The organism is Acidovorax facilis (assembly GCF_023913775.1).
GTDB lineage: Bacteria > Pseudomonadota > Gammaproteobacteria > Burkholderiales > Burkholderiaceae_C > Acidovorax > Acidovorax facilis.
The window spans coordinates 1-48,522 of record NZ_JAMXAX010000027.1 but is presented as its reverse complement, the minus strand read 5'-3'; the positions used below and the strand labels follow the sequence as shown (position 1 = coordinate 48,522).

The window sequence follows — 48,522 nt, the reverse complement described above, 5'->3', positions numbered from 1 at the left end:
CGCAGCTGCAACCAGCTGCGCCCCGGGAGGCGAATCGCTTACTTCCCGCCCCGGGCCTTCGCCAGCTCGCCCATCATTTCGCTGGTGGTCTCTTCACCAAACTCCCTGCCGTACTTGGCCAGCACGGGCTGCAGCTTGGTGCGCAGCTTGGCCTGCTCGGCGGCGGGCAGCTCGGTGATCTGCATGCCGGCCTTTTTCAGCTCGCCCAGGGCGGTTTCGCTGAAGGCGCGGATGGTCTTGCGCTCGAACACCGTGGCCTCGCGGGCGGCCTCCTGCACGATCTTCTTTTCGTCGGCCGAGAGGCCATCCCAGGTCTTCTTGGACATGAGCAGCACCCACGCGCTGTACATGTGGCGCGACAGCACCAGGTGCTTTTGCACCTCATAGAACTTGCTGGCCAGGATGGTGGCAGGCGGGTTCTCCTGGCCGTCGACGGCCTTTTGTTCCATGGCGGTGTACAGCTCGGTGAACGGCATGGGCGTGGCGTTGGTGCCCAGCGCGTTGAAGGTGTCGAGGAACAGGGGGCTCTGGATCACGCGCAGCTTCAGGCCCGCCAGATCGTCGGCCGTGTTGATGGGGCGGCGCGAGTTGGTCACATGGCGGAAGCCGTTTTCCCAAAAGCCCAGGCCGATCAGGCCTTTGTCCGGCAGCATGGCCAGCAGCTTCTGGCCGAAGGGGCCGTCGAGCAGGGCGTCGGCTTCTGCCTCGGTGTTGAAGGTGAGCGGCAGATTCAGCACGCCAAAGGGCTTGATCAGCGACATCAGCGTGGACGAATCGGGAATCGTCATCTCCAGCGTGCCGCCGCGCAGGGCCGAGGTCATGCTCACGTCGTTGCCCAAGGCGCCGCTGGCGAACAGCTTGGCGTTCATCTTGCCGCCGCTCTTGGCCTGCAGGCGCTCGGCAAAGTGACGCACGGCCTGGGCCTGCGGGTGGTCGTCGCTCAGGCCAATGCCGACCTTGAAGGTGTGTTCCTTGACTTGGGCCGCGACGGGGGCGGCAAAGGCGGCCAGCAGCGTGGCAGCAAGCGCCAAGGATTTAGCGAGGGAATTGAATTGCATGGTGTCTTGTCTCCGTTGGAATGGCGGGGCCCCGCTGGCGAGGTCGTCGGCGTGTGCAGCTTTTTGGCAAGCCGTCTTGAACGCAAGGCGAAGGTTAGGTTTCGCGAACCCCTGGGTCCACTGAATGTTTTGCGACAATCCATTCCAAATGCTTATGAGTCCAGACGAATTTCCGGGTAAACCCTTGTCTTTGGCGCAGGCCTGCGCGCGGCTGCGCTTTCGGCATTTGCAGTTTCTGGACATCCTGGGCCGCACGCGCAACCTGCGGCTGACGGCCGAGCAGATGCACGTCACGCAGCCTGCGGCCACCAAGATCCTCATGGACATCGAGGAGATCCTGGAGGCGCGCCTGTTCGACCGCCTTTCGCGCGGCATGCGGCCCAACGAGTTGGGGCTCTTCACGCTGCGCTACGCCAGCGCGGCGCTGGATGGGCAGCGCAAGTTTGTGGACGAGTTCAACGCCCTCAAGCAGGGCGGCCATGGCCATGTGACGGTGGGCGCGATCACCGGCTCGGCCGCGCATGTGCTGGTGGCCTCGGTGGTGGAGCTCCAGCGCCTGCGGCCCCTGCTGGTCATCAAGATCCTGGAGCAGAGCAGCGACCAGCTCATCGCCTGGCTGGCCGAGCGCAAGATCGACCTGATGATTGGCCGCTTCACCACCGAGGACCAGCGCAGCCAGTTCCACTACGAGCACCTGTCCGCCGAGCCGCTGCATGTGGTGGGTGGGCAGCACCACCCGCTGCGCGGCGCCACCGACCTGTCGCTGACCGAGCTGGCCCACTGGCCGTGGATTCTGTACCCCGCCTCCACGGCGGTGCGCAAGGTGTCGGACGACCTGTTTGGCGGCGCGGGCCTGGCGCTCACGGCGGGGGTGGTGGAGACGCCGTCCTTCCTGTTTGCGCTGGAGCTGATGAACACCACCCACATGATGTCGCTGCAGCCCGCCGCGCTGATCCAGAAATACGTGGACCGGGGCCTGCTCTCGCGCATCCCCGTCGAGCTGCCCGACCGCATGCCTAGCTACGGCCTCATCACCCGGCTGGGCGAGCCGCCCACCCCTTCGGCACAGGCCTTTATCGATGTGCTGCGCGAGGCGGCGGGCGTGGCGCCGGACGCTTTGGGGGAGTGACCAGGCCTGCGCTATGCACGGCCTTTTTCGATAACCAATGGTTATTGAAAATCCAGGCTACCGGGCCCTGCCGTTATGCTCTGCGCCCTTTCCCGCCATCCAGACCTTTTTCTCCATGACCGACGCACCCGACACGCCCGACACCATCCAGGAACCCCGCTGCTGGAGCGATGGTCGCTGGACGGCGCAGGTCATCAAGAACGAAGACGACGATGGCTGGGCCGTGTCCATGACGCTGAAGGGCGAGGCCGAGCCCGCGCTGGTCGGCCCCTGGACCATGGGGCGTGACAAGAAGAACCCCAAGCCGCTCGATGTGTCGGCCTTCCACACCCTGGTCAAGACCGCGAGCGAGGTGGTGCGCCGCCATGAGCAGCAACTGCACGCGCAGCTGAACAAGAGCGTGCACATCACTACCGCAGACGGCCAGCGCCTGCGCGTAGCGCTGGCCATCGTGCCCGACGAGGAAGGCGCCACGGCCACGCTGAGCGCGCAGGACGATCTGGGTGAAGAGGTTGCCCGTGCGTCCGCGCCGCCCACCTTCAAGCTCACGCCCGCCAGCGCGGCGGCCTGGGCCGAAGGTGGGTTTCAGCGCGTGCGTTGAGCAGACCGCGTCAAAACGGCCGTGTGCAGGTCGCACAAGCCGCCACTGCCAGTGCAGGCAATCGCGTTCGCGACGGCGTGCCGCGCTGCTGCCACCTAAAATCCCATCCGTCGGCCCCGAATGACCTTCGGGGCCGACAGCGTTCTCAGGGCGGGGTGGAATTCCCCACCGGCGGTATTTGAGGGCTGAAAAGCCAACAAGAGCCCGCGAGCGCCTGCGGTGCCGTTCTTCGGAACAGGCCTGCAGGGTCAGCAGATCTGGTGCGATGCCAGAGCCGACGGTCACAGTCCGGATGAAAGAGATCGCGAAACTAGGGATGTCCTGCATAACCCTCGCGAGTCGGTGGTAGTGCGGATCGGGATGGGCCGCAAGGCGACTTTTTGCAGCCAACAGCGCGGCTATTGGCAAGAAAAGCAACGCAGCGGACCGCCCGAGACCGCGCTATCAAGGACCGCAGGGAGTTATGCAGGACATCCCTAGAGCACCCGCTATGGGTGGCTGGGCCCTTGGCGTTTGCCTGCGTGTTTTTTGCCCGCTCGCAAGCGCCGTGAGGCCTGCGCCGCCCTGTGCAGGCGCCGTGTTCGCGCGCGCCCTGATTCTGGTATGACCTGTTTTGAGGAACCCATGAATCAGTCTTCTTCACCTTCCGTTTCCCCCCTGGCCCCCGTCGCCGCACACCGTGGCGCCCGCGTGGCCATCATCAGTGCCAGCTGGCACCAGGACATCGTGCACCAGGCGCGCGACGCGGCCCTGGCCGAGTTCGACCGCCACGGCCTGCCCCCCGCGCAGGTGGCGCTGTTCGACGTGCCTGGTGCGTTCGAGATCCCGCTGTTGGCCCGCAAGCTCGCGCGCAGCGGGCGCTACGATGCCATCGTGGCCTGCGCGCTGGTGGTCAACGGCGGCATCTACCGCCACGAGTTCGTCACCACCGCTGTCATCGACGGCCTGATGCGCGTGCAGCTCGACACCGAGGTGCCCGTGATGTCGGCTGTGCTCACCCCGCGCGACTTTCACGACCACGAAGACCATGTGCGCTTCTTTCGCGAGCATTTCGTGAAGAAGGGCACCGAGGTGGCCCAGGCCTGCCTGCAGACCATGGCCTACCTGCGCAAGCTGGCCTCGCCCACGTTGGCCTCCGTGCAGCAGGCTTCGCCGGTGCTGGCAGAGGCCTGAGCCGATGGCTTTTTGATTGCTATCTTTTGGATAGCTTTTAGCGCTTGATGGTAAAGCGCTAGAGGTCGATTTGGCCTGGAATTTCTGCGCCGCCTCAGCCAGCGGCCAGACGGGGCTGGTGCGGCCCGGGCACTGGCAAGTGGGCGCGTGTGGGGGCGCTGGCTTCGGTGTCCGCCAGTCGGAACACCGCCACCGCCTGCACCAGCTGCTGCGCCTGCACCTTCAGGCTGTCGGCAGCTGCCGCGCTCTGTTCGACCAGCGCCGCGTTCTGCTGCGTGGCTTGGTCCATTTCGGTGATGGCGTCCCCCACCTGGGCCACGCCTGCACTTTGCTCGCTGCTGGCGGCGCTGATCTCGCCCACGATGTCCGTCACACGGCGGATGGCGCTGACCACCTCGCTCATCGTGGCGCCCGCCTTGTCTACCAGCGTGGTGCCCAGCTCTACGCGCTCCACGCTGGCGTGGATCAGGGTCTTGATCTCCTTGGCGGCGTCTGCGCTGCGCTGGGCCAGGTTGCGCACCTCGCTGGCAACCACCGCAAAGCCCCGGCCCTGCTCGCCCGCGCGGGCTGCTTCCACGGCGGCGTTCAGCGCGAGGATGTTGGTCTGGAAGGCGATGCCGTCGATCACGCTGATGATGTCGGAAATCTTCTTGCTGCTGTCGTTGATGCCTTTCATGGTGGTCACCACCTCGGCCACCACATCGCCGCCCTGCACGGCCACGGTGCTGGCGTTCACGGCCAGCTGGTTGGCGGTGCGCGCGTTTTCGGCATTGGCCTGCACGGTGGAACTCAACTCCTCCATCGACGCCGAGGTTTCTTCCAGCGCGCTGGCCTGCTGCTCGGTGCGGGCGCTCAGGTCGTTGTTGCCCTGTGCGATTTCGGTGCTGGCGGCGGCCACGCTGTCGGCGTTGTTGCGCACATTGCTCACCACGTGCGACAGGCTGATATGCATGTCGTGCAGGGCATTCAGCAGCAGGGCGATTTCGTCCTTGCCCTGCACTTGCCGTGCCACGGTGAGGTCGCCGCTGGCCACGGCCTGCGACACGCGCACCGCGTTGTCCAGCGGGTTCACTACGGTGCGGCTGAAGGCAATGGCGCCCGCAATGCCCAGGGCGCACACCACCAGCATCACCACCAGGCTGATGGTGGTGGCGCGCTGCGCTGCTTTGGCGGCGCGCTCGGCCACTTCGCTGCTGGCCTTGGCGATCAGGCCACCGGCCTGGTCCAGCAGCTGCGAGGGCTCGCGGTCCATGCCCGCCACGGCCTTGTCGCCCGCCTGCGGGTCGTGGTCGGCGGCCTTGAAGGCCTCAAACCCCTTGCGGTAGGCCGCGCCCATGCGTTCGTGGGCCTGGGAAAACTGCTGCACGCGTTCACGGCCTTCGCCGGGGGGCAGGGCGGCGATGAGCTTTTGCGCCTCGTCCTTGATGGCCTTTTCCTGCTTTTCAAACGCTGCCCAGTAGCGCGTGAGCTGGGCCGGGTCCTTGCCGCGCAACAGCACGTTCTTCCACTCCTGCACCTGCACCTTGAAGTTGTTGAGCATGTCCGCCGCCATGCGCTCGTGCTCAAAGCTCTGGGCCACGGTGGTCTGGTAGGTGTCGAGCGCCTGGTTCAGGCGGCTGATGCCAAACAGCGCCGCCGCAAACAGCAAAAGCAGCGACACGGTGAAGGCAAGGGGGAGCTTGAGGCTGAGCTTCATGGAGAACTCCTGTGGGGTCCACGATTCGCCGCTGGGGCGGTGCAAGGTGCATGCGGCCCAGCCCGACATCCTCCGTAGGTTGCGGCGGCTGTCCTACTGTGCCTTTCGTCTCGGTCAACCAGCGCGTGCTGTGCGCCGCGCCGGAGAGATTCCCGCTGCCATTATGGAGAACTGTGTAATTTTTTGTATATGCCTTTTTTGCCGAGGGGCAAGCACTGGCGGGCGCCGCGAGCCTCTTGCGTTGTTCTCAAATTGATAGCTATTGGAGTTTGATGGATAAGCGCCAGTGCCTGATTGGATTCAGGCAGCGAAAACAAAACGGCCTTGCCGGTCAGGGCAAGACCGTTCCATGGCGAGGCGTCGCGCAGGCCGATGCCGTGTGGGTCTGGCTACAAAACCCCGCTGGCCCGCAGCGCCGCAATGCGCGCTGGGTCCAGCCCCATCTCGCGCAGCACTTCGTCGGTGTGCTGGCCCAGTGCAGGCGGGGCGTTGCGCAGCACCGGTGGCGTGGCCGACAGGCGCAGCGGGCTGGCCACGCCGGTGATCTGCTGTACGTTGTCGCTGGCGGCCTCGCCGTCCTTCCAGCGCGGCAGCGTCACGGCCAGGCCACGGGCCTGCACCTGCGCGTCGTCAAACGCCTGGGCGATGGTGTTGATGGGGCCGCAGGGCACGGCCTTGTCTTCCAGCAGCGTGATCCAGTCGGCCGTGGTGCGCGTGCGGGTCACGGCCTCCATGGCGGGGATCAGCTCGGCGCGGTTTTGCACGCGCAGTGTGTTGGTGGCATAGCGCGGATCGTTGGCCCACTGGGGCTGGTTGGCTGCGGCGCAAAAGCGCTGGAACTGCCCGTCGTTGCCGATGGCCAGCAGCATGTTGCCGTCCTGCGTGGGGAAGTCCTGGTAGGGCGCGAGGCTGGGGTGGTTGTTGCCCATGCGGCCGGGCGCCTTGCCGGTGGCGAGGAAGCCCGAGGCCTGGTTGGCCAGCACGGCCATGCCCACGTCCAGCAACGCCATGTCGATGTGCTGGCCCTGGCCGGTGCCATTGGTGGCGTTGTCACGCACATGCAGCGCGGCCAGGATGGCGTTGCTGGCATAGAGGCCGGTGAACAGGTCGATCACGGCCACACCCACGCGCATGGGGCCGCCGCCGGGCAGGTTGTCGGCCTGGCCAGTGATGCTCATGAGGCCCGTCATGGCCTGCACCATGAGGTCGTAGCCTGCACGCTCGGCGTACGGGCCGTCTTGGCCGAAGCCGGTGACGGAGCAGTAGATGAGGCGCGGGTTGAGCGCGCGCAGGCTGGTCTGGTCCAGGCCGTATTGCTTCAGGCCACCGACCTTGAAGTTCTCCACCACGATGTCGGCTTCCAGCGCCATCTGCTTGATGAGCGCCTGGCCTTCGGGCGAGGCCATGTCGATGGTCACCGAGCGCTTGTTGCGGTTGCAGGCGGTGTAGTAGCTCGCTTGGTTCGTGTCGTTGCCCTCTGCGTCTTTCAAGAAGGGCGGGCCCCACTGGCGCGTGTCGTCGCCCACGCCGGGGCGCTCCACCTTGACCACATCCGCGCCCAGGTCGGCCAGGATCTGCGTGCACCACGGGCCTGCGAGCACGCGGGAGAGGTCGAGCACCTTGATGCCCGCGAGGGCGCCAGCGTTGGGGGAGGGTGTGGTCATGGAGGAGTGGTTTACTATTAAATTGATAGCTGCTTGCGCTTATCTATCAAGCGCTAGCAGCCAAAAATACTTGAAATGTGCGTATGAGAACCCCGTTTAACTCCCTCTCCCCTCGCGGGAGAGGGTGGGGGAGAGGGGGCGATCAGGCACACCGCATGCGCCGCTGCCCCCACTCCCCCGGCCCCTCTCCCGCGAGGGGAGAGGGGAGTTGGTGCAGGGCTCAGTTCGCGAACGCCGCAATGCCCGTCTGCGCACGGCCCAGAATCAACGCATGCACATCGTGTGTGCCTTCGTAGGTGTTCACCACTTCCAGATTCACCAGGTGGCGGGCCACGCCAAACTCGTCGCTGATGCCGTTGCCGCCCATCATGTCGCGCGCCAGGCGGGCAATGTCCAGCGCCTTGCCGCAGCTGTTGCGTTTGATGATGGAGGTACCTTCCACGCTGGCCGTGCCCGCGTCCTTCATGCGGCCGAACTGCAGGCAGGCCTGCAGGCCGATGGCGATCTCGGTCTGCATGTCGGCCAGCTTCTTCTGGATGAGCTGGTTGGCAGCCAGGGGGCGGCCGAACTGCTTGCGGTCCAGCGTGTACTGGCGGGCGGTGTGCCAGCAGAACTCGGCCGCACCCAGCGCGCCCCAGGCGATGCCGTAGCGCGCGCTGTTCAGGCAGGTGAAGGGGCCCTTGAGGCCCTGCACTTCAGGGAAGGCGTTTTCTTCAGGCACGAACACGTCGTCCATCACGATCTCGCCGGTGATGGAGGCGCGCAGGCCCACCTTGCCGTGGATGGCGGGGGCCGTCAGGCCCTTCATGCCCTTGTCCAGCACAAAGCCGCGGATGGGGCCCACGGCGCCGCCTTCGGACACTTCCTTGGCCCAGACCACGAACACGTCGGCCACGGGGCTGTTGGTGATCCACATCTTGCTGCCCTTGAGCTTGTAGCCGCCATCGACCTTGTAGGCGCGCGTGGCCATGCTGCCGGGGTCGGAGCCGTGGTCGGGCTCGGTCAGGCCGAAGCAGCCGATCCACTCGCCGGTGGCGAGCTTGGGCAGGTACTTCTGCTTTTGTGCTTCGGTGCCGAATTCATGAATGGGCACCATCACCAGCGACGACTGCACGCTGGCCATAGAGCGGTAGCCCGAATCCACGCGCTCCACCTCGCGGGCGATCAAGCCGTAGGCCACATACGACAGGCCAGGGCCGCCGTACTGCTCGGGGATGGTGGGGCCCAGCAGGCCCACTTCGCCCATCTCACGGAAGATGCTCACGTCCATCTTTTCATGGCGGAAGGCGTCCAGCACGCGGGGTGCCAGCTTGTCCTGGCAGTAGGCGGCGGCAGCGGCCTGGATGGCGCGCTCGTCGTCGGTCAGTTGCTGGCTCAGGAGGAAAGGGTCATCCCATTGAAAAGCGGCGTGGGCCATGTGTGTCTCCAGGTCGGAAAGAGGGGGAAGAAAAGAAACGAATCTGGAACGCATCGTAGGCCTTGGGCTAGTGGCCCGCAAGCGAGTTCTTTTCATCCAGATATGCTTTTGTGGAATGTATGAAATACTTGCCGCAGACTGCCTCAATGGCTGGTTTTCTTTCCACAAGTTCCTCTTCATCATGCGTCGCAACATTCCGTCGACCCAGGCCCTCGCGTGCTTTGAGGTCGCCGCCCGCCACGAGAGCTACACCCGCGCTGCGCAGGAGCTGTCGCTCACGCAAAGCGCCGTGTCCCGCCAGATCCAGGCGCTTGAAGAGTTTCTGGGCGTGCAGCTGTTTCGCCGCACGCGCCACGGCGTGGTGCTGACGCCTGCGGGCGCCCACTACGGCCGTCAGGTGGCGCGCTGGCTGCAGGGCCTGGAGCGCGATACGCTGGACGTGATGGCCCACCAGGGCGAGGGTGGCACTCTGTCGCTGGCCGCAGTTCCCACCTTTGCCACGCGCTGGCTCATCCCACGCCTGCCGCTGCTGGCGCAGGAGCATCCGGACATCGTGGTGCACATCGACACGCAAACGCGGCCTTTTCTGTTTGCCGACACCACCTTCGATGCCGCCTTGTATGCAGGCACCCCCGAGCAGGTCGCCAACTGGCCCGGCGTGCAGGCCCTGCTGCTCATGCACGAAGACGTGGTGCCCGTGTGTTGCCCCCGCCTGCTCGAATCCGCCGCGCCCCGGGGCCGCGGCCGCGCCCACCAGCCGATCGCTGCCGAGGCGCTGGCCGACCTGCCGCTGCTGCAGCAAAGCACACGCCCCTATGGCTGGCGCCAGTGGTTTGATGCGATGGGTGTGGATGCCCCGCATGCGCTGGATGGCCCGCGCTACGAGCTGTTCTCCATGCTGGCCGTGGCCGCCACGCATGGCATGGGCGTGGCGCTGATGCCGCCTTTGTTGATCGAGGCCGAACTGGCCAGCGGCGAGCTGGTGGTGGCCTGCAACCGCCCGCTGCGTGGCGAGCGTGCCTACTACCTCATCAGCCCCGCGCAAGCCCAGCCGCCGGTGTTGGGGGCGTTTGCACGGTGGCTGCAGGGCATGGCAGCGGCGGCAGGCGGAGTGCCGCCGGTCGCCGGGGCAGACGGCAAGGGATGACGCGCTTGCATCCGCCCAGGGGCTGAACTAATCTGGTGGCGCTGGAGTCTGTCTGCGCATACCGATCCGGGAGTGACCCCATGACCACCTACCATGCCCCGCATTTCGACCCCACCGTGGACGAGATCGAGACCCTCAAACAACTCGAAATGGGCCAAGTCATTACGTTGCCCCATGCGCTCAAGGACCACGTGTCTGGCCGCCTGCTCGAATGGGGCTTCATCACCAAAGGCTCTGGCGGCGAACTGGCCATTACGCCCAGCGGTCGGCAACTGATTCGCCGACAAGACAACTAGCTTGGTGTTGCACGCTATCCGGCACTTGAAACCGCGTCTTTTCGACCAGGGCTGCGTTGCAAATCCGCGCGATACCTACGGGTATCGCTGTGGTTTGCGCCTTGCCCTGGCCAAAGAATCCATCGGTTTTCAATGTGCCGTCAAGCATGCAACACCACACTAGCCCCAAGGCGCCGCAGAGCGCCCCCGATGGATAGGTCACACCGCCGCCTGCTCCACAGTGCCGGAGCTGTCGCCAATCCTCGCGCAGTTGGCGGGGTATTGCAGCCCGCAAATTTCGCCGTGCAGCATTGGCCCTATCCTGCCTCTCTTGCTTTCCTTTCTTCACGAGGAGCTTCTGTGCGCGCACCGTCCCTGATTCGCAAAGCACTGTGTGTTGCCACCCTGGCGGCATGTGGTCTGCTGTTGCAAGGCTGCAGCACTGTCAAGCTGGCCTACAACCAGGTGCCGCACCTGGCCTACTGGCAGCTGAACAGCTACCTCGGCCTGTCAGAAACCCAGACCGAGCGCGTGCGCGACGAACTGGGCGACCTGCACCAGTGGCACCGTGACACCATGCTGCCCCGGCATGCCGAGCTGCTGCAAAAAGTACAGCAACAACTGCCATCCGCCATATCGCCCGGCCAGGCCTGCCGCACCTACGACGCGGTGCGCACCCAGATCGACAAGGTCATCGCCCAGGCCGAACCCAAACTGGCCTGGCTGGCCGCCCAGCTCACCGACACCCAGATCCGCAACCTGCAAAAGAAGCAGGCCGACAGCAACGCCGACTGGAAGAAGGAATGGGTAGATATCACGCCCGACAAGCTGCGAGAGCAGCGCTTCAAGCAGCTCTTGTCCCGCGCCGAAGGCTTCTACGGCGCCTTGGACGAATCGCAAAAATCCGCACTGCGCACCTTCATCGCCCAGTCGTCCTTTGACCCACAGCGCACCTATGCCGAACGCCTGCGCCGCCAGAAAGACCTGGTGCAGGTGCTGCAGAAAATCGCCGAAGACCGCACCAACACCGACCAGGCCCGGAGCCTGCTGCGCGGCTACCTCGCACGTTTTCAAACATCGCCCGACGCGGCCTACCAGCGCTATGCGCAGGCGCTGGTGGAAGAGGGCTGCGAAGGCTTCTCTAACGTGCACAACGCGATGACGGCTGCGCAGCGGTTGAAAGCAGTGCAGTCGGTGAAGGGGTATGAGCAGGACTTTCTGGTGCTGGCGGCGCAGTGAGCGTTGGACGGTAGAAATACGAACAAGAGATGAACAAAAGGCCGCGTTGCCCCTGAAGCCGCTCAGGGTCGCCTGTGACGCCCGACCATGTCCCGCGTGTGGCATCGAGGTCGCCCGCGCCAATTGCTGTCATGCTCAGCCCCCACTCCCTCAGGTACTTACTTGTATGCGTTTCAGCGGCTATTGCACTTTGGTCATCGCGATAACCGTGGCAGGTTTCGCCATTGCACAGTCCGCGAATCCGGTGGACAACCACACGTCGTGCACTGCAGAAAAGGCTGACGTCGAAAAACGCATGGACGTCGCGCGATCCAAGGGGCAGATGCTGCTACGTAGGCAACTGGCTGACCAACTGGCGGCGCTGCAATCGAGTTGTCAGCCGCTCGCGGTTGATCAGGGCCACACGGCGAATATTGAAAGGCTGGAGAAGGAAGTCCGAGCGCTCAGGGCAGAGCTTGAAGCTGCCGAGGAGCAGTTGCGCAAGTTGAAAAGCGAAGCAAATCGCTAGACGATGAATGGGCTGCAGGAGCCGCGCCACGGGCCGCAGACTCGGCGTCACGCTGCGGGGTGAGAGATTTCCATGCCAGATGGCAGCCGTAAAAATGAACCCGGGGTGTGGGGCTGGTTGGGCTCTGTGTGCCGGTGACTGCGGCCTCGCAGACCCCTCCAAAAAATAACGCGCTGAAAATGGCACTTTAGAAAATGGAAAGCCCCTGTGAATCAACCTGTTGCCCATGCCGAGCTGATCGCCACTTTCAAAAGGGCGCAGGCTGACGCCGCTCACAAGCAGGGCCTCATCAAGGCTGTCGGCGCCAAGGGCCCAAAAGCCATTCAGGCGGCTGTCGATACGGCGGCCAAAGCAGCGAAGCGCAGGGATTCGTATGCGGAAAAGCTCGCTGCGCTGGGGGTGGTTCTCAAGGATTGAGCGGGGCACTGCGATGGCCTCTGCCACGACAAGGCGATCGGTATCGCAGAGGTACTGGCTGTGGGCACCGGGAACATATCAATGTGCCCCCTTTTTTGAAAATGTGCCCCTAGATATGCCCCCACCCGTTGCGGATGGGATGGATAGGTCTGGGCGGGTCTGGGCGGGTGTGGGCAGCTAAGGTCCTGATTTCCAAGGCGCAAGAAAAAAGTCCGCAAGAGCCTGCGCTCTTACGGACTTGTTCGTGGTGCCGGGGCCGCACCCAAACTCTGCCTCGGAACCCGCATGAATGCTGGGTGTGGTTTGACTTTTTGCGGAATGTACCCCCAAATGTACCCCCAGACTGCGAAGGATACCCCCCACCATGAAGCTGACAGACGCCAAACTGCGCAACCTGACCGAGCCCGGTAAGCACTTCGACGGCGGCGGGCTGTTCCTGGATGTGACCAAGGCGGGCGGCAGGTACTGGCGCTTGAAGTATCGGCACGGCGGCAAAGAGAAGCTGTTGGCGCTGGGCGTGTATCCCGCCGTGGGGCTCAAGGATGCACGCGAGCAGGCTGCAGACGCCCGCACAGTGCTGGCCAGCGGCGGCGACCCCGGCGCATTGCGCAAGGCAGGCAAGGCGCAGGCCGCCCACGAAGCGGCGAATACCTTTGAAGCCGTGGCCCGCGACTGGCACCAGCACCAGGCGGGCCGGTGGGAGCCTGACACCGCCGGGCGCATCCTGGCATCGCTGGTGGCTGACATATTCCCCACGCTGGGTGCCCGGCCCATGGCCAGCATCAAGCCGGGTGAAGTGCGGGAAGCCATCGTGAAGATCGAGAAACGGGGTGCAGCCGACCAGGCGGGCCGCGTGCTGCAGCGTGTGAAGGCCGTGTACCGCTGGGCGGTGATCCATGAGCGCATCGCCACGAACCCCATGCTTGACCTGGTGCTGTCTGAAATCCTCAAGCCCCGCGAGGTGCAACACCGCGCCGCCATGGCAGACAAGGAGCTGCCCGAATTCCTGAAGAAGCTGGACGCATATGAAGGCGACCCCCACACGGTGCACGCCTTGCGCATGGTGATCCTCACGGCCACGCGCCCGGGTGAGGTGCGCGGCGCACGGTGGGCAGAGTTCGACCTAGACGCGGCGCTGTGGGTGATCCCTGCCGAGCGTATGAAGATGCGGGCAGAGCATCGCGTGCCCCTGTCGCGCCAGGCCGTGGAGGTGCTGCGCAGCATGCAGGCCTTGAGCGGTGGGCGTGAGCTGGCCTTCCCGAGCCCCGTCTACCCCAGCAAGCCTCTGAGCGAAAACACCTTCAATTCGGCCCTGGCCCGCATGGGCTACAAGAACACGGCCACGGCCCATGGGTTCCGGGCGCTGTTCTCCACGGTGGCCAATGAGTGCGGCTGGAACCCCGATGTGATCGAGCGCCAGCTTGCCCACAAGGAGCAAAACGAAATCCGGGCGGCCTACCACCGCAGCACCTACATGAAGGACCGCGAGCGCCTCATGCAGTGGTGGGCGGACTACCTGGACGGCCGCAAGGCGGGCAACGTGGTGAAGATGCCCACCAGGGCCGCATGACTGAAAACCTGGAACCGAATCGAGTGTGAAAAGCAGGAACCACAAAGGGCCGCAGGGCCCTTTTTTCATGGGCGCATGGGGCTGCTTAGGATTTCCTTCGGCACTATGAACGCCAAAAGTGCCGGGGACACGGGGACAAATGGCCCGAATCCAGCAGCCATGCGGGTTTGCAGGAAATACCTACCGGGGACAAACCGGGGACGGGCCGGGGACAAAGCGGGGACAAAGGGAATATTTATTGAATAGTGAAATTCATTCATACATTCATACCCATTGAACCCCGCCCCAGCCCTTCAAAGGGTGCCCGCTCTGCCCATCTACTGACGGGCAACGCTGCCACGGCAGCGCAGCGGTGCAGGATGCGCGGCGCCTGGCTGTGTTGCACACGCATGCACATCGGTGGAAATGAGCGCGTGAGGGCCTTCCCTTGGCGCCACCACCTGCGGGCGGCCCAGCATTTTTAGGGTCATGACGTAGCAAAAATTCTTATTGAGAATCATTCCCTAAATTTGCCGATTGCTCGGATCCGACTGAGCCCCGTGGGAAAACGCTCTGCGGAACGTTCGCGCCGCGCTTCTGTGCAATGGGCGGGGCTCTGTCGTATCGCTGTGGATAACTTTTCCCGCTATGGTGCACAAAAAATAAGCAAATGCACATCGCCTGCAAACCCGCATGAATGCTTGGTTTCCCGGTAATGTGCTGAAGTTGTCCACAATGCGCACCATATACGACGAGCGTTATGTTAAATAGTGTGCGTGTTTGCATATGTTTTAGCACACTATCGGGAGTGGTGCGACAATGCTGCGCATGCCAAACCACGAAACCCCCATGACGATTGAAGAACTGGACGTGGCCCTGCAGTCGCTGGGCTGGAAGGTGAGCGAGTTTTGCCGGGCCACGGGCTTGCACCGCAACACGCCCAGCCGCTGGCGCAATGAGGGTGTGGAGATACCCGCATGGGTGCCGAAACACCTGGGCCTGCTTTTGGAGTTGCAGCGCTTACATGCCGCCTACCTTGTGCCGCCCAAGGTGGGTGGCGAGTTCAGCCAGGGGGTAGCTGACTGAGCTTTCGACGCGCATAGGCTGCACGTGCAGTGGCTCGCGCTCGCTCCCTGTTGGCGGCCCGGCGTGCGTTCACCTTCGCCCGGTGTGTCTCTGGATTGGTCGCGTAGGCGGCGCGGCGTTGGGCGTTGCGTTCGTCCCTGCGACGTAGTTCATGCCTGCGGTCGATGGCCTTGTATCGCTCTGGATCGGCGGCCCTGCGAGCGCGTTTCTGTATGGTTTGCGTCCTGCGCCAATCGTCGGACTGCCGCGCTCTCCAAGCTCTGAAATAGGCTCTGCGTGCCTCGCGCTGGTCTTCGGTTATCTCGCTCTGCTCAATCTCCGCTTGCGCGAATCTGAACCGCTGGAGTGCAGCCTTTGCAAGCGCTCGCTCCTCCCCGAACTCACGATGGAACCAGCGCTCATGCCCTGCTGGATCGCCGTTGCGTGGCGTCTCTAGCCCAACCGTATACACGACCCGCGCAGGTGCCTGCCACATGCGGCGGCGCAACTCGGCCACTTCATCTTCCATGCGTGATCGCCAGCCCTTCACAACGCGCGAATCATAGGTAGCCATGCCTGCCTCCTCCGTGCATAATGCCTTCAACCCCCGACCGGGGCCGGTGCGTAAGAACACCTTTTGGACAAGCGGCGCAACCTCCCCGATAGTGAGGTTTTGTCACGTCTGTATTCAGTGCGTGCGGCATTCGGCCGTACGCTTGGTTTCGGGCGGGATGGCCACAGCGGTAACGCCTGGCGCACGGCTTGTCCCGTGTTCTTAACATCCCGTCCACCCCATGCGCGTAGGAACGCATGCGGTGGTTTCAAGTCTCGACAAGGAGCAAGAAGCCATGACACCCGTCCTCCCCCTGGCCAGCCGCAGCGCTGCGCCCACCAGCTCGCAAGGCGCCCGCCTTGGAGCCCCCACAGACCCTATTCAGTTGTATGCCGATGCGCACAACGCTCTGGCCATGGCGCTGCACTACCTGCGCCAGCCTGAGGCGAATGTGCCAGGCGCTGCCCGCAAGGCAGTGCAAGCCCTGGCCGCGCTGCGCAGCCTGGGCAGTGCAGACGTGTGCACAAGCCCCTGCACGCAAGGGGGTGCAGCATGAGTGGCATCGCCTTCATCACGCGCCAGCATGAAGCCGGATCGCTACGGGTGCGCGAGTCGTCTGCAAACCTGCCCGGCGGCGTGCATTTGAGCATCGCTGCAACGCGGTCAACTCGCCTTGTCGATTTGTGCATGTCGCGTGACTTCATGAGCGTGCATCTTGAGTTCTCACCCGAGCAAGCGCGGGCCGTGGCTGCTGAGCTGCTGGCCGGTGCTGATGCGCTGCAAGGTAGGGCCTGAACCATGACAACTACAGCCACCACCAGAGCCCCGAAGCGCCCGGTACCGCTCCCGCGTCCAAGGGCTGGGGAATCCATGCACGCCTATGGCGTGGCTCATGGATCCAGCAGTTTGCGCCGTGGACTGCGTGCCCGTGAGAGCGCCGTGATTGAGCGGGCTCTTGAGATTCTTGGGGCATACATACGCGGACCCGGGGACGTGTTTGACAGCTCCGATTTTGTGAAACAGTACTTGATGTTGCATCTGGCTGGCGAGCCGTGCGAGCACTTCGCAGTGCTGTACCTGGATGCCCAAAACAGGGGCATCGCTTTCGAGCGGCACTTCTCAGGAACCCTCACGCAAACGAGCGTGTACCCCCGTGAGATTGTTTGTGCAGCTCTGCAGCACAGAGCGGCTGCGGTTGTCCTGGCCCACAACCACCCAAGTGGTAGCTTGCAGCCCAGCAGGGCAGATGAAGCCCTAACCCACACCCTGAAACAGGCGCTGGCGCTTGTTGATGTGCGCGTGCTGGATCATGTGATCGTGGGTGGCACGCAGGCGCTGAGCATGGCAGAGCAAGGTTTGATCTAAGGGGAAATCATGGCTGTTGATCTTCGATGGCGTGACGCTATGGCGATATGGGGTGCACGTAGGGTCTTCACCCCAGTGCAAAAACAGGCTGGGTGGCCCGAAGCCATGGAGCCCCAACATCTGGCAGCGCTGCAGCGACCTTGGGACCAGGGGGACAACAAGGGGCGCAGCGGTTGCTTGGCATTGCGAGATGCGATAACTGAGGCTTGCACCACCGGGCAGTTGGAGTGTGTGGCACTTTCGGTGGAGCCCCCAGAGCGCCAGCAGGACGATGATGTATTCCGCCCAATCCCAATGGTCGCTGATCGCTGGGCAATTGACGCCAAGCCGGAATGGACTGAAAGAGAGTTCCTCGGTGGCACGCTACGGACGCAGCGACGGGTGCCCCAGCAGCCCCAGCGCAGCCCTTCTGCGCAGACGGCGAGGCTTGAATACCGCATAGGTGCTCAGGCTTTCGCTGCATGGCTTACGGCGCAGCAGTTGGAGCCGAGCCCCCATGTGTTCGCGTGGTTCGCCGTGCGTGGTGTGGCGTGGCCACCCGCGAGTGCCGATACCAAAGCGGGTGAGGATTCGCCTTTTCCCTTGTCCGATTTCCCTGCGCTGGTGGCTTATCGCAAGGCCAACACTAAGGGTGAAGGCGGGAGTAAGAAGGGGCCAAGCTGGGCGATTGGTAACCAGATCGACGTTGGCAAGGCAGAGCTTGCCCGGCGCATGGCTGCTGGTGTCATGGAATCTGAGGCCCTGAATGCTATGGGCCGTGAGCTTGGTATCGGTGGAGCTGCACCCCGAACGCCGCTCAAAAAAGCGCTGTTCAGCGACCGCAAGCGGTCTCCCCCGGTGAAAGTGGCCTCCCCGTTACCTGGCGTGGTCCAAGTGCGTTCCGGCAGAAAGACGGCATAGCTCCGTTTCATCGTTTCAGGGTGCCACGCAGGGTGCAGGGGCCCGCCTTCTGGCGAGCGCCCTGCACTCTGTGCGGGCTGCTGCGGACGCATGCTCCTTAAATGCACCGCGACGTATTCAGGGTGCATTGCTGAAAGTCTCGCCATGCCCTGCGTGCACCACAACGGATGCACCGGCAAACATGAAAGGACTTTCCCCTCATGCAAGTGGTTCACACCGTCAAACCCGTTGTTCCGCGTGATCGGCTGCTGCGTCTGCCCGACGTGGAGGCAACCACCGGCTGCAAGAAAAGCACCATTTACAAGCTCATGAAAGAAGGCAAGTTCCCGCCCTGCGTGCGCATCACTGCACGCATGGCTGCGTGGCCTGAATCTGCCGTGCTGGCCTGGGTGCAAGCTCGCATTGCAGGGGCTCAGGAGGTGCAGAAATGAGCCGCCCGACTGTACAAGATGGCGCTGCATCCAAGGTCCTGAATGCAGCCCATGATGCCGCCCGCGTGCGTTTGCAGCGTGACGCCGAGCGCATGTCTGCGGCAGTGCCTGCCGATGGGGTGCTTTTTTCTGCGCTGTGGCGGCGCAAGGGGCATGCGCCAGTACGGGTGCTTTTGCTCTGGCCTGGCTGGCTGCTGGAACTGGACCCAGAAACCGGGGAAATCATTGCCGAGACGGACGCTGCCGAAATGTATGCGAAGCGCCCGGAGGCTGCGGCCTTTGTGGAGCGCCGGGCGCATGGCAGACCCTTACTGACCGTGAGGTATCAGCCCCCGGGCGCTGAGCGGCGCCGGGTCACTGTAGATGCCCGCTGCGTGATGCGGGTGCATAGCGTGAGGTCCGGCGATCTGCTGGCTGAATCGGAGCCGGGAAAGCCCCGCGCACTGCGTGCTGGTTTCGTGGTCCTGGCGGCAGATGACCTTTCGCCACGGTACACGTGAGGGGCTGAAATGTTAGTACCAAAGCCCCAAGACGACACCCGCCCCCTGCAGGCTGTTCGTGTGGCGGACTTCCTCGAAAAGCACCCCGCCAGCACGCAAAAGGAAATAGACGCCGTGTGTGACACCGGTTGCATTTCCAAGGTGCTTTCCGACATGGAGCGCATCGACCTTTACGGCATGGGCTACGGCCTTGCACGCGGCTGGCGAGAGGTGCCCTGTGCTGGTGGCACCCGCACCCGCAAGGTGCGCACCTACACGCTGTTGCATCGCCCACGCGCCCAGCCCGACCTATTCATGCCCTCATGACACGAACAACCATCACCCCCGGCCTGATCCGCGCTGCCCTGGCGCACATCCCCGCCAGCCTGTCGCGTGACGAATGGGCGCGGGTGGGCATGGCCATCAAAAGCGAGTTCCCCGACGCCACGGGCCAAGACCTGTTCGAGGCATGGAGTGCGACCGCAGACGGGCATGACCCACGCGCCACGCGCAGCACTTGGCGCAGCATCAAGGCAGGCGGCGGGGTGGGCATCGGCACCCTGCTGCACCTGGCCAAAGAACACGGCTTTGTGCTGCCCAAGGCCAGCGAAGCCCCGGCCGCCCCGAGCCCCGAGGTGCTGGCGCAGCGTGAACGCGAGAGGGTAGAGCGCCAGCAGGCAGAGCAAGCTCGCCAGCAGGCCGCCCACGCGGCTGCAGCGGCCGATGCGGTGGCACAGTGGGATGCTGCCAGCGATACCGGCGCCAGCCCCTATCTGACCCGCAAGGGTGTGCAGGCCCACGGTGTGCGCTTTGCTCCCGATGGCTGCGTACTGGTGCCCCTGCGCGATGCTGCGGGGGCTCTGTGGAACCTGCAACGCATAGCACCAGAGCGCCCGGCCGATGGCACCGACAAACTGTTTTTGAAGGGCGGGCGCAAGTCGGGGCTGTGGCACTGGTGCGGTGATCCTGCGGGGGCTCCGGTGCTGCTGGTTGCCGAGGGCTACGCCACGGCCGCCAGCGTGCACCAGGCCACCGGCCGCCCCGTGGCTGTGGCCTTTGATGCGGGCAACCTTGCCCACGTTGCCAAGGCCCTGCGCCAGCAACACCGCACCGCGCTGCTGGTGCTGTGTGGCGATGATGACCGCGCCACCGAAGCCCGCACCGGCACCAACACCGGCCGCGTGAAGGCCGAAGCCGCAGCCCGTGCCGTGCGCGGCCTGGCGGTGTTCCCCGAGAGCCTGCCCGATGGTGGCAGCGACTTCAACGACATGCACCAGGCGCAGGGCCTGCAGGCCGTGGGCGCCTGCGTAGAGGCCGCCATTGCAGCGCACCAGGCAGAGCAGGGCGAACGCGCCCAGCAGGCCGCGCAAAGCACCAAAGGAGGCAAGGACAGCACACGCACACCACGCGAGCCCCACGGAGCCGATGGTGGGCACGGCGGGGGCAATGAGCCCCCCAGCGACGGCCGCCCGTTCGACCCCTTCACCGTCAACGATTCGGGTGTGTGGTATGCGGGCGTGGACAAGGAGGGGCAACCCAAGGCCCCGCAATGGGTGTGCAGCCGCCTCGATGTGCAGGCCCTGACCCGCGACCAGGACGGCGCAGGCTGGGGCTACCTGCTGGCCTTTGCCGACCCACTGGGCAAGCCCAAGCAATGGGCCATGCCCGCCCGCATGCTGTCTGGCGACGGGGGCGAATACCGCGCCGCGCTGCTGAACATGGGGCTTCGCATTGCCCCATCGCCTGCAGCCCGCAACCTGCTGACCCAGTACATACAGACCCGCCAGCCGGGCGAGTTTGCAAGCTGCACCGACCGCATCGGCTGGCACGGCCGCGCCTTTGTGTTGCCCCATGAAACCATCGGCGACGATGCCGAGCGCATCGTGTTCCAGAGCGAAAGCCAGATGGAAAACACCTTCCGCGTAAAGCACGATGCAGCCGCCTGGCGTGAACGCATCGGGGCTCTGTGCGTGGGTAACTCCCGGCTGGTTTTTGCGGTGGCCTGCGCCTTTGCGGGGCCGCTGCTGCGCCCTGCAGGCATGGAGAGCGGGGGCTTTCACATCCGGGGTGATAGCAGCAGCGGCAAGACCACGGCGCTGCGCCTGGCTGCCAGCGTGTACGGCGGCCCCAGCTACATGCAGCGCTGGCGCACCACCGACAACGCGCTTGAAGCCATCGCCGCGCAGCACTGCGATTCATTGCTGATCCTGGATGAACTTGCGCAGGTAGAGGGCAAGGTGGCGGGCGAGTGCGCCTACATGCTGGCCAATGAACAGAGCAAGGCACGCGCCACCCGCAACGGTGCACCACGTGCCCGCCTGTCCTGGCGCCTGCTGTTCCTGTCGGCTGGCGAGCTGGGGCTGGCTGACCACATGGCCGAAGGCATGAAGCGCACGCGCACGGGTCAAGAAGTGCGGATGGCGGACATACCGGCCGATGCAGGCGCGGGGCTGGGGGCTTTCGAGCATCTGCACGACTTTGCGGGCGGGGCTGCGTTCTCCAGCCACTTGGCCCGTGAGGCGCAGGCATGCCACGGCGCACCAGGCCGGGCCTTCGTTGAATGGGCCTGCTCCAATGCCGACAGCCTGCCCAAGCGCCTGCGCACGGCTGTGCAGACGCTGGCCCGGGAGTGGATACCGCAGGGAGCATCGGGCCAGGTGGAGCGCGTGGGCGCCCGCTTTGCGCTGGTGGGTGTGGCTGGCGAACTGGCCACCGAAGCGGGGCTTACGGGCTGGCCAGCGGGCGAGAGCGAACGCGGTGCACGCGCATGCTTTGACGCATGGCTGGCTGCCCGTGGTGGCGCTGGCAATGGTGAGGTGGTGGCCATGCTGCGGGCTGTGCGCCGGTTTCTGGAGACGCACGGCGATGGGCGCTTTGCCATGTGGCACCGGGCTGCTGATGACCACGCCCCCAAGACTCTGCAACGTGCCGGCGTGCGCCGCATGTTGAATGCCGATGGTGAGCCCATCAAGAGCGACCCCGAGCACCAGCGGGAGTATGGCGAGCGCATGCCCGCCACGCTGGGCGAGGGCGTCAGCTTTGAATACTTCGTGTTGGCTGAAACGTTCAAGGCTGAAATCTGCCAGGGCTTCGACCATCTGGCTGTGTGCCGCGTGCTGGAGTCGCACGGCTGCCTGACCGTGAAGGAACCCGAGCGCTACAGCGTGAGCACCAGGCTGCCCGGCATTGGCAAGGTGCGGTGCTATCAGATACCGCCTGCCATCTTTGAACTGGATCTGTGAGCGGTAGCCCGGCCGGGGCTTTGCGTGCTCGCCCTGCGGCTGCAGCCATGCCGTGCCGCCCGTGAGGGGCGGGGGCGGGAGCTCCCTTCGCGCTGTACATGCCCGGCTTACGGCATCTGGTGCCAAGGGGAAGGGCGCGGCCCTGGTCATTGATCTGGTGCGGGGCTCGCCCCGTCCCCCGTGTCTCTCGCTGCCGTGTGCAGCGGGTCCCTCCTGGCCCCTTCACACAAGGGTAATTCGCACCCCATTGGTGGGCGAGTGGATCGCGTTTGGAAAGGGTGGACGGTGGACGGTGGACACATGCAGCCTCCGGCCGTGGGTCCTTCCTGGGTGGCCCAAGCGCGGGTAATTCGAGCCGCGTTGCCGCGCTGTTCTACGGGGCTCTATAGGGGCTTAAGTGAAGGCAGTGCATCAATTGCCGGACGGCTGCGCACGTCAGTGGATTCATTTGTCCCCGGTGTCCCCGGCAGAATTGCGTTTGTCCCCGGCGCTACCGGGGACAGCTTTCTTCAATGATGACAATGGGTTACGTGCGATTTTTGGTTTGTCCCCGGTGTCCCCGGTAAAAAAGGGGTAACCCCCGAAGGAATTGCAGCGCCCGCGCTCAACTGGGCACCCGAAGGGGTCGGCAACGCCGCACGTCAGGGGGACCGGTAACCCCCCGTCGCGGGTCCTTCCCCGGTTCCCTTGATGCGGGTAATTCGCACCCCACAAAATTTCTAGTCCTGGCCGCTGGCAAGAGGTAAGTAAGCATGGCCTGGGTGGGGCGGTGCTTGGGTCCTTCCCCGGTGGTCCCGGTGCGGGTAATTCGAGCCGCGTTGCCGGACTGTTGCGGGACTCTCCCTAGGGGGGTTGTATTGTGGTGTGGCGTCCCTCGGCGTGGCATCTATTCTGGGGCGCCGCTGCCTATGGCTGCACCCTGGGGGTATCGGGGTCATGTACCCCCACTTTTCCAAAATGCACCCCCAAATGTACCCCCACGTACCCCCGGATTCCGGCACACTTCGGCGCACTTATATGCACTAGTCAAAGCCGCTTCCCATAGGGGAAAAGAAAAAGGCCGCACGGTTATGGAACCGTACGGCCTTATCTGTGGTGCCCGGGGCCGGAATCGAACCGGCACGCCTTGCGGCGGGGGATTTTGAGTCCCCTGCGTCTACCAATTTCACCACCCGGGCTGGAATTCGTGAAGCCCCAAATTATGGCACAGTAGGGCGCATGAAATATCCGACGATTGAAGATGCAGTGGGTAACACCCCTCTGGTCGCTTTGCAGCGCATTGGGGCCAAGGACAACGCGGCGCGCGGCAATGTGGTGCTGGGCAAGCTGGAGGGCAACAACCCTGCCGGGTCAGTCAAGGACAGGCCCGCGCTGTCGATGATCCGCCGGGCCGAGGAGCGTGGCGACATCCGCCCCGGCGACACGCTGATCGAGGCCACGTCGGGCAACACCGGCATTGCGCTGGCGATGGCGGCGGCCATCAAGGGTTACCGCATGGTGCTCGTGATGCCCGAAGACTTGTCCATCGAACGCGCACAGACCATGAAGGCCTTTGGTGCCGAACTTGTGCTCACGCCCAAGAGCGGCGGCATGGAGCACGCACGCGACCTGGCCGAGGCCATGCAAAAGCGCGGCGAGGGCAAGGTGCTCGACCAGTTCGGCAACCCCGACAACCCACGCATCCACTACGAAACCACCGGCCCGGAGATCTGGGAGCAGACGGGCGGGCGCATCACGCACTTTGTGAGCGCCATGGGGACCACGGGCACCATCACCGGCGTGTCGCGTTTCCTCAAAGAGAAGAACCCTGCCATCCAGATCATCGGCGCGCAGCCAGAGGAAGGCTCGCGCATCCCGGGCATCCGCAAGTGGCCGCAAGAGTACCTGCCCAAGATCTATGACCCGAGCACGGTGGACGAGCTGGTCTATGTGAACCAAGACAGCGCCGAAGACATGTGCCGCCGTCTCGCGCGCGAAGAGGGCATCTTTGCAGGCATCTCTGCCGCAGGCGCGTGCTGGGTGGCGCAGCAGATTGCGGCGCGCGACAGCAATGCCACCATTGTGTTCATCGTGTGCGACCGGGGCGACCGGTATCTGTCTACCGGTGTGTTTCCGGCGTGACAGGCGGCCGTCGGCTGCCGGGTTCGAAGGTTTTAATGAAATTGGCTGCTAGCGCTTGATGGATAGGCGCTAGCAGCTATAAAAATGATAGCTCTACCATGCACTACGAAGTCCGCCACTGCACCCACTGCGGTACCGCGCTACAGCCCATCACCCTGGCCGAAGACGGAGGCGACAAGGAGCGGCTGCGCTGCCCCGCCTGCGGCTGGACCCACTGGAACAACCCCACGCCCGTGCTGGCAGCGATTGTCGAGATCGACGGCAAGGTGCTGCTGGCGCGCAACGCGGCCTGGCCGGGCAAGATGTTCGCGCTGATCACCGGCTTCATGGAGGCAGGCGAGTCGCCCCAGGAAGGCATTGCGCGCGAGGTGAAGGAGGAAACCAACCTCGACGTGCAGTCCACCACCCTGGTGGGCGCCTATGAGTTCCTGCGCATGAACCAGATCATCATTGCCTACCATGTGGTGGCCACGGGGCAGGTTCAGTTATCGCCCGAGCTGGTGGATTACCGGCTGTACGATCTGGCAGACCTCAAATGCTGGCCGGCGGGCACGGGCTACGCGCTGGCCGACTGGCTGCGCACCAAGGGGCACGAGCCGGTGTTTTTTACCGCTGAAGAAAATGCAGAACGGCGGCGCGGCCTGGACGAACAACCGCCGCAGCCGCCAAAGGATTGACGACCATGGACATTCACAAAGAAATCGACACCCGGGGCCTGAACTGCCCCTTGCCCATCCTCAAGGCCAAGAAGGCGCTGTCCGACATGGCCAGCGGCCAGTTGCTGAAGGTGGTGGCCACCGATGGCGGGTCGCTGCGGGATTTTCAGGCGTTTGCCAAGCAGACGGGCAACGAGCTGGTGGAGCAGCAGACGGTGGGCGAGGAATACATCCACATCCTGCGTCGTCGGTAGATTTAAGAAAAAATAGCTGCCAGCGCTCTATGGATAAGCGCTGGCAGCTATTAATTTGGAAGCGTTTGAGGCGCTTCCAGTGTGAGCCCGGACTGTGGCTTACAGCGCCAAGGTCTTCAGATATTCCCGGAACTGCGCGCCCACCTGCGGGTGCTGCAATGCCAGTTCCACCGTCGCTTCCAGAAACCCTTCCTTGCTGCCGCAGTCGTAGCGCTTGCCTTCGTACTGGAAGGCGTACACGGCTTCGTGCTGCATCAGGCGGGCAATGCCGTCGGTGAGCTGGATCTCGCCGCCCACGCCGCGTGGCTGGTTGCGGATCTCGTCGAACACGCCGGGCGTGAGGATGTAGCGGCCGGCCACGCCCATGCGCGAGGGGGCGACATCGGCCTTGGGCTTTTCCACGATGCGTTCAATGCGGATCAGCGGGCCGCCAGCGGGCTCGCCGGCCACGATGCCGTATTTGTGGACCTGGTCTTCCGGCACTTCCTGCACCGCGATGACCGAGCGGCCTTGCTGGCGGAAGGCGGTGGCCATCTGGGCCAGCACGGGCTGGCCGCCTGGGGGGCCCACCATCAGGTCGTCGGCCAGCAGCACGGCAAAGGGCTCCTTGCCCACCAGCGGCTCGGCGCACAACACGGCGTGGCCCAGGCCCAGCGAGCGGGGCTGGCGCACGAACGCGCAGTCCATGTCGTCGGGCTGGATGGAGCGCACCAGCGCCAGCAGTTCCTTCTTGCCGGCGGCTTCGAGTTCGGCCTCCAGCTCATACGCCGTGTCGAAATGGTCTTCGATGGCGCGCTTGCTGCGGCCGGTCACGAAGATCATGTGGCGGATGCCAGCGGCATAAGCTTCTTCCACAGCGTACTGAATCAGCGGCTTGTCAACCACGGGCAGCATTTCCTTCGGAGACGCCTTGGTGGCAGGCAGAAAACGGGTGCCCAGGCCAGCGACGGGAAATACGGCTTTGCGAACGGTGGTGGCAACAGTCATGAGACTCCTTGAGTGAAGACAGGGATTCGGGGTGTTGTGGTCGTCGTGGATATGCAAGTGTCAGGCCAGAGTTGCCCGGCCTTTCACTTTTGTTCTCTCAGCCCAGGCGGCCCAGCTGGTCGCGCAGGCGGGTCAGCGTGGCGCCGAAGTCAGCGATGCGCTTCTTTTCCTGGTCGATCACGGCCGGTGGGGCCTTGGCCACAAAGGCTTCGTTCGAGAGCTTGTTGTTGGCCTTGGCGACTTCGCCTTCGATGCGGGCGATTTCCTTGGACAAGCGGGCCTTCTCGGCGGCCACGTCAATCTCCATGTACAGCGCCAGCCGAGCTTCGCCCACCACGGCCACAGGTGCTGCCTGCGCGGCAGCGGCCCAGGCGGCCTCGTCGTCAAACACCTTGACCTCGCTGAGCTTGGCCAGGGCCTGCAGCACCGGGCCTACGCCGCGCATGAAGTCGGTGTCGCCCACCGTGTACAGCGGCAGGCGGGTGGACGGGGACACATTCATTTCGCCACGCAATGCGCGGCAAGCGTCCACCAGCCCCTTCACGCGGCCCATGTGGGCTATTGAAGCCTCGTCGATCTTGTCCAGTTGCGCCTGAGGGTAGCGGGCGATGCTGACCGATTCGCCGGGGATTCCGGCCACAGGCGCCACCACCTGCCACAGGGCTTCGGTGATGAACGGGATGATGGGGTGGGCCAGGCGCAGGATGGCTTCGAGCGTGCGGATCAGCGTGCGGCGCGTGGCGCGCTGCTGCGCTTCGGTGCCGTTCTGGATCTGCACCTTGGCGATCTCCAGGTACCAGTCGCAGTACTCGTTCCAGACAAAGTCGTAGATTGTGTTGGCCACGTTGTCCAGGCGGTATTCCTCAAAGCCCTTGGCGACTTCGGCCTCGGTCTTTTGCAGCAGCGAGCTGATCCAGCGGTCGGCCTGGCTGAACTGCATGTAGCCGTGGGCAGAGCCTCCGGGCTGGCATTCTTCCTTGGTGTGCTCTTTCAGGCCGCAATCCTGGCCTTCGCAGTTCATCAGCACAAAGCGGCTGGCGTTCCAGAGCTTGTTGCAGAAGTTGCGGTAGCCCTCGCAGCGCTTGCTGTCAAAGTTGATGCTGCGGCCCAGCGACGCCAGTGCGGCAAAGGTGAAGCGCAGCGCATCGGCGCCATAGGCCGGGATGCCCTCGGGGAACTCCTTTTGCGTGTTCTTGCGCACCGTGGGCGCAGTCTCGGGCTTGCGCAGGCCGGTGGTGCGCTTGTCGAGCAGCGGCTCCAGCGCAATGCCGTCGATCAGGTCCACCGGGTCGAGCACGTTGCCTTCGGACTTGGACATCTTCTTGCCCTGCGCGTCGCGCACCAGGCCGTGGATGTACACGTGCTTGAACGGCACGCGGCCGGTGAAGTGCGTGGTCATCATGATCATCCGGGCGACCCAGAAGAAGATGATGTCGTAGCCCGTGACCAGCACGGTGCTGGGCAGGTAGAGGTTGAAGTCGTCGGTGTCGGCGGTGCCTTGGTTCGGCCAGCCCATGGTGCTGAAGGGCACGAGCGCGGACGAGTACCAGGTGTCCAGCACGTCTTCATCGCGGCGCAGCGTCTTGCCGGGGGCCTTGGCCTGGGCTTCGGCTTCGTCGCGGGCCACGATCACGTTGCCGTCTTCGTCGTACCACGCCGGGATCTGGTGGCCCCACCACAGCTGGCGGCTGATGCACCAGTCCTGGATGTTGTTCATCCACTGGTTGTAGGTGTTCACCCAGTTCTCGGGCACAAAGGTCACTTCGCCACTGGCCACGGCATCGATGGCCTTTTGCGCAATGCTCTTGCCGGTGGCGTCGCCTTCGCCCACCTTGCTCATCGCCACGAACCACTGGTCGGTCAGCATGGGCTCGATCACCTGGCCGGTGCGGGTGCAGATCGGCACCATGAGCTTGTGCTTCTTCACCTCGACCAGCGCGCCGATGGCCTCGAGGTCGGCCACCACGGCCTTGCGGGCCACAAAGCGGTCCATGCCCTGGTACTTGGCGGGCGCGTTCTCGTTGATGGTGGCTTGCAGGGTCAGCACCACGATCATGGGCAGCTTGTGGCGCTGGCCCACGGCGTAGTCGTTCTGGTCGTGCGCAGGCGTTACCTTCACCACGCCCGTGCCGAACTCCTTGTCCACGTACTCGTCGGCGATCACCGGGATCTGGCGGTCGCACAGCGGCAGGTTCACCATCTTGCCGATCAAGTGCGTGTAGCGTGAATCCTCGGGGTGTACCATCAGCGCCACGTCGCCCAGCATGGTTTCAGGCCGGGTGGTGGCCACCGTCAGGCTGCCCGATCCATCGGCCAGCGGGTAGGCGATGTGCCAGAGCGAGCCGTCTTTTTCTTCGCTCTCGACTTCCAGGTCGGACACGGCGGACTGCAGCTTGGGGTCCCAGTTCACCAGGCGCTTGCCACGGTAGATCAGGCCCTGCTCATACAGCTTCACGAAGGTGTCGGTCACCACGGCGCTCAGCTTGTCGTCCATGGTGAAGTATTCGCGGCCCCAGTCCACGCTGTCGCCCATGCGGCGCATCTGCGTGGTGATGGTGTTGCCGGACTTTTCCTTCCACTCCCACACCTTGCTCACAAAGTTCTTGCGCGCCTCGGGCGGGGTGGTGCCCATGTCGTAGCGGCTGATGCCTTGCTCCTGCAGCTGGCGCTCCACGACGATCTGCGTGGCGATGCCCGCGTGGTCGGTGCCCGGCACCCACACCGTGTTGAAGCCACGCATACGGTGGTAGCGCGTGAGGCTGTCCATGATCGTCTGGTTGAACGCATGGCCCATGTGCAGCGTGCCCGTCACATTAGGCGGGGGCAGCTGGATGGAAAAGGCGGGCTCGTCCGCCTGGGGCTGGCCCGTGCCACGGTGGCCTGCGGTGCCATACCCGCGCTTTTCCCATTCGGGGCCCCAGTGGGCTTCCAGCGCGGCGGGTTCAAAGGACTTGGACAGGCTGTCGAGGCCGGGTTGTGCTTGGGGCGTGCTCATGGGGTTTGGCAGAAGGAAGAGGCAGGCACAGGGCGTGCCTCAACGGTCAAGAGGGTGGACCGGGCATTTTACGGGAGCGCCAGCCGGTCTTCCCCTGCGCTCGCATCCCACCGGCATTCCGTCTGTCGGGCATTTCTCGCCAATTGTTACCTTGTCGCTCGACCTGCCCGCCGTGGCGTCTTGATAATCCCGCCCGGTGGAGCGAGAGGGCCCCTGGAGAGGGGGGCGGGCTCCACGCATTGCCCGGGTCAAAAACATACAACCAATCGTTCCCATCCATGCATCTTCCATCCGCACTCCGCGCGGGCCTTGCCAAGGACTTTGTCTACGCGCTGCTGGCGCTTTTTCTCATCCCGGCGTTGACCTATGGGTTCACCGTCTATGCGCAGCGCGACCAGGACGCGAACTTTGTGGCCGGCATCAGCCAGCGCATCGACGCTGAAAAGGGCATGCCGCCCGCCGAGAAGCAGGCGCGCAAGGATTACTACCGCAGCAATCCGCCGTCCACCATTTGCAGCAGCACCGACCCCGAGGCGCAGGACTACCGCGAAGCCCTGTGCGAGCGCTATTCCGACGTGTGGCAGTTCCACATGGCGCGAGCCGTGTCGTTCTGGACCCTGGTAGCCAGTGGCGTGCTGCTGGTGGCCGTGCTGGGCCTGGGCGCGCTGGCCTTTGCCGACCGCACGCTGCAGTACACCAGCTTTGTCGCGGGCTGGCGCCTGACCACCTGTGCCAGTGCCGCCGCGCTGGTGGTGCAGGGGGCGATGGCGGTGTGGCTGTCGTTCTGGGTCACGGCGTTCTTCTTTCACAAGTATTCGCCCAAGCTCATCATCGTCGTGGGGCTGGCCGTGGCGGTGGGTGTGTTTGTGGCGGTGGCGGGCATCTTCAAGCGCGTGCAGTCTGACAACCATGCCGTGGGCGAGCTGGTGTCCGAAGACGATGCGCCCCTGCTGTGGAAGCGCATCCGCCACATGGCCCAGCGCCTTAAGACCGAGCCCCCGAAGAACATCGTGGCGGGCATCGACGCGAATTTTTTCGTGACCGAGGCACCGCTCACGGTGGGCAACCACACGCTCACGGGCCGCACGCTGTTTGTCAGCCTGCCCCTGCTGCGCATCCTCGACCAGGCCGAGGCCGACGCCGTGTTTGGCCACGAGCTGGCCCACCTGCGCGGCGGCGACACCCAGAGCAGCGCCCGGCTGGGCCCGAAGCTGGTGCAGTTTGACCACTACCGCCATGCGATTCGCAGCGGTGGGCTCTCGGCCGTGGTGTCGCCAGTGCTGGACCTGTACCGCACCATCTTCGAAATCGCCCTGGCGCGCGACAGCCGCGAGCGCGAGTTCAAGGCTGACCGCATCGCTGCCAAGCTCATCTCGCCAGCGGCCATTGCGCAGTCGCTGGTCAAGATCGCGGCCTACGCGCAATACCGTTTCAAGATCGAGGACGAGCTGTTTGGCCGCAATGAGCGGCACGACACCACCACGCTGGGCATCGCCCGCTTTGTGGCCCAGGGGCTGGCGCCCTATGCGGCCTCCGACGATTTTCTGGATGCGATGAAGACGGCCAACGTGCCCCACCCCTTTGACTCGCACCCCGCCATGCCCGAGCGCCTGCGCAACGTGGGCATGGCGCTGAAAGAGCAGGACTACGGTGCCATCGCCGTGCGCGCGCCCGCTGCCACCTGGGTGCAAGAGATATTGACGGCGGACGCGATCGAGCAGCGCCTGTGGAGTGACTACGAACAGCAGTTTGCGCAAGACCATGAGCGCAGCCTGGCCTACCGCTACGAGCCCGCCACCGACGAAGAGCGCGCGCTGGTGCTGCGCTACTTTCCGCCCGTGGTGTTTGCGCTCAAGGGGGAGAACACGGTGGAGGTCAGCATCGACGGCATCCGCACCTCGGCCGACGAGACCACGGTGTTCTGGGACGCCATCAAGGCGCTGGAATTCAAGGAAAGCAGCTTCGGCAATGCACTGGTCGTGACGCACCCCGAAAAGAACGCCCTGGGCCTGGGCGCCAAGACCAGCAAGATCAAGCTGTCCGGCCTCACCAAGGAAAAGGACCAGTTCAACGCCGTGGTGGGGGCCTACTGGCAGCGCCACCAGATCATGCGGGCGCAGCAGCAACAGCCTCAGGAAGGCTGATTGCGACCGGCGGAGTGGTTGGTGGAGCTTTGCTACCAAATAAATAGCTGTTAGCGCTTGTTGGTAAAGCGCTGGCGGCTATTTTTACCTGTATTTTTATCGCTGACGCCACGTTGCACGTTGGGTGTGCAACGTGGCGGCGCCAAAGGCTTGTCAGCCTTTGACGAACTCTGGCCGGTCGTTCTGCTGCGGCTTGAGCGGTTCCACCGCCTTGCCTTCAGCGCGCTCCTTGCGCCACTGCTCCTTGCGCGCCGTCCACTCGTTCAGGCGGGCGTGGGCCACGGTGCTGTCCTTGGCCATCTGTTCTTCGTCGGCCAGCTGGGCCGACAGCTCCAGACGGATACCGTTCGGGTCAAAGAAATAGATGCTGTGAAAGATGTGGTGGTCCGTTACGCCCAGCACCTCGATGCCGTGGGCCTCCAGGCGCTTCTTGGTGTTCTCCAGCTCCTGCACCGTGTCCACGCGAAAAGCAATGTGGTTGACCCACAGCGGCGTGTTCGGCGAGGGCTCTGCCTTCACGTCGTCGCCCAGGTCGAAGAAGGCGATGAAAGAACCGTCCTTGAGGCGAAAGAAGAAGTGCGTGTAGGGGCAGTATTCGCCCGTGCTCGGCACGTAGTCGCTCTGGATGATGTGGTACAGCGGCAGGCCCAGGATGTCCTCATAGAACTGGCGCGTTTCTTCAGCGTCACGCGCCTTGTAGGCGTAGTGGTGCAGTTGCTGGATGGGCGCGGGCGGGGGCAGGGTGGCCAGATCAGGTTTCAGGATGGCGTTCATGCAGAGTCTCCTCAAATCGGTTTTGCGATTCTACTATTCGTAATTGATTTACGTTAAGTTAATTTTTTGAGGGCCGGGATTGCGGTACATTCCGCAGTCGTCCTTCTTTGCCCCTGAGGTATTCGTCCGATGCGCCTGTAAGCCCCTCAAGCCTTTCCTTCCTGCTTGCCCATTGCCGGGCCAGGCGGTTGTATGTCTTGTCTGGAGTGCTTTTGCATGGCGACACCTTCAATGCCGGGCGATTCCGCCCATCGCAGCCGCAGCGCTGCCGCAGCCTCGACGGCTGCCTTCCCTCCTCGGCCCTCTAATGCCGCGCCCCGCAGTGCGGCTTCGTCTGCGGGTCCCGTTGTCCTTCAGTTCCACGACGTCACATTCAGCTTGCCTGACGGGCAGGCACTGTGGGCACGCCCGCTGAATGTGGCCCTGGGCCAAGGCGTGACCGGCTTGGTGGGCGCCAACGGCGTTGGCAAAAGCGTTTTCTTGCAGCTTGCGCAGCGCATGCTGCAGCCTGCAAGCGGTGTGGTGGCGGGCTGCCCTTCCGTGCACGCGGTGGCGCAGGAGGTCGGTGCAGCCCCTTCGGCCACCGTCGCCGATATTGCGGGCCTGGGCCCGGTTCTGGGTGCACTCGACCGACTGGAAGCGGGCAGGGGCTCGCCCGATGATCTGCTTTTGGCCGACGGGCGGTGGGACCTGCCCTCGCAATGGCAGCAGGCGCTGCACGCGCTGGGGTTGGGCCACCTGCCGCCGGGACACGCGGCGCAGCACCTTAGCGGTGGCGAGCGCATGCGCGTGGCGCTGGCGGGGGCATTCCTGTCGGGCGCCGATCTGCTGGTGCTGGATGAGCCCACCAACCACCTGGACCGGCCGGGTCGGCGCTGGTTGATGGAGTCGCTGGCGCAGTGGCGCGGTGGCGTGCTGGTGGCCAGCCACGACCGCGAATTGCTGGGCATGGCGAACAACATGGTTGCGTTGTCTGCAGCGGGGCTGCAGCGCTACGGCGGAAACTGGTCCGTGTACGAGGCACAGCGCCAGGCCGAGGCTGCTGCTGCCCAGGCCGCGCTGGACCACGCGCGCACCGAGCGCGAGCGGGGCATGCGGGCGCTGCAGCGCGAGCACGATGCCCAGCAGAGCCGCGCCGCGCGGGGGCGCGAGGCCGGCCGCGCTGCCAACCAGGCATCCGTCCTGCTGGACCGCAAGAAGAACAACGCCCAGGCCCACGCGGGTCGCGAGCACGAGCGGCAGCAGCAGGAGCGCCAGCGGCTGAACGATGCGGTGCGCGAGGCCGCTCAGCGTGTTCCTGCAGGGGGCGCTACGGCGCTGGTGCTGCCCCAAAGCGCCGTGCCTGCGGGCAAGCAGGTGCTGGCGTTCGAGCAGGTGCATGTGACGCATGCGCCGCCCGGCTTTCCTCCGCTCCATGGAGTCTGGAACGGGCCCATCCGCATCGCCATCACTGGGCCCAACGGCTGCGGCAAAAGCAGCCTGCTGCGCACCATTGCCAACCCTGCGTTGGCCACTGCGGGGCGGGTGTTGCGGGGTGTGCGGGCCGCCTGGCTGGACCAGCACAACGCCGCCCTGCTTCCACCCCAGCACGGTGTGCTGGCGCGCCTGCAGGCGCTCGGCACGCCCCTGCCCGAAGCGGCGCTGCGCACGCACCTGGCCCAGCTTGGCCTGGGTGCGGACAAAGTGCAGCGGCCTGAGGGCGTGCTCAGCGGTGGAGAGCGCATCAAGGCCGCCCTGGCTTGCGCCCTGTGGTCGGGCGAGCCCGCGCAAATGCTGCTGCTCGACGAGCCCACCAACCATCTCGATGTGGATGCCATCGAAGCGCTGCAGTCTGCCTTGCAAGCCTTCACGGGCGCGCTGGCCGTGGTGTCGCACGACGTCACCTTCCTGCGTGCGCTTGGGCCTGATGTGGTGTGGGCCTGGCAGCCGCAAGGCTGGAACCTGGATGCCACGCTGGACGCTGCCTGACACGCCCGGCGAAGTGCGCGTGCATGAAAAAGCCACCCGCTGCGTGAACGCAGGGGTGGCCCGTGGGTTTGGCGCGCAGCAGCCGCCCTTCAGGGGCGAGCAGCCCGCGTGCCTGCCGATGGTGGATTACTGCTTCACAGCTTCAATCTGCACCACCAGGCGCACGTTCTTGGGGAAGCCCCATTCCACGCCGTAGTTCATGCCCCACTGGGTGCGGTCGATGGTGGTTTCAAAGTCGCCACCGCACACTTCGCGCTTGAGCATGGGGCTGTCGTAGCAGTTGAACTGCGTGGCCTTGAGGGTGACGGGCGCGGTCTTGCCCAGCAGCGTGAGCTGGCCGGTCACTTCGCTGACCTTGTCGCCGGTGAAGCTGAACTTGTCGGACACGAACTTGATCGTGGGGTGCTTGGCTGCGTCAAACAGATCGGCGCTTTGCAGGTGCTTGTCAAAGGGAGGCGTGCCGGTATTCACCGAGGTGGTGTCGATGGTGATGTCCACCTTGCCGGTTGGCGGCGCGGTCAAATTCCACAGTGCCTTGCTTCTTGTCGAAGCGGCCACGGTTGGTGGATGCGCCGAAGTGACCGATCTCGAACGTCACGAAGGTGTGCGTGGGGTCGATGGCGTAGTTGGCGGCCTGGGCAGCGCCAGCGGTCATTGCGGTGGCAGCGGCCACGGCGAGCAGGGAGAAGAGGGACTTGCGCATGAAAAAGACTCCTTGAAAAGAGGAACTACGAAACGAACCAGGGGAAAAACGGAGGATGAAAGAGGCGGAGCTGGAGCCAGAAGCTGGTCAAAGCTTGCCGACGCCAGTCAGTGCGAGCTTGAACTTCACGGTGACGTCGTCGGCCACCATCGAGGTGTCGGCCCACTCGTTTTCGCCGATCTTGAAAGCCAGCCGCTTGATCGGCAGCGTGCCGGTGGCCGTGGTGGTGGGGCCGCTCTGGGTCAACGTCACCGGCACTACCACGTTCTGCGCGGTGCCCTTGATGGTGAGCTTGCCTGCCACCTCAAACTTGCCGCCGCCCAGTGCCTTGATGGCAGTGGATTCGAACTGCGCCTGCGGGAACTTGGGCACGTTGAACCAGGTGGGCTTGGGCAGCTCGGCATCGGTCTCGCGCGATCCCAGCGTGGCGCTGCCGGTGTCTACGGTGAAGGCGATCTTGCTGGTCGCCAGCTTGGCCGGGTCAAACGCCACCTGGGCGCTGAACTTCTTGAAGTGGCCATCCAGCGGCACGCCCATCTGGCGCGCGGTGAACTGCACCTCGCTCTGGGCGGGGACCAGTTGCTGCTGGGCCAGTGCGGCCTGCGCGCTCAAGGCTACGGCGGCCACCAGGAGGGTGCGAGACAGTTGGGAAGACAGGTTCATGCAAAAAACTCCGTTCAAAAGACAGAAAGTGAAAGCCAGATCCATGATCTGGAGGGCGGTGCGTTGCCCCGCCATGCACGCGACTCAGGGGTGTTTCATCTGCCCGGCAGCATGCGGGCGATGAGCCCATCGCGGTCCACGATCTGGTGCTTGAGCGCGCCTGCGATGTGCAGCACAACCAGGCCCGCCATCGCAAAGGCGGTGTACTGGTGCCAGGGTTTGATCGCCTCGGCCAGCTCCTTGCTCACGGGCACGAAGTCGGGCAACTGCCACAGGCCCAGAAACACGATGGGAAAGCCTGCTGCCGAGCTGTAGGCCCAGCCAATCAACGGCACGGCGAAAAACAGCGTGTACAGCAGCCCATGCGTGGCGTGGTGCGCCAGCTTTTGCCAGCCCGGCATGGCGTTTTCGATGGCTGCCGGCAGCGCGGGAGGGCGGTGCGTGGCGCGCCACAGCAGGCGCAGCACCGACAGCACGAGGATGGTGACCCCCGCCCACTTGTGCCAGTTGTAGAGCTTGAGCCGCTGAGGCGAGAACGGCAGCCCGGTCATGTAAATACCCACGCCAAACAGGCCGATCAGTGCCAAGCCCAGCACCCAGTGCAAAAGCATGGCGGTGCGCGTATAGCGGCGGGGCGGTGCGTCGGCAGCGGTGCGGGTGGCGGTGGCTGAAGCAGTCATGAAGAGAGGAAACGTGGGGCTGTTGGACGGAGCGCCGGGCGGGGTCGCCAGCCCGTTCGGGGCTGACATGCGTCAAGCGATGGGGCAGTGTAGGAAGCCGTTGCCGCATTCGGCTTCAGGCAGATTGATGCTTCAATTCAAAAAAAATGAATTGATAAGGCCTGAGCGCTCAAAGTTCCCCAATGCTGTGCACGCTGCACCAGCGTGTATCCGATGGGGTGTGAGGGCGGCGGATTCACCAGGGATGCCCTGGTTCGGTGCGGCCCAGAGCGCTGCTGCCCGGGCTTTTTTACGCAAGGGCTGCGCCTGGAAGGCGCAGCCCTTGCAAAGAAGGCCGTTTACCGGCCGAGCGCGGCCTTCTTCCAGGCCGCGGCGGCGGCGCTGTCGTCGCCGCGTTTTTCTGCCAGCTCTGCCAGGTGGCGCCAGGCGCTGGCCCGCAGGCTGCTGTCGCCCAGTTGCTGCGCCGCCTGTGTGAGCAACTGCTGGGCCTTGCCCCACAGCTGGCGCTTGAGGCAGGCCATGCCCGCCAGGTACTGCAGGCGGGCGTCGCGGGGATTTCCCTGGTAAGCCGATTCGATGCGTGCCAGCCAGGGGGCGTCGAGGTCGTCCAGCCCGGCTTCGAGTGCGCGCACCAGCTTCAGCGCATGGTGTTCGGCCAGCGCGTCGGGCAGGTCCACCATGCGGTCCCACACGGGCAGCAGCCAGGCGCGCACCTGCGTCGTGTCGCCGCCCAGGGCTGCCAGTCGCTGCGCGGCGTGGATGGCCAGCTCGGGCATGCTGCGCTCGGACGATTCCAGCGACATCCAGGTCTGCTGCAGCTGCGCGGTGTCGTGTGCGCTGTTGATGAGTTCAATGGCCAGGCCCCGCACGATGCTTTGGGCTGCAGCGGGCGAGAAGGCGCGGTGCTTGCCCAGCAGGCGTGCGGTGTCCAGCGCCTCTTGCGTCTGGCGTGCCAGGCGCGTGGCCTTGAGCTTGATGCGCAGCGACAGCGTGCGCCGGGCGGCACCTTGCGGCAGTGCGGCCAGGCGGTCGAGCGCAGCGTTGGCATCGCGGTCGTCCAGCGACCAGCGGGCGGCACGCATCTGGGCGCCCTCGCGCATTTCCTGCTCATTCACGGTGCCGCGCAGCGGTGCCTCTTGCAGGGCGTCCTGCAGATGGCTTTCGCGCGTGGCGCTGTCTTGCAGCGCGTGCGAGGCCTCGGCCGCAATCATGTGGGCCAGGGCGCGCAACTGGCGGCCGTGGGGCACGGCCTCGCCAGCGGTGGCCAGCGCGTTTTCTTGCGACAGCGCAGCCACCGCGGCCTTGCGCGAGCGGATGAAGCGCCCGCCCAGCATGTGCGTCAGGGCGTCCAGCAAGGCCGCATGCATGGCGCGCTCCTTTTGCTGCACGCGCCAGCGCCGGGCCTGGTGGGGCAGCTCCAGCAGCGCCGCCAGGGCGCGCAGCGCGGCGTACACGGTGACAAACCCGCCCACCAGTAACAGCACGACCAGGTTCAGCGACAGGTCGATGCGGTACGGCGGCCAGTACAGGGTGACGGTGCCCTGGTTGTTGCCCGCAAACAGCGCGGCGGCCACCGCCACGCCAAACAACGCCAAAAGCCAGAGTGCTGCACGCATGCGTACCGCTCCCTTACCGGCCGGCTGCAGCTGTTGCCAGCGCAGAGAGCGTTTCGTCCAAGCGCGGCTGCTCGGCCGCCTTCATGCTGGCCTGGGCGGTCTGCAGCGTGCTGGCAGCGTTCTGCGTGCGGCGCGATGCCGGGTCAAAGTATTTGTTGAGCGCAGCGTTGGCGGCGGCCAGGTCGGCGCGGGCCGATTCGAACTGGCGCGCCAGCACGCCCAGGCGGGCGTTGAGCAGCTTGAGCTTGAGGTTCTCGCGCAGGAAGAAGGTCTGCTCGGGCGCCAGCAAAATGGCCTCGGGCTGGTCGATGCGGCTCACGCGCACCAGGCCCCGGGCCTCGTCGCGCACCACTTCCCAGCTGCGCTGCAAGGCTGCCTGCCACCAAGCCAGGTCACCCTGGTTGAGCGGTGGCGTGTTTGTGGGAGCGGGTGTGGCTGCCAGGCGGCGGGTGGCGGCGGCCTGGGCCACGGCGTTCAGCACGGGCAGCTCGTCCACCTGACGCACCAGGTCGTCCAGGCGGGCCAGCAGGCCGGCGGTGTCGGTCACGGTGGCGCGGGTCAGGCGGTCCAAGTCGCGGCCAATGGCGCGCTGCACGGGGGCCAGGCGGGGCTGTGCGGCGCGTTCGATGCGCTGGTTGGCGCTTTTGAGCGCGGCCACCAGGGGCTCCAGGCTGCCGGTGAGCTGCGCCTGTTGCTGCGCCAGGCGGATGGCGGATTCGATGTCCACCACCAGGTTCTCGTCGCGCGAGCGCGACAGGCTTTGCATGAGTTCTTCAAGCTGGCTGCGCTGCAGCGCCACTTCGCTCACCCGCGCTTCGGCCACCGACAGGCGCGCCGCTGTCTCGCGCACCAGTTCTTCGGCCTGGCGGGCCATGGTGCGGGCCTCGATGGCCTGCGCGCCCGAGTCTGCGGATTGACGGGCCAGTTGCTCTTGAATGGCGCTGAGTTTTTGCCACAGCATGCCGCTGCTGACCAGCGCGGCAGCGGCCACCGCGCCCAGCAGCAGCGTGACGGCGCCACCCCGGCCCGGGGCGGATGCTGGAGGGGCGGGCGCGGCTGCCGGGCCCACGGCCGGTGCGCCCACAGATGCCGCGGCAGGTGCCGCCATGGGCGCTGCGGTGGGTGCGGGGGGCAGATCGTTGGGGGGCACGGAACTCATGCGGCCGATTCTATCGAGGCCACCACATCCTCCAGCGCCGGACGGCATTCCCGCACGGTGCCAAAGCCCGCTGCGCGGGCCGCTTCGGCGATGCGCGGGTGGGTGGCCAGTGCGTGCGCGGCGCCCCAGTGCTGGCCGGGCAGGGCCTCGGCCAGGTGGGCTACGGCTTCAGAGCTGCTCAGCAGCCAGATGGAGCCATCGCACGCTGCCTGTTGCGCCAGCGCCACCTCGCGCGCTGAAAAATGCGGTGCGCCGCGTTGGTAGGCCACCACAAACTCCACCGTGCCGCCCGCCGCCTCGATCTGGCGCGCCAGCCAGTCGCGGCCGCTGCCTAGGCTTTCATGTACGCCCTGGGGCGTGGAGGACCTCCCGCGCACGATCAGCACGCAGTCGCCCGGCCGGATCTGCCCAGAGACCTGCTGCCACAGCGCTTCCGAGTCGAACTGGGGGGCATCTGCTGCGGGGCTGTCGATGCAGCCAGGCGGCACACCGGCCTGCTCCAGCGCACGCGCCGTGCCGGGGCCCGGAGCCCAAGCTCTTGTTTTGATAGCTGCTAGCACTTGTCCATCAAGCGCTAGGGCCTTATTTGGCTCAAAAAAATGCACCACCGCATTGCCACTGACAAACATCAGGGCCCGGTACTGTGCAAGCCGGGCATGCGCCTGGGTGAGTGCTTGCTCTGCTGCCGCGTCACGGCAGGGGCCGATGGCGATGAGCGGCAGGGCCACGGCATCCACACCACGCGCGCCCAGCAGCTGTACCCAGTGCGCAGCCTCGCGTGCGGGCCGCGTGACGATCACCCGGGGCATGGCATGCGCGTTCAAACCAGGGGTTCTGCGCCCCGTGCGCCACCGGCACGCAGGCGCTGCGCAATCGCGTCGCCCAGTGCTTCGGCCTGCGCCAGCGTGGAGACGGCGGCGCTGGCCGCTGCGCGCACCAGGGGGGCCTGCGCGTCCACGTCGCCCCAGGCGGCGTCAAGCTGCAGCACGCCATCGGTGAACGTGCCGTGCGCGGCCAGCGGCATGGAGCAGCTGCCGCCCATGGCGCGGCTCACGGCGCGCTCTGCGGCCACGGTCAGCCAGGTGGGCTGGTGGGCCAGCGGGGCCAGTGCTGCGATCAGGTCTTGCCGGTCGCTGCGCACTTCAATGCCCAAGGCACCCTGGCCCGCTGCGGGCAGCATGGCCGTGGGCGCAAACGTGGCGCGGATGCGGGATTCGAGCCCCAGGCGCTTCAGGCCCGCAGCCGCCAGCACGATGGCGTCGTACTGGCCTTCGTCCAGCTTGCGCAGGCGGGTGTCCAGGTTGCCACGCAGGGGTTCGATCTTGAGGTCGGGCCGCAGGGCCTGCAGCAGCACCTGGCGGCGCAGGCTGGAGGTGCCCACCACCGCGCCCTGGGGCAGGGCATCAATGTTCGGGTAGTTGGGTGAGACAAACGCATCGCGCGGGTCTTCGCGCTCCATCACGCAGGCCAGGGCAAAACCCTCGGGCAGCTCCATGGGCACGTCCTTGAGCGAATGCACGGCAATGTGCGCGCGGCCTTCTTCCAGCGCCACTTCCAGCTCTTTCACAAACAGGCCCTTGCCGCCCACCTTGCTGAGCGAGCGGTCCAGGATCTGGTCGCCCTTGGTGGTCATGCCCAGCAGCTCCACCGTGTGGCCCTGTGCGCGCAAAAGAGCCTGTACATGCTCGGCCTGCCACAGCGCCAGGCGGCTCTCTCGGGTGGCAATGACGATGGAAAGGGGGGAATGGGCGAGGCTCAAGTTCGTAACCTGTTTGTAATCATTCAGGGGCGGGCGATGCTAGCATACGCCCGCACTGGGGCCGGTGCGCCCCGGGGGACGCGGGGGGCAGGCGGCGCCAGGTCACCTACCCACCTCCGGAGACCCACGCACCATGAAACGATCCGACAAGGACCAGCCCCTGATTGACGACATCCGCCTGCTCGGCCGCATTCTGGGCGATGTGATCCGGGACCAGGAGGGCGTGGCCGCCTATGAATTGGTCGAGCAGGTGCGCAAGCTTTCGGTGGCCTTCCGCCGCGATGCCGACCAGGAGGCCGACCGCGCGCTCAAGAAGCTGCTCAAGTCCCTGTCGGGCGACCAGACGGTGAGCGTGATCCGCGCCTTCACCTACTTCAGTCACCTGGCCAACCTGGCCGAAGACCGCCACCACATCCGCCGCCGCGCCGTGCACGAACGCGCAGGCGACACGCAAGAGGGCAGCATCGAAGTCGCCCTGTCGCGACTGCGCTGGGCTGGCATTGCGCCCAAGACCATCTCGCAGACGCTGGCAGGCAGCTACGTGGCCCCCGTGCTCACCGCCCACCCCACCGAGGTGCAGCGCAAGAGCATCCTGGACGCCGAGCGCGACATCGCCCAGTTGCTGGCCACGCGCGACGACATACAGGTGCGCGCCCAGCTCTACAACAGTGCCAAGGACGCGCTCACCCCGCGCGAGCTGGCCGCCAACGAAGCCCTGCTGCGGGCCCGTGTGGCGCAGTTGTGGCAGACGCGCCTGCTGCGCTACAGCAAGCTCACGGTGGCTGACGAGATCGAAAACGCGCTTTCTTATTACGAAGCCACCTTTCTGCGTGAGATCCCCAAGATCTATGCGGACCTGGAAAACGAGCTGGGCCAGTACCCTGTGCACAGCTTCTTGCGCATGGGCCAGTGGATCGGCGGCGACCGCGACGGCAACCCCAATGTGACGGCGCAAACCCTGCAATACGCGCTGGGGCGCCAGGCCGAGGTGGCCCTGCGCCACTACCTGACCGAAGTGCACTACCTGGGCGGCGAGCTGTCATTGTCGGCCCGCCTGGTGCAGGTATCGGCCGAGATGGAGGCCCTGGCCCAGCGCTCGCCCGACACCAACGAACACCGCGTGGACGAGCCCTACCGCCGCGCCCTGACAGGCATCTACGCGCGCCTGGCTGCGTCGCTCAAGGACCTGACCGGTGGTGAGGCCGCCCGCCACGCCGTGGCCCCACAAAACGCCTACGCCAGCGCCGAAGAGTTCCTGGCCGACCTGCGCGTGATCGAAGCGTCATTGAAGTCGCACCACGGCGAAGCCCTGGCCGCAGAGCGCCTGCACCCGCTGATCCGCGCCGTGCAGGTGTTCGGCTTTCACCTAGCCACGGTGGACTTGCGCCAAAGCTCTGACAAACACGAAGAAGTGGTGGCCGAGCTGCTGGCCAAGGCGCGCATTGAGCCAAACTACGCCAGCCTGCAAGAGGCCGCGAAGCGTGCCCTGTTGATCAAGCTGCTGAACGACGCCCGCCCCCTGCGCGTGGTGGGTGCCGAATACTCTGCCCATGCAAAGGGCGAGCTGGCCATCTTCGAAACCGCCCGCGTCATGCGCGAGCGCTTCGGCCACGAAGCCATCCGCCACTACATCATCAGCCATACCGAAACCGTGAGCGACCTGCTCGAAGTGCTGCTGCTGCAAAAGGAAGTGGGCCTGATGAATGGCACCTTGGACACCGAGTCCAAGAACCACCTCATCGTGGTGCCGCTGTTCGAAACCATTGAAGACCTGCGCAATGCCGCGCCCATCATGCGCGAGTTCTACGCACTGCCCGGCGTGGCTGCCCTGGTGCAGCGCAGCGGTGGCGAGCAGGACATCATGCTCGGCTACAGCGACAGCAACAAAGACGGCGGCATCTTCACCAGCAACTGGGAGCTGTACCGCGCCGAGATTGCCCTCGTCGAATTGTTTGACGAGTTGGCCACCACCCACGGCATCCAGTTGCGCATGTTCCACGGCCGCGGCGGCACCGTGGGCCGGGGCGGCGGCCCCAGCTACCAGGCCATCCTGGCGCAACCGCCCGGCACCGTGCGCGGCCAGATCCGCCTGACGGAGCAGGGCGAAGTCATCGCCTCCAAATACGCCAACCCCGAGATCGGCCGCCGCAACCTCGAAACCCTGGTGGCCGCCACGCTCGAAGCCACGCTGCTGCAGCCCACCAAGCCCGCCACCAAGGCGTTTCTGGACGCCGCCGCCCAGCTCTCGCTGGCCAGCATGGGCAGCTACCGCGCGCTGGTGTACGAGACGCCCGGCTTCACCGAGTATTTCTTCAACTCCACCCCCATCCGCGAGATCGCCGAGCTCAACATCGGCTCCCGCCCCGCCAGCCGCAAGGCCAGCCAGAAGATCGAAGACCTGCGCGCCATCCCCTGGGGCTTCAGCTGGGGCCAATGCCGCCTCACGCTGCCCGGCTGGTACGGCTTTGGCTCGGCCGTCGATGCGTTTGTGAACGTGGAGGGCAAAGACCCCAAAGCCCAGCTCGCCCTGCTGCAAAAAATGTACCGCCAATGGCCGTTCTTCCGCACCTTGCTGTCCAACATGGACATGGTGCTGGCCAAAAGCGACCTGGCCCTGGCCTCACGCTACAGCGAACTCGTCACCGACGCCCGCCTGCGCAAAAAGGTGTTCACCAGCATCGAGGCCGAATGGCACCGCACCGCCGAGGCCCTCACCCGCATCACCGGCGACAAACAGCGCCTCACACACAACACGGCGCTGGCCCGCTCCATCAAGCACCGCTTCCCGTACATCGACCCGCTGCACCACTTGCAGGTCGAGCTGGTGCGCCGCTGGCGCGCGGGGCAGGGGGATGAGAGGGTGCAGACGGGGATTCACATTTCTATTAATGGGATTGCTGCGGGGTTGAGGAATACCGGCTAGCAGAACGCGGCTGAAATTGAGAGGCCTACCGGGGATTATTTAGAATTTTCTCCGGTTGTGGAGTTTGCTCGCGTGTTCAAGAGGTCGCGAGCTGGTTGAGTATTCATAATAAGAGAGGGAGCACCCATGAGTGCATTTTTTAGGGTAATTTCTATATTGATCGCGATGCTGGCTATCGGCCAGGCGCAGGCTCAGGGTAATTATTCTGATGTGTGCATTGAAGGGAGCCCGGCGGGTTACATGATCTGCCGCCTGAAGCCTGATGGCTTTACCTATTGGGCGTATGGGTCGGGATATGGTATTGCTCCGCATGATGTGGAAGGCGGGTATTCCTCTGAGGCTAAAGCCGTTCAGGAAACGATGAATTACCTCGTTTATTCGAATCCCAACTTCAAAAACATGTGTGCGGTTTCGCATTCGCTGGCTGGCACGACAACTGTTCATAAAAGAGATGGTTTCACTTTGTCAAATGCATCCATTTGGCAATCGAGAACTCTGAATATCACCTATGGTTGGATTCGAGCTGGAAAATGTGAAGATATTTCAACCGGGGGGGTGGAAATATATGCCAATCGGGCCATTATCTGCAATCATGAGTGGAGCAGAGTCGTTGGATATTGGGCATTTGATCTGCAGAGCTATATGTGTGTGAGTCCGGTGGCCGAAACCCCGCCGCCTTGTGAAACATGTCCCAAAACCGCCCTTAAAGGCAACCCCATTCTTGTTCCTACCCGAGAAAAGGTGGAGTTAGCGTTGGACTTGAGCAGTGCAGGCCCCATGCCGCTGGAGTTTCGTCGGATCTATCGAAGCCATCGGGCACGGGACAAGGATATTTGGTTCAGCGGCTACTTCAAAGGGCCGGTTCAGAGCTCCATGGGGGTCGGCTGGCTTCATAACCACAATATTCACCTTGCGGTTGCCGCTGCGGATACCAGTGGTGAGATCCACTCCAAAAGCGGCTCTGAAAGCGGCGTGGATGTGGGCACAGGGCCTTTGGTGGTAAGAATTCAAATGGGTGACGGGACATTTAATTACTTCTATCGTCCAAACACCAGTTCAGCCTTTGTTGGCCGTAACAAGCTTCAAACGCTCGAATTCAATGGTAATCGATGGATATTTAACGATGGCGAAGCCGAGATACGGTATACCTTTGGTTTGAAGGGGCTGTTGGAAGAGCAGGTATATCGCAATGGCTGGCGCTTGGTCTATGGCTACAACACGCAGGGCCTTTTGGCCGTGGTGCAAAACAATTTTGGCCAGAGTCTGCAGTTTACGTATGGGGGCGCTCCGAATGGCGCGCTGATCTCTGTTACCAGCAGCGATCAGCGCAGCGTGTCGCTGATGTACGCGGATACGGGGTTTCTAACGTCTGTGCGTCAGGCAGACGGCACCACCATTCAGTACGCATATTCCAACGCTACTGCCAAGGTGGGCTCCTTGCTGGCCGGGCGCATTGACGAGCAGGGGGTGCGATACACCACTTTCAAATACGACGCGGAGGGCTGGGCGCTCAGTACAGAAAAAGCGGGAGGGGTGGACAAGTACACGGTGCCTACAAAAGACGGGTATGTAGATCCTCTTGGCACCAGCCGTAGTCACACCTTCCGCATTTATGGAAACGAGTTGATTTTTATCGGGTCGTCCCCAGCGCCAGCGTCTCCCAGTGAGCCTCCCATTTATGCCCGCACGGTGCGTGAAGATGGCCTCATTGAGCATGAATACCAGCAGTTCTATACCAACCAGTCCACCTACCAGTGGGATGCGCCACGTCGCCTCCCTGTCTCCATCACCGAGGCCGTAGGTACCCCCGAATCCCGCACCACCCAAACAACCTGGCATCCCCAGTGGCGCCTGCCGTTAAGCATCACCGAGCCAGGCCGCACCACTACGTACACCTACGACAGCCTGGGCAACCCCCTGACCCAGACCATCACCGACACCGGTGGTGGCTCCGGCAGTTCAGGCTCCACCCGCACCACCAGCTGGACCTACCACGCCAGCGGCCTGGTTGCCACCGAAACCGCCCCCAACGGCGCCACCACCAGCTACCAGTACGACAGCGCAGGCAACCTGACGAGCGCCACCAACGCCCTGGGCCATGTAGACACCTACACCCACGACGGCGCAGGCCGCGTGCTCAGCCACACCGCCCCCACGGGGCTGGTCAGCACCTATACCTACGACGCCCGTGGCCGCATGCTCACCGCCAACCGGGGTGGGCAGCTGCAGCTCACCACGCTCACCTACCGCCCCAGCGGCCAGGTCGCCACCGCCAGCCTGCCGCACGGCCATGTGGTCACCTACACCTACGACAATGCCCAGCGCCTCACGGGCTGGAGCGACAACCGGGGCAACTCCGGCGCCTACACCCTGGACGCCATGGGCAACCGCACCCGCGAAGACCTGCGCAACGCCCAGGGCCAGCTCGTGTGGCGCCTGGCGCGCACCATCAACAGCATCAACCGGGTGGAGACCGTGACCCTGGGCAACCAGACCACCACCTATGGTTACGACAACAACGGCGACTGGGTGGGCACCACCAACAGCCTGGGCCAGGGCACCAGCCTGGGCCTGGACGCCCTGCGCCGCACCAAGGCCATCACCAATGCCGAAAACGCCACCGCATCCCTGAGCTACAACGCCCTCGATGGCGTCACCCAGGCCAGCGACTTCAAAGGCGTGGCCACCACCTATTCCCGCGACGCTTTAGGCAACGCCACCACAGAAACCAGCCCCGACACCGGCACCGAAGCCGCCCAGTACGACGCCCTGGGCCTGCCCAGCACCATCACCGACGCCCTGGGCCAGGCCACCACCATCGAACGCGACCTGCTGGGCCGCCCCACGCTCATCACCCATGCCGACGGGCGCACCACCACCCTGCGTTACGACCTCACGGCCGCCAGCAAAGGCTATCTTGGCGAAATCCTCGACCCCAGCGGCACCACCACCTACGAGCGCGACACGCAGGGCCGCGTCACCAAAAAGACCCAGCGCCTGATCAACGGCGACACGCGCAGCGTCAGCTACGCCTACAACGCCCAGGGCCTGCTGGCCAGCACCACCTACCCCGGCGGGCAAGTGCTGCAGAACGTCTACGACACCACCGGCCAGATCACCGGCCTGACCTGGGCGGGCCAACTGCTGGTGAGCGGCATCACCTGGAACCCCCTGGGCCAGCCCACCGGCTGGAGCTGGAACCTGCCCGGTGGCACGGCCGCCATCCCGGCCACCCGCAGCTACAACACTGCAGGCCAGGTCACGGCCACCGACTTCAGCAGCTACCAGTACGACGCAGCAGGGCGCATCCACACCCTCACGCAAAAACTCTGGCGCCCGGCCAGCACCAACCCCCAGGCCACCACCATCAGCCAGACCACCAGCACCTGGACGGTGCAGTACAGCCCCGCAGGCCGCATCACTGGCTTTACCAAAAACACAGCGGCCAACGCCCCTGTGGACACCGCCACCTTCTCGTACGACGCCAACGGCAACCGCACCGCCAGCATCCGTGACTTGGCAGGCACCAACACCAGCCGCACCTACGGCGGCGACGCCAGCCACAACCGGCTGCTCGGCTTTGAGCAAACCACCGCCAGTACGGACGGCAACAGCGCCAGCACCAGCGTCACCTACCAATACAACCCCGCAGGCGACCTGCTGGGCGACGGCCTGACCACCTACCGCTACGACAGCGAAGGCCGCATGGAAAGCGCCAGCACCGGAGAAGGCGAAGACGCCCCCACCACCAAATACGCCCACAACGGCCTGGGCCAGCGCGTGTTCAAGACCGAGCCGCTGTACAGCAGCACCCCGGCCAGCGGCAGCAGCAACAAAAACCTCAACAACCTGCTGGCCGACGACGACGAACCGCAGGGCGAGCCACCCGGCCTCATCCAGCAAATCCTCAGCTTCTTCAGCAAACTCTGGAGCCCCAGTACCAGCGACGCAGAAAAGCTGGGCTACAGCTACGTGTACGCAGAAGACGGCAGCCTGCTGGGCGAATACGGCTCGGGCGGCAGCAACAGCACCGGCACCGCCCAGTACATCTACCTGCCCACCGCCAGCGGCCCCATGCCCATCGCGGCAGTGATCAAAGGCCAAACCTATGCCGTCCACAGCGACCACCTGAACACCCCCCGCAAACTCACCCAGCCCGACGGCCAGGTGGCCTGGCAATGGGCGTACAGTGCGTTCGGAGACGAACAGCCCACCATCGGGGCCAAGCGATTCACCAGCGAGACCACCACACCGACCACGGGCGCCACCAGCATCCCGGAAGTCACATTCAACCTGCGGTATCCGGGGCAGTACTTCGACAAAGAGACGAAGCTGCACTACAACTACTTCCGCACGTATGCGCCGGGTACGGGGCGGTATACGCAGGGGGATCCGATTGGGTTGGATGGGGGGTGGAATCGGTTTGGGTATGCAGATGCTGACCCATTAAGATATTTTGATTCCCTCGGTCTGTGCCGGTGTGAAAACATTCTTGAGCAAGCTGAGTTACTCAATAATGACCCTCGTTATTCATTGCGCGCCCCGTATCGCCCTGGTCCCAATACCAATAAATGCAATACTTTCGTTGATGATGTTCTCGAATCAACTGGTGTTGCACCTCGGCGCAATTGGTTGAGTATGCCGATTAGTGCGGGAAGATGGGCAGACCCTACTGCAACCATACCGAATTTTCCGGTGGTGACTGATCCTCGACCGGGCGATATCGTCGCTATTGCTCGTTGGACACCTGACTCCTCGGGGCATGTAGCAATCGTGAAAGTTCCGGGGGTGTCGACAATTGGAGCGGGCACTGAAGCGGGCTCTCACACGACCAGTTGGCCTTGGGATTTAAATAAATTCCCCCAAGGAATCCCCGTATTTAGGAGGTGCGTGTGCCAGTGATTCCAATAATTCAAATGGCTCAAAAACATCTGTTTGTCAGATTGTTTTTTTTGATAGGGGTTGTTTCCTTGTCGGCCTGCGACTTCAAAAATAGTGAATTTCCTGACAAGTGGAAAATTGATTACTCAGGGAAGAGAATTTATGAACTGAAATTGCTATTCGGAAAGCCTGATGAGGATGTTTCTGAAAAGCAATTTTTAAACTGGATTGATCGAGATGAGGAGGGTATGAAAATACTGAAGGTTGTTTGCGCTGATAGGTGTAGTGATGATGAATATCCAACTAGAATATTGTTTTATAGATACTTTAA

General features: G+C 64.4%; 38 protein-coding genes, 1 tRNA gene, 3 pseudogenes and 1 riboswitch. Of the genes and pseudogenes, 27 read left to right on the top strand and 15 right to left on the bottom strand.

The window, feature by feature from the left end; translation table 11 throughout:
* Positions 1–38 precede the first annotated feature (38 nt).
* Positions 39–1,058, bottom strand: coding sequence for a TRAP transporter substrate-binding protein (locus NFX52_RS10770; protein WP_252635633.1), 1,020 nt, complete (start codon positions 1,056–1,058; stop codon positions 39–41).
* 154 nt (positions 1,059–1,212) lie between these two features.
* Here NFX52_RS10770 and NFX52_RS10765 point away from each other — a divergent pair, with 154 nt between their 5' ends.
* The 3 genes from NFX52_RS10765 to NFX52_RS10755 all read left to right on the top strand — a co-directional run bounded on the left by NFX52_RS10765 (position 1,213) and on the right by NFX52_RS10755 (position 3,961).
* Entirely contained in the window at positions 1,213–2,187 is a 975-nt protein-coding gene (locus NFX52_RS10765) for a LysR family transcriptional regulator (RefSeq protein WP_055401603.1), read from the top strand.
* A 115-nt stretch (positions 2,188–2,302) separates the two neighbouring features.
* Positions 2,303–2,788 (top strand): hypothetical protein, encoded by a 486-nt coding sequence (locus NFX52_RS10760; protein WP_055401663.1) that lies wholly within the window; start codon positions 2,303–2,305, stop codon positions 2,786–2,788.
* Positions 2,789–2,925: 137 nt separating this feature from the next.
* A riboswitch (FMN riboswitch) is annotated at positions 2,926–3,096 on the top strand.
* A gap of 316 nt (positions 3,097–3,412) precedes the next feature.
* Positions 3,413–3,961, top strand: a complete 549-nt coding sequence (locus tag NFX52_RS10755; RefSeq protein ID WP_055401605.1) for a 6,7-dimethyl-8-ribityllumazine synthase — start codon at positions 3,413–3,415, stop codon at positions 3,959–3,961.
* Between the two features lie 94 nt (positions 3,962–4,055).
* On the opposite strand, the gene NFX52_RS10750 is transcribed toward NFX52_RS10755, so the two are convergent.
* The 3 genes from NFX52_RS10750 to NFX52_RS10740 form a co-directional block, all read right to left on the bottom strand.
* Positions 4,056–5,657, bottom strand: coding sequence for a methyl-accepting chemotaxis protein (locus NFX52_RS10750; protein ID WP_055401665.1), 1,602 nt, complete (start codon positions 5,655–5,657; stop codon positions 4,056–4,058).
* Positions 5,658–6,046: 389 nt separating this feature from the next.
* Positions 6,047–7,321: a CaiB/BaiF CoA transferase family protein gene (locus NFX52_RS10745; protein ID WP_055401608.1), complete on the bottom strand. Its 1,275-nt coding sequence runs from the start codon at positions 7,319–7,321 to the stop codon at positions 6,047–6,049.
* A 220-nt stretch (positions 7,322–7,541) separates the two neighbouring features.
* Positions 7,542–8,738: an acyl-CoA dehydrogenase gene (locus NFX52_RS10740; RefSeq protein ID WP_055401610.1), complete on the bottom strand. Its 1,197-nt coding sequence runs from the start codon at positions 8,736–8,738 to the stop codon at positions 7,542–7,544.
* Between the two features lie 181 nt (positions 8,739–8,919).
* On the opposite strand from NFX52_RS10740, the gene NFX52_RS10735 reads away from it, so the two are divergent.
* From NFX52_RS10735 to NFX52_RS10665, 15 genes and pseudogenes are all read left to right on the top strand, one after another.
* A complete protein-coding gene (locus NFX52_RS10735; protein WP_055401667.1) occupies positions 8,920–9,885 on the top strand; it encodes a LysR family transcriptional regulator in 966 nt (321 codons plus the stop codon).
* Between the two features lie 80 nt (positions 9,886–9,965).
* Entirely contained in the window at positions 9,966–10,181 is a 216-nt protein-coding gene (locus NFX52_RS10730; protein ID WP_055401611.1) for a hypothetical protein, read from the top strand.
* A gap of 339 nt (positions 10,182–10,520) precedes the next feature.
* Positions 10,521–11,399: a DUF6279 family lipoprotein gene (locus NFX52_RS10725; RefSeq protein ID WP_055401613.1), complete on the top strand. Its 879-nt coding sequence runs from the start codon at positions 10,521–10,523 to the stop codon at positions 11,397–11,399.
* Between the two features lie 166 nt (positions 11,400–11,565).
* Entirely contained in the window at positions 11,566–11,907 is a 342-nt protein-coding gene (locus tag NFX52_RS10720) for a DUF1090 family protein (RefSeq protein ID WP_082437615.1), read from the top strand.
* 207 nt (positions 11,908–12,114) lie between these two features.
* Entirely contained in the window at positions 12,115–12,324 is a 210-nt protein-coding gene (locus NFX52_RS10715; protein WP_010459877.1) for a hypothetical protein, read from the top strand.
* Positions 12,325–12,688: 364 nt separating this feature from the next.
* Entirely contained in the window at positions 12,689–13,894 is a 1,206-nt protein-coding gene (locus NFX52_RS10710; protein WP_055401615.1) for a tyrosine-type recombinase/integrase, read from the top strand.
* An 828-nt stretch (positions 13,895–14,722) separates the two neighbouring features.
* Entirely contained in the window at positions 14,723–14,959 is a 237-nt protein-coding gene (locus NFX52_RS10705) for a helix-turn-helix domain-containing protein (RefSeq protein WP_156358845.1), read from the top strand.
* An 827-nt stretch (positions 14,960–15,786) separates the two neighbouring features.
* Positions 15,787–16,047, top strand: a complete 261-nt coding sequence (locus tag NFX52_RS10700) for a hypothetical protein (protein ID WP_055401620.1) — start codon at positions 15,787–15,789, stop codon at positions 16,045–16,047.
* Complete coding sequence (locus NFX52_RS10695) at positions 16,044–16,286, top strand: hypothetical protein (protein WP_055401622.1); 243 nt, start codon at positions 16,044–16,046, stop codon at positions 16,284–16,286. The genes NFX52_RS10700 and NFX52_RS10695 overlap by 4 nt, the downstream gene beginning before the upstream one ends.
* Before the next feature lie 87 nt (positions 16,287–16,373).
* Positions 16,374–16,856, top strand: a pseudogene (locus NFX52_RS10690) (JAB domain-containing protein); the annotation flags it as partial.
* A gap of 9 nt (positions 16,857–16,865) precedes the next feature.
* Positions 16,866–17,756: a hypothetical protein gene (locus NFX52_RS10685; RefSeq protein ID WP_156358846.1), complete on the top strand. Its 891-nt coding sequence runs from the start codon at positions 16,866–16,868 to the stop codon at positions 17,754–17,756.
* Between the two features lie 200 nt (positions 17,757–17,956).
* Positions 17,957–18,187, top strand: a complete 231-nt coding sequence (locus NFX52_RS10680; protein ID WP_055401628.1) for a helix-turn-helix transcriptional regulator — start codon at positions 17,957–17,959, stop codon at positions 18,185–18,187.
* Complete coding sequence (locus tag NFX52_RS10675) at positions 18,184–18,687, top strand: hypothetical protein (protein ID WP_055401630.1); 504 nt, start codon at positions 18,184–18,186, stop codon at positions 18,685–18,687. Before NFX52_RS10680 ends, NFX52_RS10675 begins: the two co-directional genes overlap by 4 nt.
* Before the next feature lie 9 nt (positions 18,688–18,696).
* Positions 18,697–18,993, top strand: coding sequence for a hypothetical protein (locus NFX52_RS10670; RefSeq protein WP_156358847.1), 297 nt, complete (start codon positions 18,697–18,699; stop codon positions 18,991–18,993).
* Complete coding sequence (locus tag NFX52_RS10665) at positions 18,990–21,908, top strand: DUF927 domain-containing protein (protein ID WP_055401635.1); 2,919 nt, start codon at positions 18,990–18,992, stop codon at positions 21,906–21,908. Before NFX52_RS10670 ends, NFX52_RS10665 begins: the two co-directional genes overlap by 4 nt.
* Positions 21,909–23,001: 1,093 nt before the next feature.
* Here the strand turns inward: NFX52_RS10665 and NFX52_RS10660 are convergent.
* Positions 23,002–23,086: transfer RNA gene (locus NFX52_RS10660), tRNA-Leu, on the bottom strand.
* 40 nt (positions 23,087–23,126) lie between these two features.
* Here NFX52_RS10660 and cysM point away from each other — a divergent pair.
* The 3 genes from cysM to NFX52_RS10645 all read left to right on the top strand — a co-directional run bounded on the left by cysM (position 23,127) and on the right by NFX52_RS10645 (position 24,939).
* The gene (gene cysM / locus NFX52_RS10655) at positions 23,127–24,029 is read left to right on the top strand and encodes a cysteine synthase CysM (RefSeq protein ID WP_055401636.1); all 903 of its coding nucleotides are present in this window, start codon (positions 23,127–23,129) and stop codon (positions 24,027–24,029) included.
* A 98-nt stretch (positions 24,030–24,127) separates the two neighbouring features.
* Entirely contained in the window at positions 24,128–24,706 is a 579-nt protein-coding gene (locus NFX52_RS10650; protein ID WP_055401638.1) for an NUDIX domain-containing protein, read from the top strand.
* A gap of 5 nt (positions 24,707–24,711) precedes the next feature.
* Positions 24,712–24,939 carry a sulfurtransferase TusA family protein gene (locus tag NFX52_RS10645; protein ID WP_010459874.1) on the top strand — a complete coding sequence of 76 codons (228 nt, stop codon included), beginning with the start codon at positions 24,712–24,714 and terminating at the stop codon, positions 24,937–24,939.
* Positions 24,940–25,038: 99 nt separating this feature from the next.
* On the opposite strand, the gene galU is transcribed toward NFX52_RS10645, so the two are convergent.
* The gene (gene galU, locus NFX52_RS10640) at positions 25,039–25,926 is read right to left on the bottom strand and encodes a UTP--glucose-1-phosphate uridylyltransferase GalU (protein ID WP_055401640.1); all 888 of its coding nucleotides are present in this window, start codon (positions 25,924–25,926) and stop codon (positions 25,039–25,041) included.
* Positions 25,927–26,023: 97 nt separating this feature from the next.
* Complete coding sequence (locus NFX52_RS10635) at positions 26,024–28,921, bottom strand: valine--tRNA ligase (RefSeq protein ID WP_055401642.1); 2,898 nt, start codon at positions 28,919–28,921, stop codon at positions 26,024–26,026.
* 278 nt (positions 28,922–29,199) lie between these two features.
* Between NFX52_RS10635 and NFX52_RS10630 the strand changes: the two genes are divergently transcribed.
* On the top strand, positions 29,200–31,065 hold the full coding sequence (locus NFX52_RS10630; protein ID WP_055401644.1) for a M48 family metallopeptidase: 1,866 nt from the start codon (positions 29,200–29,202) through the stop codon (positions 31,063–31,065).
* A 153-nt stretch (positions 31,066–31,218) separates the two neighbouring features.
* Here NFX52_RS10630 and NFX52_RS10625 read toward each other — a convergent pair whose 3' ends face one another.
* Complete coding sequence (locus tag NFX52_RS10625; RefSeq protein ID WP_055401646.1) at positions 31,219–31,839, bottom strand: VOC family protein; 621 nt, start codon at positions 31,837–31,839, stop codon at positions 31,219–31,221.
* Between the two features lie 216 nt (positions 31,840–32,055).
* Here NFX52_RS10625 and NFX52_RS10620 point away from each other — a divergent pair, with 216 nt between their 5' ends.
* A complete protein-coding gene (locus tag NFX52_RS10620; protein ID WP_238385739.1) occupies positions 32,056–33,807 on the top strand; it encodes an ABC-F family ATP-binding cassette domain-containing protein in 1,752 nt (583 codons plus the stop codon).
* Between the two features lie 126 nt (positions 33,808–33,933).
* On the opposite strand, the pseudogene NFX52_RS10615 reads toward NFX52_RS10620, so the two are convergent.
* The 7 genes and pseudogenes from NFX52_RS10615 to hemC form a co-directional block, all read right to left on the bottom strand.
* Positions 33,934–34,510 (bottom strand): annotated as a pseudogene (locus NFX52_RS10615) (YceI family protein).
* 87 nt (positions 34,511–34,597) lie between these two features.
* Positions 34,598–35,173 carry a YceI family protein gene (locus NFX52_RS10610; RefSeq protein ID WP_055401650.1) on the bottom strand — a complete coding sequence of 192 codons (576 nt, stop codon included), beginning with the start codon at positions 35,171–35,173 and terminating at the stop codon, positions 34,598–34,600.
* Positions 35,174–35,268: 95 nt separating this feature from the next.
* Positions 35,269–35,853 (bottom strand): cytochrome b, encoded by a 585-nt coding sequence (locus NFX52_RS10605; protein WP_055401652.1) that lies wholly within the window; start codon positions 35,851–35,853, stop codon positions 35,269–35,271.
* A gap of 338 nt (positions 35,854–36,191) precedes the next feature.
* Positions 36,192–37,469, bottom strand: a complete 1,278-nt coding sequence (locus NFX52_RS10600) for a heme biosynthesis protein HemY (RefSeq protein ID WP_055401654.1) — start codon at positions 37,467–37,469, stop codon at positions 36,192–36,194.
* A 13-nt stretch (positions 37,470–37,482) separates the two neighbouring features.
* Positions 37,483–38,628 (bottom strand): uroporphyrinogen-III C-methyltransferase, encoded by a 1,146-nt coding sequence (locus NFX52_RS10595; RefSeq protein ID WP_202907221.1) that lies wholly within the window; start codon positions 38,626–38,628, stop codon positions 37,483–37,485.
* Positions 38,625–39,437, bottom strand: coding sequence for a uroporphyrinogen-III synthase (locus tag NFX52_RS10590; RefSeq protein ID WP_055401656.1), 813 nt, complete (start codon positions 39,435–39,437; stop codon positions 38,625–38,627). Before NFX52_RS10590 ends, NFX52_RS10595 begins: the two co-directional genes overlap by 4 nt.
* A gap of 11 nt (positions 39,438–39,448) precedes the next feature.
* The gene (gene hemC, locus NFX52_RS10585; RefSeq protein WP_055401658.1) at positions 39,449–40,387 is read right to left on the bottom strand and encodes a hydroxymethylbilane synthase; all 939 of its coding nucleotides are present in this window, start codon (positions 40,385–40,387) and stop codon (positions 39,449–39,451) included.
* Positions 40,388–40,520: 133 nt separating this feature from the next.
* Between hemC and ppc the strand changes: the two genes are divergently transcribed.
* From ppc to NFX52_RS10570, 4 genes and pseudogenes are all read left to right on the top strand, one after another.
* Positions 40,521–43,310 carry a phosphoenolpyruvate carboxylase gene (gene ppc / locus NFX52_RS10580; protein ID WP_055401659.1) on the top strand — a complete coding sequence of 930 codons (2,790 nt, stop codon included), beginning with the start codon at positions 40,521–40,523 and terminating at the stop codon, positions 43,308–43,310.
* A gap of 126 nt (positions 43,311–43,436) precedes the next feature.
* Positions 43,437–44,252 (top strand): annotated as a pseudogene (locus NFX52_RS31085) (DUF6531 domain-containing protein); the annotation flags it as partial.
* Between the two features lie 213 nt (positions 44,253–44,465).
* Positions 44,466–48,212, top strand: a complete 3,747-nt coding sequence (locus NFX52_RS10575) for an RHS repeat-associated core domain-containing protein (RefSeq protein ID WP_055401661.1) — start codon at positions 44,466–44,468, stop codon at positions 48,210–48,212.
* A partial coding sequence (locus NFX52_RS10570) for a hypothetical protein (RefSeq protein ID WP_252635632.1) occupies positions 48,203–48,522 on the top strand: 320 nt, incomplete at its 3' end. The genes NFX52_RS10575 and NFX52_RS10570, both read left to right, overlap by 10 nt.

Coding starts and splice junctions, on each gene's coding strand:
- NFX52_RS10770 (WP_252635633.1), bottom strand. CDS start 1,058: ATGCAATTCAATTCCCTCGCTAAATCCTTGGCGCTTGCTGCCACGCTG.
- NFX52_RS10765 (WP_055401603.1), top strand. CDS start 1,213: ATGAGTCCAGACGAATTTCCGGGTAAACCCTTGTCTTTGGCGCAGGCC.
- NFX52_RS10760 (WP_055401663.1), top strand. CDS start 2,303: ATGACCGACGCACCCGACACGCCCGACACCATCCAGGAACCCCGCTGC.
- NFX52_RS10755 (WP_055401605.1), top strand. CDS start 3,413: ATGAATCAGTCTTCTTCACCTTCCGTTTCCCCCCTGGCCCCCGTCGCC.
- NFX52_RS10750 (WP_055401665.1), bottom strand. CDS start 5,657: ATGAAGCTCAGCCTCAAGCTCCCCCTTGCCTTCACCGTGTCGCTGCTT.
- NFX52_RS10745 (WP_055401608.1), bottom strand. CDS start 7,321: ATGACCACACCCTCCCCCAACGCTGGCGCCCTCGCGGGCATCAAGGTG.
- NFX52_RS10740 (WP_055401610.1), bottom strand. CDS start 8,738: ATGGCCCACGCCGCTTTTCAATGGGATGACCCTTTCCTCCTGAGCCAG.
- NFX52_RS10735 (WP_055401667.1), top strand. CDS start 8,920: ATGCGTCGCAACATTCCGTCGACCCAGGCCCTCGCGTGCTTTGAGGTC.
- NFX52_RS10730 (WP_055401611.1), top strand. CDS start 9,966: ATGACCACCTACCATGCCCCGCATTTCGACCCCACCGTGGACGAGATC.
- NFX52_RS10720 (WP_082437615.1), top strand. CDS start 11,566: ATGCGTTTCAGCGGCTATTGCACTTTGGTCATCGCGATAACCGTGGCA.
- NFX52_RS10710 (WP_055401615.1), top strand. CDS start 12,689: ATGAAGCTGACAGACGCCAAACTGCGCAACCTGACCGAGCCCGGTAAG.
- NFX52_RS10705 (WP_156358845.1), top strand. CDS start 14,723: ATGACGATTGAAGAACTGGACGTGGCCCTGCAGTCGCTGGGCTGGAAG.
- NFX52_RS10700 (WP_055401620.1), top strand. CDS start 15,787: ATGACACCCGTCCTCCCCCTGGCCAGCCGCAGCGCTGCGCCCACCAGC.
- NFX52_RS10695 (WP_055401622.1), top strand. CDS start 16,044: ATGAGTGGCATCGCCTTCATCACGCGCCAGCATGAAGCCGGATCGCTA.
- NFX52_RS10685 (WP_156358846.1), top strand. CDS start 16,866: ATGGCTGTTGATCTTCGATGGCGTGACGCTATGGCGATATGGGGTGCA.
- NFX52_RS10680 (WP_055401628.1), top strand. CDS start 17,957: ATGCAAGTGGTTCACACCGTCAAACCCGTTGTTCCGCGTGATCGGCTG.
- NFX52_RS10675 (WP_055401630.1), top strand. CDS start 18,184: ATGAGCCGCCCGACTGTACAAGATGGCGCTGCATCCAAGGTCCTGAAT.
- NFX52_RS10670 (WP_156358847.1), top strand. CDS start 18,697: ATGTTAGTACCAAAGCCCCAAGACGACACCCGCCCCCTGCAGGCTGTT.
- NFX52_RS10665 (WP_055401635.1), top strand. CDS start 18,990: ATGACACGAACAACCATCACCCCCGGCCTGATCCGCGCTGCCCTGGCG.
- cysM (WP_055401636.1), top strand. CDS start 23,127: ATGAAATATCCGACGATTGAAGATGCAGTGGGTAACACCCCTCTGGTC.
- NFX52_RS10650 (WP_055401638.1), top strand. CDS start 24,128: ATGCACTACGAAGTCCGCCACTGCACCCACTGCGGTACCGCGCTACAG.
- NFX52_RS10645 (WP_010459874.1), top strand. CDS start 24,712: ATGGACATTCACAAAGAAATCGACACCCGGGGCCTGAACTGCCCCTTG.
- galU (WP_055401640.1), bottom strand. CDS start 25,926: ATGACTGTTGCCACCACCGTTCGCAAAGCCGTATTTCCCGTCGCTGGC.
- NFX52_RS10635 (WP_055401642.1), bottom strand. CDS start 28,921: ATGAGCACGCCCCAAGCACAACCCGGCCTCGACAGCCTGTCCAAGTCC.
- NFX52_RS10630 (WP_055401644.1), top strand. CDS start 29,200: ATGCATCTTCCATCCGCACTCCGCGCGGGCCTTGCCAAGGACTTTGTC.
- NFX52_RS10625 (WP_055401646.1), bottom strand. CDS start 31,839: ATGAACGCCATCCTGAAACCTGATCTGGCCACCCTGCCCCCGCCCGCG.
- NFX52_RS10620 (WP_238385739.1), top strand. CDS start 32,056: ATGGCGACACCTTCAATGCCGGGCGATTCCGCCCATCGCAGCCGCAGC.
- NFX52_RS10610 (WP_055401650.1), bottom strand. CDS start 35,173: ATGAACCTGTCTTCCCAACTGTCTCGCACCCTCCTGGTGGCCGCCGTA.
- NFX52_RS10605 (WP_055401652.1), bottom strand. CDS start 35,853: ATGACTGCTTCAGCCACCGCCACCCGCACCGCTGCCGACGCACCGCCC.
- NFX52_RS10600 (WP_055401654.1), bottom strand. CDS start 37,469: ATGCGTGCAGCACTCTGGCTTTTGGCGTTGTTTGGCGTGGCGGTGGCC.
- NFX52_RS10595 (WP_202907221.1), bottom strand. CDS start 38,628: ATGAGTTCCGTGCCCCCCAACGATCTGCCCCCCGCACCCACCGCAGCG.
- NFX52_RS10590 (WP_055401656.1), bottom strand. CDS start 39,437: ATGCCCCGGGTGATCGTCACGCGGCCCGCACGCGAGGCTGCGCACTGG.
- ppc (WP_055401659.1), top strand. CDS start 40,521: ATGAAACGATCCGACAAGGACCAGCCCCTGATTGACGACATCCGCCTG.